57 protein-coding genes, 3 pseudogenes and 2 riboswitches (1 of these 62 only partly in view) are annotated in these 57671 nt (G+C 32.9%); of the genes and pseudogenes, 12 read left to right on the forward strand and 48 right to left on the reverse strand.

Features of this window, described 5'->3' with window-relative positions; all coding sequences use genetic code 11:
• The 10 genes and pseudogenes from C564_RS0115700 to C564_RS0115750 form a co-directional block, all read right to left on the reverse strand.
• On the reverse strand, nucleotides 1-134 hold the beginning of the coding sequence (locus tag C564_RS0115700) for an NUDIX hydrolase (protein ID WP_006094969.1). Its footprint begins 304 nt before the window's first position; 134 of the gene's 438 nt are visible here — the first part of the coding sequence; its start codon is at nucleotides 132-134; its stop codon lies beyond the left edge, outside the window.
• Nucleotides 135-781: 647 nt separating this feature from the next.
• Nucleotides 782-1990, reverse strand: a complete 1209-nt coding sequence (locus tag C564_RS0115710; RefSeq protein ID WP_018765955.1) for an L-lactate MFS transporter — start codon at nucleotides 1988-1990, stop codon at nucleotides 782-784.
• Nucleotides 1991-2294: 304 nt separating this feature from the next.
• Entirely contained in the window at nucleotides 2295-2438 is a 144-nt protein-coding gene (locus tag C564_RS36785) for a hypothetical protein (RefSeq protein ID WP_003197930.1), read from the reverse strand.
• A gap of 53 nt (nucleotides 2439-2491) precedes the next feature.
• Nucleotides 2492-3503 (reverse strand): annotated as a pseudogene (locus C564_RS33525) (serine hydrolase domain-containing protein).
• Between the two features lie 167 nt (nucleotides 3504-3670).
• Entirely contained in the window at nucleotides 3671-3934 is a 264-nt protein-coding gene (locus tag C564_RS0115725) for a heterocycloanthracin/sonorensin family bacteriocin (RefSeq protein ID WP_018765957.1), read from the reverse strand.
• Between the two features lie 464 nt (nucleotides 3935-4398).
• Nucleotides 4399-4845 carry an NUDIX domain-containing protein gene (locus C564_RS0115730; protein ID WP_018765958.1) on the reverse strand — a complete coding sequence of 149 codons (447 nt, stop codon included), beginning with the start codon at nucleotides 4843-4845 and terminating at the stop codon, nucleotides 4399-4401.
• Nucleotides 4846-5224: 379 nt separating this feature from the next.
• The gene (locus C564_RS0115735; RefSeq protein WP_081621479.1) at nucleotides 5225-5530 is read right to left on the reverse strand and encodes a heterocycloanthracin/sonorensin family bacteriocin; all 306 of its coding nucleotides are present in this window, start codon (nucleotides 5528-5530) and stop codon (nucleotides 5225-5227) included.
• Between the two features lie 408 nt (nucleotides 5531-5938).
• Nucleotides 5939-6385 carry an NUDIX domain-containing protein gene (locus C564_RS0115740; RefSeq protein ID WP_018765960.1) on the reverse strand — a complete coding sequence of 149 codons (447 nt, stop codon included), beginning with the start codon at nucleotides 6383-6385 and terminating at the stop codon, nucleotides 5939-5941.
• A gap of 178 nt (nucleotides 6386-6563) precedes the next feature.
• On the reverse strand, nucleotides 6564-6902 hold the full coding sequence (locus tag C564_RS0115745) for a cytochrome c biogenesis protein (protein WP_018765961.1): 339 nt from the start codon (nucleotides 6900-6902) through the stop codon (nucleotides 6564-6566).
• Between the two features lie 31 nt (nucleotides 6903-6933).
• A complete protein-coding gene (locus C564_RS0115750; protein WP_018765962.1) occupies nucleotides 6934-7392 on the reverse strand; it encodes a GNAT family N-acetyltransferase in 459 nt (152 codons plus the stop codon).
• A 139-nt stretch (nucleotides 7393-7531) separates the two neighbouring features.
• Here C564_RS0115750 and C564_RS0115755 point away from each other — a divergent pair.
• Nucleotides 7532-8836 (forward strand): annotated as a pseudogene (locus tag C564_RS0115755) (aminotransferase-like domain-containing protein); the annotation flags it as partial.
• A 249-nt stretch (nucleotides 8837-9085) separates the two neighbouring features.
• On the opposite strand, the gene C564_RS0115760 reads toward C564_RS0115755, so the two are convergent.
• Nucleotides 9086-9610 carry a GrpB family protein gene (locus tag C564_RS0115760; RefSeq protein ID WP_003197949.1) on the reverse strand — a complete coding sequence of 175 codons (525 nt, stop codon included), beginning with the start codon at nucleotides 9608-9610 and terminating at the stop codon, nucleotides 9086-9088.
• Nucleotides 9611-9933: 323 nt separating this feature from the next.
• Here C564_RS0115760 and C564_RS0115765 point away from each other — a divergent pair, with 323 nt between their 5' ends.
• Complete coding sequence (locus C564_RS0115765) at nucleotides 9934-10401, forward strand: DUF2306 domain-containing protein (RefSeq protein WP_018765964.1); 468 nt, start codon at nucleotides 9934-9936, stop codon at nucleotides 10399-10401.
• A gap of 242 nt (nucleotides 10402-10643) precedes the next feature.
• On the opposite strand, the gene C564_RS0115770 is transcribed toward C564_RS0115765, so the two are convergent.
• From C564_RS0115770 to C564_RS0115780, 3 genes are all read right to left on the reverse strand, one after another.
• Nucleotides 10644-11498, reverse strand: coding sequence for an alpha/beta fold hydrolase (locus C564_RS0115770; protein WP_018765965.1), 855 nt, complete (start codon nucleotides 11496-11498; stop codon nucleotides 10644-10646).
• Between the two features lie 211 nt (nucleotides 11499-11709).
• On the reverse strand, nucleotides 11710-12615 hold the full coding sequence (locus tag C564_RS0115775; RefSeq protein WP_018765966.1) for a glycerophosphodiester phosphodiesterase: 906 nt from the start codon (nucleotides 12613-12615) through the stop codon (nucleotides 11710-11712).
• Between the two features lie 203 nt (nucleotides 12616-12818).
• Nucleotides 12819-14024: an MFS transporter gene (locus C564_RS0115780; RefSeq protein WP_018765967.1), complete on the reverse strand. Its 1206-nt coding sequence runs from the start codon at nucleotides 14022-14024 to the stop codon at nucleotides 12819-12821.
• Nucleotides 14025-14587: 563 nt separating this feature from the next.
• Between C564_RS0115780 and C564_RS0115790 the strand changes: the two genes are divergently transcribed.
• Complete coding sequence (locus C564_RS0115790; protein ID WP_196811502.1) at nucleotides 14588-15298, forward strand: hypothetical protein; 711 nt, start codon at nucleotides 14588-14590, stop codon at nucleotides 15296-15298.
• Nucleotides 15299-15332: 34 nt separating this feature from the next.
• On the opposite strand, the gene C564_RS0115795 is transcribed toward C564_RS0115790, so the two are convergent.
• Nucleotides 15333-15839: a DUF3189 family protein gene (locus C564_RS0115795; RefSeq protein ID WP_018765970.1), complete on the reverse strand. Its 507-nt coding sequence runs from the start codon at nucleotides 15837-15839 to the stop codon at nucleotides 15333-15335.
• A gap of 80 nt (nucleotides 15840-15919) precedes the next feature.
• Nucleotides 15920-16036: pseudogene (locus C564_RS38430) on the reverse strand (DUF1453 domain-containing protein); the annotation flags it as partial.
• Between the two features lie 90 nt (nucleotides 16037-16126).
• Between C564_RS38430 and C564_RS0115800 the strand changes: the two are divergent.
• Nucleotides 16127-16651, forward strand: coding sequence for a GNAT family N-acetyltransferase (locus tag C564_RS0115800; RefSeq protein WP_018765971.1), 525 nt, complete (start codon nucleotides 16127-16129; stop codon nucleotides 16649-16651).
• A gap of 105 nt (nucleotides 16652-16756) precedes the next feature.
• On the opposite strand, the gene C564_RS0115805 is transcribed toward C564_RS0115800, so the two are convergent.
• Entirely contained in the window at nucleotides 16757-17494 is a 738-nt protein-coding gene (locus C564_RS0115805) for a YrrS family protein (RefSeq protein ID WP_018765972.1), read from the reverse strand.
• 514 nt (nucleotides 17495-18008) lie between these two features.
• On the opposite strand from C564_RS0115805, the gene C564_RS0115810 reads away from it, so the two are divergent.
• Nucleotides 18009-18959: a nucleoside hydrolase gene (locus C564_RS0115810; protein WP_018765973.1), complete on the forward strand. Its 951-nt coding sequence runs from the start codon at nucleotides 18009-18011 to the stop codon at nucleotides 18957-18959.
• A 659-nt stretch (nucleotides 18960-19618) separates the two neighbouring features.
• Here C564_RS0115810 and speD read toward each other — a convergent pair.
• Both speD and C564_RS38060 read right to left on the reverse strand, forming a co-directional pair.
• On the reverse strand, nucleotides 19619-20452 hold the full coding sequence (gene speD / locus C564_RS0115815) for an adenosylmethionine decarboxylase (RefSeq protein WP_018765974.1): 834 nt from the start codon (nucleotides 20450-20452) through the stop codon (nucleotides 19619-19621).
• A 386-nt stretch (nucleotides 20453-20838) separates the two neighbouring features.
• Nucleotides 20839-20964, reverse strand: a complete 126-nt coding sequence (locus tag C564_RS38060) for a hypothetical protein (protein ID WP_003207249.1) — start codon at nucleotides 20962-20964, stop codon at nucleotides 20839-20841.
• A 170-nt stretch (nucleotides 20965-21134) separates the two neighbouring features.
• On the opposite strand from C564_RS38060, the gene C564_RS0115825 reads away from it, so the two are divergent.
• Complete coding sequence (locus tag C564_RS0115825; RefSeq protein WP_018765975.1) at nucleotides 21135-21458, forward strand: hypothetical protein; 324 nt, start codon at nucleotides 21135-21137, stop codon at nucleotides 21456-21458.
• Between the two features lie 285 nt (nucleotides 21459-21743).
• Here the strand turns inward: C564_RS0115825 and C564_RS0115830 are convergent, their stop codons facing one another.
• From C564_RS0115830 to C564_RS0115850, 5 genes are all read right to left on the reverse strand, one after another.
• Complete coding sequence (locus tag C564_RS0115830) at nucleotides 21744-22343, reverse strand: undecaprenyl-diphosphatase (protein WP_018765976.1); 600 nt, start codon at nucleotides 22341-22343, stop codon at nucleotides 21744-21746.
• 108 nt (nucleotides 22344-22451) lie between these two features.
• Nucleotides 22452-23885, reverse strand: a complete 1434-nt coding sequence (locus tag C564_RS0115835) for a HAMP domain-containing sensor histidine kinase (protein WP_018765977.1) — start codon at nucleotides 23883-23885, stop codon at nucleotides 22452-22454.
• Entirely contained in the window at nucleotides 23882-24556 is a 675-nt protein-coding gene (locus C564_RS0115840) for a response regulator transcription factor (RefSeq protein ID WP_018765978.1), read from the reverse strand. Before C564_RS0115840 ends, C564_RS0115835 begins: the two co-directional genes overlap by 4 nt.
• 12 nt (nucleotides 24557-24568) lie before the next feature.
• Complete coding sequence (locus tag C564_RS0115845; RefSeq protein WP_018765979.1) at nucleotides 24569-25099, reverse strand: hypothetical protein; 531 nt, start codon at nucleotides 25097-25099, stop codon at nucleotides 24569-24571.
• 140 nt (nucleotides 25100-25239) lie between these two features.
• Complete coding sequence (locus tag C564_RS0115850) at nucleotides 25240-25758, reverse strand: GrpB family protein (protein WP_018765980.1); 519 nt, start codon at nucleotides 25756-25758, stop codon at nucleotides 25240-25242.
• 129 nt (nucleotides 25759-25887) lie between these two features.
• On the opposite strand from C564_RS0115850, the gene C564_RS0115855 reads away from it, so the two are divergent.
• Nucleotides 25888-26760 carry a serine/threonine protein kinase gene (locus tag C564_RS0115855; protein ID WP_018765981.1) on the forward strand — a complete coding sequence of 291 codons (873 nt, stop codon included), beginning with the start codon at nucleotides 25888-25890 and terminating at the stop codon, nucleotides 26758-26760.
• A 110-nt stretch (nucleotides 26761-26870) separates the two neighbouring features.
• Nucleotides 26871-28136, forward strand: a complete 1266-nt coding sequence (locus C564_RS0115860; protein WP_026008587.1) for a sensor histidine kinase — start codon at nucleotides 26871-26873, stop codon at nucleotides 28134-28136.
• A 545-nt stretch (nucleotides 28137-28681) separates the two neighbouring features.
• Here the strand turns inward: C564_RS0115860 and C564_RS0115870 are convergent.
• A complete protein-coding gene (locus C564_RS0115870; RefSeq protein ID WP_018765984.1) occupies nucleotides 28682-29476 on the reverse strand; it encodes an alpha/beta fold hydrolase in 795 nt (264 codons plus the stop codon).
• A 687-nt stretch (nucleotides 29477-30163) separates the two neighbouring features.
• Between C564_RS0115870 and C564_RS0115875 the strand changes: the two genes are divergently transcribed.
• Nucleotides 30164-30475 (forward strand): hypothetical protein, encoded by a 312-nt coding sequence (locus C564_RS0115875; protein ID WP_018765985.1) that lies wholly within the window; start codon nucleotides 30164-30166, stop codon nucleotides 30473-30475.
• 249 nt (nucleotides 30476-30724) lie between these two features.
• Here the strand turns inward: C564_RS0115875 and C564_RS34820 are convergent, their stop codons facing one another.
• The 4 genes from C564_RS34820 to C564_RS0115895 form a co-directional block, all read right to left on the reverse strand.
• Nucleotides 30725-30823: a YjcZ family sporulation protein gene (locus tag C564_RS34820; protein ID WP_018765986.1), complete on the reverse strand. Its 99-nt coding sequence runs from the start codon at nucleotides 30821-30823 to the stop codon at nucleotides 30725-30727.
• Nucleotides 30824-30991: 168 nt separating this feature from the next.
• On the reverse strand, nucleotides 30992-31819 hold the full coding sequence (locus C564_RS0115885; protein WP_018765987.1) for an energy-coupling factor transporter transmembrane component T family protein: 828 nt from the start codon (nucleotides 31817-31819) through the stop codon (nucleotides 30992-30994).
• Entirely contained in the window at nucleotides 31812-33512 is a 1701-nt protein-coding gene (locus tag C564_RS0115890) for an ABC transporter ATP-binding protein (RefSeq protein ID WP_018765988.1), read from the reverse strand. The genes C564_RS0115885 and C564_RS0115890 overlap by 8 nt, the downstream gene beginning before the upstream one ends.
• A gap of 10 nt (nucleotides 33513-33522) precedes the next feature.
• Entirely contained in the window at nucleotides 33523-34071 is a 549-nt protein-coding gene (locus tag C564_RS0115895; RefSeq protein WP_018765989.1) for an ECF-type riboflavin transporter substrate-binding protein, read from the reverse strand.
• A gap of 146 nt (nucleotides 34072-34217) precedes the next feature.
• A riboswitch (SAM riboswitch) is annotated at nucleotides 34218-34335 on the reverse strand.
• A 157-nt stretch (nucleotides 34336-34492) separates the two neighbouring features.
• Between C564_RS0115895 and C564_RS0115900 the strand changes: the two genes are divergently transcribed.
• A complete protein-coding gene (locus C564_RS0115900) occupies nucleotides 34493-35173 on the forward strand; it encodes an aspartate/glutamate racemase family protein (protein ID WP_018765990.1) in 681 nt (226 codons plus the stop codon).
• Between the two features lie 134 nt (nucleotides 35174-35307).
• Here C564_RS0115900 and C564_RS0115905 read toward each other — a convergent pair whose 3' ends face one another.
• The 3 genes from C564_RS0115905 to C564_RS0115920 all read right to left on the reverse strand — a co-directional run bounded on the left by C564_RS0115905 (nucleotide 35308) and on the right by C564_RS0115920 (nucleotide 39834).
• Nucleotides 35308-37089 (reverse strand): PAS domain-containing sensor histidine kinase, encoded by a 1782-nt coding sequence (locus C564_RS0115905; protein ID WP_018765991.1) that lies wholly within the window; start codon nucleotides 37087-37089, stop codon nucleotides 35308-35310.
• Between the two features lie 331 nt (nucleotides 37090-37420).
• Nucleotides 37421-38281 carry a Cof-type HAD-IIB family hydrolase gene (locus C564_RS0115915; RefSeq protein ID WP_018765993.1) on the reverse strand — a complete coding sequence of 287 codons (861 nt, stop codon included), beginning with the start codon at nucleotides 38279-38281 and terminating at the stop codon, nucleotides 37421-37423.
• 341 nt (nucleotides 38282-38622) lie between these two features.
• Nucleotides 38623-39834, reverse strand: a complete 1212-nt coding sequence (locus tag C564_RS0115920; RefSeq protein WP_018765994.1) for a cytochrome P450 — start codon at nucleotides 39832-39834, stop codon at nucleotides 38623-38625.
• A gap of 138 nt (nucleotides 39835-39972) precedes the next feature.
• Here C564_RS0115920 and C564_RS0115925 point away from each other — a divergent pair, with 138 nt between their 5' ends.
• Entirely contained in the window at nucleotides 39973-40470 is a 498-nt protein-coding gene (locus C564_RS0115925; protein WP_006094938.1) for a PadR family transcriptional regulator, read from the forward strand.
• Between the two features lie 96 nt (nucleotides 40471-40566).
• Here the strand turns inward: C564_RS0115925 and C564_RS34825 are convergent, their stop codons facing one another.
• On the reverse strand, nucleotides 40567-40722 hold the full coding sequence (locus C564_RS34825; RefSeq protein ID WP_003204488.1) for a DUF1540 domain-containing protein: 156 nt from the start codon (nucleotides 40720-40722) through the stop codon (nucleotides 40567-40569).
• A gap of 190 nt (nucleotides 40723-40912) precedes the next feature.
• Between C564_RS34825 and C564_RS0115935 the strand changes: the two genes are divergently transcribed.
• Nucleotides 40913-41260, forward strand: coding sequence for a hypothetical protein (locus C564_RS0115935; protein WP_003204490.1), 348 nt, complete (start codon nucleotides 40913-40915; stop codon nucleotides 41258-41260).
• Nucleotides 41261-41351: 91 nt separating this feature from the next.
• Here C564_RS0115935 and C564_RS0115940 read toward each other — a convergent pair whose 3' ends face one another.
• The 15 genes from C564_RS0115940 to C564_RS0116010 all read right to left on the reverse strand — a co-directional run bounded on the left by C564_RS0115940 (nucleotide 41352) and on the right by C564_RS0116010 (nucleotide 57658).
• Nucleotides 41352-41990: a Vat family streptogramin A O-acetyltransferase gene (locus tag C564_RS0115940; RefSeq protein WP_018765995.1), complete on the reverse strand. Its 639-nt coding sequence runs from the start codon at nucleotides 41988-41990 to the stop codon at nucleotides 41352-41354.
• Nucleotides 41980-43251 (reverse strand): MFS transporter, encoded by a 1272-nt coding sequence (locus tag C564_RS0115945; protein WP_003204494.1) that lies wholly within the window; start codon nucleotides 43249-43251, stop codon nucleotides 41980-41982. The genes C564_RS0115940 and C564_RS0115945 overlap by 11 nt, the downstream gene beginning before the upstream one ends.
• Before the next feature lie 276 nt (nucleotides 43252-43527).
• Nucleotides 43528-44763 (reverse strand): cytochrome P450 family protein, encoded by a 1236-nt coding sequence (locus C564_RS0115950; protein ID WP_018765996.1) that lies wholly within the window; start codon nucleotides 44761-44763, stop codon nucleotides 43528-43530.
• 200 nt (nucleotides 44764-44963) lie between these two features.
• A complete protein-coding gene (locus C564_RS0115955; protein WP_003204498.1) occupies nucleotides 44964-45380 on the reverse strand; it encodes a hypothetical protein in 417 nt (138 codons plus the stop codon).
• 231 nt (nucleotides 45381-45611) lie between these two features.
• Nucleotides 45612-46625 (reverse strand): DUF1835 domain-containing protein, encoded by a 1014-nt coding sequence (locus tag C564_RS0115960; protein WP_003207236.1) that lies wholly within the window; start codon nucleotides 46623-46625, stop codon nucleotides 45612-45614.
• 73 nt (nucleotides 46626-46698) lie between these two features.
• Nucleotides 46699-47115 carry a DUF3995 domain-containing protein gene (locus tag C564_RS0115965; RefSeq protein WP_018765997.1) on the reverse strand — a complete coding sequence of 139 codons (417 nt, stop codon included), beginning with the start codon at nucleotides 47113-47115 and terminating at the stop codon, nucleotides 46699-46701.
• Nucleotides 47116-47475: 360 nt separating this feature from the next.
• The gene (locus C564_RS0115970) at nucleotides 47476-48000 is read right to left on the reverse strand and encodes a DUF6933 domain-containing protein (RefSeq protein ID WP_003207234.1); all 525 of its coding nucleotides are present in this window, start codon (nucleotides 47998-48000) and stop codon (nucleotides 47476-47478) included.
• 265 nt (nucleotides 48001-48265) lie between these two features.
• Nucleotides 48266-49033 carry a DUF3959 family protein gene (locus tag C564_RS0115975; protein WP_018765998.1) on the reverse strand — a complete coding sequence of 256 codons (768 nt, stop codon included), beginning with the start codon at nucleotides 49031-49033 and terminating at the stop codon, nucleotides 48266-48268.
• 386 nt (nucleotides 49034-49419) lie between these two features.
• The gene (locus C564_RS0115980) at nucleotides 49420-50340 is read right to left on the reverse strand and encodes a macrolide 2'-phosphotransferase (RefSeq protein WP_003204503.1); all 921 of its coding nucleotides are present in this window, start codon (nucleotides 50338-50340) and stop codon (nucleotides 49420-49422) included.
• Nucleotides 50341-50446: 106 nt separating this feature from the next.
• Nucleotides 50447-51979: an alpha/beta hydrolase gene (locus tag C564_RS0115985; protein ID WP_003204504.1), complete on the reverse strand. Its 1533-nt coding sequence runs from the start codon at nucleotides 51977-51979 to the stop codon at nucleotides 50447-50449.
• Between the two features lie 328 nt (nucleotides 51980-52307).
• A complete protein-coding gene (gene tenA / locus C564_RS0115990; protein WP_018765999.1) occupies nucleotides 52308-52997 on the reverse strand; it encodes a thiaminase II in 690 nt (229 codons plus the stop codon).
• A gap of 178 nt (nucleotides 52998-53175) precedes the next feature.
• A riboswitch (TPP riboswitch) is annotated at nucleotides 53176-53282 on the reverse strand.
• A gap of 100 nt (nucleotides 53283-53382) precedes the next feature.
• Nucleotides 53383-54105: an MBL fold metallo-hydrolase gene (locus C564_RS0115995; protein WP_018766000.1), complete on the reverse strand. Its 723-nt coding sequence runs from the start codon at nucleotides 54103-54105 to the stop codon at nucleotides 53383-53385.
• Between the two features lie 169 nt (nucleotides 54106-54274).
• Nucleotides 54275-55300 carry a homoserine dehydrogenase gene (locus C564_RS0116000; RefSeq protein ID WP_018766001.1) on the reverse strand — a complete coding sequence of 342 codons (1026 nt, stop codon included), beginning with the start codon at nucleotides 55298-55300 and terminating at the stop codon, nucleotides 54275-54277.
• Nucleotides 55301-55485: 185 nt separating this feature from the next.
• Nucleotides 55486-56727 carry an esterase/lipase family protein gene (locus tag C564_RS0116005; RefSeq protein ID WP_018766002.1) on the reverse strand — a complete coding sequence of 414 codons (1242 nt, stop codon included), beginning with the start codon at nucleotides 56725-56727 and terminating at the stop codon, nucleotides 55486-55488.
• 250 nt (nucleotides 56728-56977) lie between these two features.
• On the reverse strand, nucleotides 56978-57658 hold the full coding sequence (locus tag C564_RS0116010; RefSeq protein WP_018766003.1) for a lipoprotein BA_5634 family protein: 681 nt from the start codon (nucleotides 57656-57658) through the stop codon (nucleotides 56978-56980).
• Nucleotides 57659-57671: the final 13 nt, after the last annotated feature.

A 57671-nucleotide genomic window follows, 5' to 3' on the forward strand; every position in this document is an offset into this window, starting at 1 on the left:
AACGTTTCATCAAACTCGACTGCACCACCCGGTAAAGTAAAATAAGAAGCATTTGAACCTGTATTTTTAACCATTAATACTTTTTCTTGAAACTCATCGTAAAGTAGTACGTACGTTACAGTTACTTTTTTCATAGGAACCTCCTTAGTAGATCTCTAGTATACAGTTCTCTATAAAGCGATGTATCTCCTTGCTAGTAAATTTTAAATATTATTATATGGAATATTAAGGATATCTTTTGTTTTTATTTAAAGATATAATAGTAAGAAAAAATAAAGATTGTGAATGGATGAAATGAAACCGCATAAAAAGAAAAGACTTAGAAAGAAAAAACGTAATCGAAAAACATTTAAGCAAATTGTATTTCAATGCTGGATCAATATTAAGAAGTTTTTTAAAGTATTGTTTGTTTTAGTGCTTTTTGGCGCGTTTTGGGGATCTTGTTATTACATATTTGATAAAGTATCGAATCGGGAATTTACAGTTCATCTTGTTTTCGCTTTTGTAATCTGTTTTGTGCTGTCCTATATTCTAGGGCATATTATCAGCAAAGTTAAGGACTGGAATTTTTCAAATGCAGATGTGAATTTTAATGGGGATATTGGAGGTTGTTTACTAGCTCTTATTTTATTTCCATTGTTTTTGTTATTATTTGGTATAACGTACTTTGGTGTGAACTACATTATTTATAAAATAACTGGAAATAAAAAATTTAATTCCTTCTCAAAAGAGCCCTAATGTTCATTTAGGGCTCTTTTCTATACAGAACACATGCAAAATGTTAAGCTATTTTTCGATATAACTTTTGTGTTTCTTTCTTTTTCTCCTTGCTTGGTGGTCGAATTAAAATGGAGATAATAAAGGATACAATACATAGTATACCGATTGTAATAAAAGTTGGTTGAAATCCGCCTAACAGCGCTCCGATAAATGAACCTGCGAGTGCACCAAAACCAAAACCTTGATATACAATTCCATAATTTGTACTATGATTTTTCAAACCGAAGAAATCACCCACAATTGCTGGAAATATGGTGATATTTCCTCCAAAACAAAATGCGACACTTGCAACACAAGTAAAATAAATAGCGTAGTTTAAATTCATAAAACTCAGTGTAAAAACAGATAAGCCGATTACAATAAAAGTTGCTGAAACAATTTTTAATCGACCTATTTTATCTGATAATGTCCCAAGAACAATTCGGCCAACAGTATTAAAAACCGCAATCATTGCAACGGCATTAGCTGCGGTTGCTACACTAAGTCCTACGAGTTGAACTCCGATATCTTTTACCATACCGATTAAATAGAGGCCACTCATACATGATGTAAATAACATAAAAAACAATAAATAAACTTGTTTTGTGCGTAACATTTCTTTCGTTGAATAATCATTACTTAAAGTTTCAGATACTTTTTCATTCGTAGCAGCTTCACGTAAGAAGAAAGATCCCGCAAGTATTACAATCAAAACGATTATGCCCCAATATAAAAAAGCTTCCGATACACCAACTGTATCAATTAACTTTCCATTTACATATTTAAAAATTAAGCTCCCCATTCCGTATGCTGAGACTGATATACCAGAAATGAGACCTTTACGATTTGGAAACCATTTAATTAAATTTGATAATGATGTGATATAGGCTGTACCATCTGCATAACCTACCACCACACCAGCTAGTAAATAAAGAAGTGGTAATGAGGAAACTTGTGAGCTAAGTATTAATCCAACTCCAAGAACAATTCCTGCGGTTGCGATAAGTTTACGAAGCCCCATCTTTCGTTGTAATTTACCTGCAAATAAAGTTGAAAATGATAAAGAAAAGCTGGTAATTGAGAAAGTTATCGCTACAGTATGAAGTTCCCAACCGAATTTACTTACTAAAGGTTGATTAAACAAACTCCATGTATAAATCGTTCCAAGACCAATTTGCACAATGATTGTGCCTAGGACAATCAGCCATGGATTTACAGATGCTTGTTTCATGCGAACTGTCCCTTTCTTATCATGACATGTTTTATCACAATTTAGTATATCCGTGATGAAATACAAGATACTAATTTAAAACTGGAAATTAAATTGGAGTCATTGTACAAAATAAACAAAAAGACACTTCGTTAAGAAGTGCCTTTTTGTCGATTAGATTATATACGGGTTTATTGTAAAAAGCTGTGTTAAGATAAGACATTTTCAAATGCTTATATACATTATAGTACCAAATGATGTCTTTATTTTTATGGGGCTTAAGATGTATTTTTCTTTCATAAAAAAGTCTTATAAAAAACAAAAATTAATATTCGATTTCCTCATAATCTTTTGGTTGTGGAACAGTTTGCATATTTGCAGCATCTTTTGGATCGCTATATATAGCGTTCTGCTCAACACTTGTGTCGTTGATGTTTTGTTTTTTACTTTTATTCGTTTGTTTTTTCATAAGGGTTCACTCCTTTTCTTTATAAAAGTAGTTATACCCCAATTCAAATATTTTTACAGGTATGTAAAAGATGATTTCGCGAATGTATCAGCGACTAAATTGCTAAATTCTCGTAAATAATACAGATAGTTGTCTCCTCCATAGTTATATCTTTTATTATACATTTTGGCAACGACAACATTATACTTGGGAATGACTAAAATGGTGGGTCCTGTAATGCCTAATATTTGATACGAGCCTTTAGGTACCCTTTCCCCAAGCTCGCTTTGTATAGCGGGTGTGTTTTGAACAAACCAGAAGCATCCGTTTTGTGGTAAGTCCGTGTTTTCGTATTCTGGGCTTTGAAGACTTGTTGCAATTTTAATAACCTCTTTCGGTACGATTTGTTTTCCATTTATGTATCCTTCATTTAAATGTAAATTTCCCCAATAGGCGAATTCTCTAGCAGAAACAAAAAGGTTTTTTTCCGTTCCATCATCTAATATTCCAGTACTGCATATTGCTTCTTCATGAGGATTTACTATTACCTTTACCAAATTCTCATGATACTTTTTTCTCCATCCTGTTTCTTTAAAACCTGCAGGTATAAAGATACGTTCTTTTAATAACGCAGGAAAACTTTTATTATATAGTTGATAAATAAGATGGGTCATCATACGTACGTTAATATCTCGATATGCCCACCCTTGTCCAGGTTCAAATTCTCGATAAATTGTTCCGTCTTCTTTTTCATTTAAACCATGTGAATGGGTTACTAAATGCCTTAATGTTGTTTTACCAAGTAAATTTGTATCATAGTCTTTAAAATAATCAGCTGCGTAATCGTCGAGATGCTTTATTTTCCCTTCATATAGTGCATAAGCAACCGCTAAACCTAAGTAACTCAGCAACATTAAATTGTGAAGACGCTGTTATAGTAGCACTGTTTTCAGTATTAGAATGATTTCCACTATAATGTTCAAGTACCACTTCATTATCTTTCATAATAAAAAGTGCTGCTGCAGAACTATGATTCCGTTCTTTTATATCTTCTACCCATGAAACTAATTTTTGGTATGTATGCAATGTCTCATTCACCTCTGTATGAAATTCTATATCAAATATTAATTTCGATGAAAATAGAAGATGTCCTTTTATTTGTTAAATTCACAAAATGAAAGAAAAGTGTCTCTACACTCTGAACATGTACATACACCTTTCTTTCATACCATAACTTCATTTATGTTACAAAGTTAAATGAACCACCAGCTCCAGCAGCTAAAGCATCCCCCGCCGCAGCCGCCGCAACCTGCACAGCCGAAACAGCCGAAACAACGTCCGCCGAAACCACCACAACGTCCGCCGCAACCGCCGCAACGTCCGCAGCCGCCGCAGCGACGAGCATCTTCTTGTGCATAATAATATGGATATTGATTTTGATTATCCCAGTACACAACATTTCCAGGGTGATAATCATTTAGATTCAATGATTGCAGTTCTTGTTGAAATTCATTCATTTTCATGACCTCCGTTTATAAATTAAAGCTTCTATCCAGCATAATTCATCGGTGCTTTTCTATAGGTATTACTTGTTTAATCGGCATAATAAACAGCAATACCTATAAGCTAGAAACCAATTTCGATACGTACAACAACAAAATATGAGGTTTTACTGGGTGATGTACCTTGTTCGATTGCCTATTTTTAGATAGCTTGTATGATGGATTCATTTTTATAAACGATATGAAATTGAACAATAGTATTTAAATTCATATGAATTTCTCATTTGTAAATATAGGAGGAAATCTTACATTCTTTGTAGGAACATGGGCTGAGGTTTATTTCTTTCATACAATCGAGGCGAATCAGTTATTTTACTTGATCGGGATTATAGCTTTCTTTAGTGGTTATTAAGAATAAGCTGGGTACCTATGCAGTACTTTTATTAACATTTAAGTACCCAATATCCATCCTTAATACTTTATAAATTACTAATCCAACAATTTGATAAATCTTCTTTTTGTACTTTTTCTATTAACCTTTGTACAGAGGGTTCTGGCATTATTTTATATGTAATTAGATTTTCATTGTTAGGGATGATCCAATGAAAATCTAAGTGAGACTCTTTCGAAATCGGTGTTATATCACTATGCAAGTCTTTACTATAGACTTCGAAAACATGATTTATTTCATAATGAAGAGTCTCACTATCTTGCCACTCGTTTTCAATCACTCCTAAAAAGCGCTTAACTTCACAATCTATACCTATTTCTTCTCTCAGTTCACGAATTAATGCGCATTCTGCAGGTTCTCCTAATTCCACATGACCACCTGGTAGAAAAGAATGATGCCCTTTATAATTTGCTATTAAAAGTTTGTTATTTTTTATAATGATTCCTCTTACAATATGATGAAATTTCGTTTTCAATTAGGTTTCTCCTCTTTATCCATTTTCTTAATTAAAGTTAAATAAGTAAACGGTATACTTCTTCTCTATCATAAACATGACCAAGATTTACAAAACGATAGCTTTCATATAACCTTTTTGCCCGAGTGTTCTTTTTGTGTACAATTAGACGAATCTCTTATTCCGTGCCTTTATTTCTTCTACCCATGAAACTATTTTTTGATATGTATCCAATGTACCATTCACCTCTATATGAAATGCTATATCAAATATTAATTTCGACGAAAATAGAAGATGCCCTTTTATTTGTTAAATTCACAAAATGAAAGAAAAGTGTCTCTACAGTTCATACTTGTATATACACTTTTCTTTCAAAAATATCTTTATTTATGTCACGAATTTAAATGACCCACCAGGTAGCACCATTAAAACCGTCAAAACAATTAGAGCAACCACCGCAACCACCGCAACCACCACAACCAAAACAACTAAAGCAACCGAAGCAACCAAAACAACGGAATCCACCACAACGAAATCCACCGCAACGAAATCCACCGCAACGGCCACAACCGCCACAGCGACGAGCATCATCTTCAATATAGTAATATGGATATTGGTTTTGCTGGTCCCAATACACAACATTTCCAGCCTGATAATCATTAAGGCTTAACGCTTGTAGTTCTTGTTGAAACTCATTCATTTTCATGACCTCCGTTTATAAATTAAAACCCCATCGATGCTTTCCTATATTTCTGTTCGTTAAATCTAAGTAGAAATAGCGCTATAAACTAAGTTCAATACGTACACCAACAAAATATGACCTATCACTAGATGATGCACCTTGTTCATATGCCTATTTTTAGGTTGTTTTTACTATGGGCTCATTTTTATAAATGGAAATTATAAAATATGAATTTAAACAATAACATTTAGCTTTATGTCATCATTTTCTAGTTCTATAGCTTAAGCGTGGTAGTTTTTTGCGTGATATCTTTTAGTCATAAAAAAACACAGATATTAAATTTTTAAAAAGATGAACTAAGAGTATATTAGTTTTTCGAGAAAGGGTACTTATATCATGTTTTTTTACAACGTAGTACTCTTGCATGTTATTTTATAAATTGCTAAGCCAACAACTTGATAATTCCTCTTTTTGCACCTTTTCTATTAATCCTCGGACTGAAGGTTCAGGCATTATTTTATATGCAATTAGATTTTCATTATTAGGAATAATCCAACTAAAATCTAGGTGAGACTCTTTAGAAATTGGTTCTATATCACTATGTAAGTCGTTACTATCAACTTCGAAAACATGATTAATTTCATAATGAAGTATTTCACTATTTTGCCACTGGTTTTCAATCACTCCTAAAAAGCGCTTAACTTCACAATTGATGTCCAGTTCTTCTCTAAGTTCGCGAATTAATGCGCATTCTGCAGATTCTCCTAACTCAACATGACCACCTGGTAGAAAAGAATGATGCCCTTTATAATTTGCTATTAAAAGCCTTTTATCATTCATAATTATCCCTCTTACAATATGATGAAATTTTGTTTTCAATTAAGATTTCCCTCCTTTTGTAGTAACATAGCATGTATTCTCATTAAGTCTTTATTATTATTTTTTGTTTTTCTAGAACTATCGTGAATAGATTTTGAATACACCTTTAAGTAATCTTTAACAAATGAAATTACAATACTAACTTCATGTTTTTTGAAAGTGATATCCTCCGAGAATATTAAACTTGTCCAAAATATTCATTTAGTAGTGGCATGATATAAATCATGGGTGTTTCGTAAGGGTCAATTCGATTAATTATGGTAAGTGTGTCTTTTACAATGTCTTGTTTACACCTTATTTCGACTTTACATTCTTGCCCTTCACATATTTGACCGATTTCTCCATCAAAAGGTGTTGCATTATCTAACGGTTTCCAGTACCCTTTAACTGTGCTGTAAGATAGACAGTTATCGTAATTTCCGACCTTACAAGCGTGAATGTTATTTAATTCATCTCGTAGAGTTTCAATATATTCCTCTGGGATAAATATTTCGATTTTTACTTCATTAAATTCCATGCGCTAGATCACAACCTTTTCTAAATAAAAGTTAGACATATAAACGATATACTTGCTCTTCGTCATAAACATAATCAAGTTTTTTAAATCCATAACCTTCGTATAACCTCTTTGCAATAATATTCTCTTTATGTACAGTTAATCGAATCTCCCTACATTCCGTAAATTCATTTGTAATCCATTTAATCATTTCAGCTAAAGCAGTTTTACCATATCCTTTTCCTTGATGATGCTCATCAATCATAAATCCGTTAATCCAATACATGTCCGATGTATTTGGTTCGAATGCATGCATAATGAATCCAATCATACTATCGTCATCATATATGGCTAATGGAATGTATTCGACATTTTCACCATCCGGCTTAATATATACTTTCGCAAGTGATACTGCTACTGGTGGTACAAATGTAGTTTGTTTCTTCGATACTTGTAATTTCAGTGCTTCTTCCCAGTTATCTCTTGTTATTATTTTTAATTGGATATTCATCGTATGGACTCCTTTTTGAATAACAAATTATCCTATTTAAAAAATATCTTTCTTTCATAATTGTTTCTTTATCGGATTTTAATAGTTCGAATACACTTCCTATATATTCAACGATTCGCTATCATTTCCTCTCTAAAAGAATCGAAGTACAGTAATTATGGCGTTAGAAGAACTAACAGCAGACGGTTTACTTAGAGGACAAATGGGTATGGGAACAATTGTAATGAATAATACATGGTCATTATTAGCAACGAATCCTCCACCTAATTGGAACGAGTATGTAAAAACAGGAGTACATAAACCAAGTAAATTAATTGTTCAAGAAATTAATGAAATCGAATCAAACAAAGACTTTATTCAACTTAGTAAAGGTGAACTTTCTTCTGATATTTTTCCGTTAGAAACAATGAAATTAGTTATACATAATGTGTCTAAGGAACTAGATACTTTCGGATATGAAGAACCAAAAGGACTTTTCCCTTTACGCCAGACAATAAGTGATTATGTGAAATCATTCGGTATTCATACATCTCCGTCTTCTATACTAATCGTTTCCGGAGCATTGCAAGCACTACAGTTAATATCAGTTGGTCTTTTGCATAGGGAATCCACAGTTCTACTTGAAAAACCTTCATATTTATATTCGCTTCATGTATTTCAATCAGCAGATATACATCTTTCTGGAATATCGATGGATGAGTGTGGTATCGTACCAAGCGATTTGTCTAGACGAAGTAAATATAATAAAACGAAAAACATTTTATATTCTATCCCTTGTTTTCACAATCCAACAGGTGTCTTAATGTTGGAAAGTCGACGGAAAGAACTTATGAATGTTTGTGAAAAAGAACAACTTCCTATTATTGAAGATGATATTTATCGTGAATTATGGATTGATGAACTACCTCCACTACCATTAAAGGCAATGGATCAAAATGGGCACGTATTGTATGTCGGTAGCTTATCGAAAACACTTAGTCCTGGATTAAGAATTGGATGGGTAATTGGTCCAGAACCTGTGATTGAAAGATTATCAGACATAAAAATGCAAACAGATTATGGATCTAGTTCATTATCACAAATAGTTGCTGCTGAATGGTTGTCTAGTGGTTTATATCAAAAACATGTAGCGTCCGTGAGATTGCAGCTGAAAGAACGAAGAAAAATCATGATACAAGCGCTGGACCTGTATTGTAAAGACATCGCAACATGGAATGCCCCTAGCGGAGGATTGTTTATATGGTTAAAGATACAACCTAAAATTTCAATGAAAAAACTATTTTCAAAAGCATTATCTAAAGGGATTCTTCTTAACCCAGGGCGTATTTATGAAGAGGAATCTGATCAACATATTCGTTTATCGTATGGCTATGTACCTGTCCAAGATCTTACGCAAGGAATCTATCAGATAAGTCAAATTGTTAGGGAATTAATAGAACCATAGAAAAGTCCTCTTCATGTAAGGAAGAGGACTTTCAAGCGGGTACTCATACATTCATATGTTAGGTGTTGACAACTTCCTGATACATTCTTCTCTACCTTTTCATAAACTGTCCAAATCAAATCTTTGAGTTAACTTATAATTGTTTAACCATATTGGTATATAAGAAAGATGAAAATATTTTTGGAATTTCCAATTTAATTAGATTCTATTTGTTCTTCTATTACAAGTAGTAATTCCCACTTTTTCTTTTTAGTTTATATAAAGCGTCTTATTCAAAATCCCTTTTACAAAATCAGTTTTAGCTTCACAATAACCATCAATATTATATCGATAGTTCTCAGCTAATCGATATTTCAGTTCTTCATATTCTTTCCGTGCACCCTCATTTGCTGATAAATAATCCCGTAAAGCGACATGTTCTAAATAGCCTTTCCCATCCTTCGGGCAGACATAGAGGTGGTATTTCATAAAATTATCTTCATTATTTCTTTGAAAAGCTTCACGTCCTTCAACACCTAGATCTCCTTGATGGTGATAACCTTCTTTTTCTAATCGTTCTATAATGTCAGGTAATAGATCGTAACTTTCTATAACTACATCAATATCAATAATTGGTTTTGCTGCTAACCCTTCAACAGAGGTACTACCTACATGCTCAATTCTTAAAATTAAATCGCCGATATAACTTTCAATCATTATTTTGATTTTCTTGAACTCCATTTTCCATTCAGGATTATAAGACATGATTTCTATTATTCTCGTTTTTTCAGCCATTATTATATACCTCCTTATCATAATTTAATTTTTTTCCAAATATAATAAATTGCTCATACGAATCCTCATCAAGCCCTAGAATTTCTGCAAAAGCAGTTTCTATTTTACACCTTTTTTAGAACTATAATATCTTTTCAAATATGAAGTAGTTTCTTAATTTACAATATACATTTTATATCAGCAAACAAAATATGATGAAAATTATTATTGCTAGAAGATGTTCTACAAACACCTTAATTTCAATATATTAAATTGAATCAAAGATGTATTTCATCTCTTCTTTAACAAACCAAAAATATTAAAATGGCAAAGGAGGAAGTATATTGGATATCTTTCCTATACTTTTAATAATTCATATTCTATTTGGGATCATATGTTTAATTTCAGGAGCTGTCGCAATGTCTGCAAAAAAGAGAAAAGGAACTCATACAGAATGGGGTGAAGTTTATCATGCATCTTACGTTGTAATATTCATCACTGCAATTATATTGTCTATTTTACATTGGAATGAGATTGCTTATTTGTTTTATGTCGCACTTTTTTCTTATTCATTTGCTATTTATGGCTATCTTGCAAGAAAAAGACGCTGGAAAAATTGGATTCATCATCATATTAGAGGTATGCTAGGTTCATATATAGGTGCTGTAACGGCTCTTCTAGTGAACATAGGGAATTCTATACCGATATTAAATTTACTTCCTACACTATCGTTTTGGTTTTTACCAACATTGATTGGTACCCCACTTACAATAATGGTTATAAAAAAATATAAAAAGCATACAAACAAGTAAAAAGCTCTATTCCTCTTTGAAAAAATAGAATCGCTATTAATCATGCAGTAAATATTCTGCTTCGATAACTGGATTCAGCGATTTTTTTATTACTACTCAATCATTTTAGTCCAAAGAAAAAAAGCCATTTAGATAAAATACAATTTATTATTCGTGAATAGTTGAAACGAAGTGTCAATAAAAAATAGACGATCTAAGGAGCAGAAAACTTCTTAAATCGTCTATTTTGACTGTGTAATTCCCTACACTCTTGAAGTATGTTTCGAAATAGCGTTAATTATATTATCCCAATCATCAAAATGAATTTCATGCCCCGTTCCCTCTAGTGGTAGTAACGACGCATTAGGAATTTCATTCGCTAGAGCTAAGCCATGCTCATACGGAAGTGCCGTATCTTCGGTGCCGTGAATAACTAAAGTAGATATATTTATTTTTTTTAATTTCCCCTCATAGTAATCATCACCTTTAAGCAGTGCATGATTAAACATGCTGAGTAGATTGTTTGCTCGTTTTATTTCTTTTGTTACCTGCTTCGTAACTCTTTGCTCATCAAATTTATGCTTTGGTCCACAGAGTAATGCTGATCCTCTAACCAAATAATTCACAACAGATTCGTTATCTGTCCAATCCAATTTACTTCCATTCGCATGATAAGCAAGAATTTTTTCATCCATTGGAGGTAAATTCCGATTGTTTTCATCAGACCCATAAATACTTGATGCAATCAATGTCATTGTTAGGACTCTTTGAGGATGCCTTACTGCGATAATTTGAGCAATCATACCTCCCAAAGACATTCCTACAATATGTGCATGATTAATATCGTATGCATCGAGTACTCCAACAGCATCATCCGCCATGTCTATCACAGTATAATGAGAACTTCCTGGCTTGTAGGTAACGGAACGTCCAACATCTCGATGATCATATCGAATAACGTATCGCCCTGTATCTGCTAATCGTTTACAGAACTCTTCATCCCAGTAAACCATCGAACACATTGCTCCCATAATCAGTAAAGTCGCTGGGTGATTAGGATTTCCAAAACTCTCTGTGCATATATCAATTCCATTAATTTTATTTATCTTTTCTTTCATAATTCATTCCTCATTTCATTCGAATTTGGTCATTTGAAAAAAGGTACATCAAGACAGCCCAAAATTCCCTTTAGAAAAATGAACGAATAGAAATGTACCTGAAATTAACGGAAACGAATGAACTTAATAATCATAATAAGCACTCTCCTTATAAGAAATGAATAAGAGGCTTAACCCCATTGCTAATTATATTATATTTTTGTAACTTAGGTTAATCTATTTCATTACTAATGGATAATGATAAAATTACATGCTGTAAACGATCCGGATAATTCGTAAACATCCCATTTACACCCCATTCAATCATTTTTTTCATATCTTTCTCTTTATCTACTGTAAATGGGTGAACTTCTAAGCCTTGTTTTTGTATTTTTGGAACATCGGTAGCATTCATATATGTATAGTTCATGCCCAAGCCTACACAATAAGTTTTATATGCCTTTAAGTCTTCATTGGTTAGTCTGACTGCTTTTTTGTGTGTTAATAATTGCACCAGCGGAATGCTAGAATTTAGACTATGAATCTTTTTTAAACTTTCTGTGCTAAATGATTGGATGATTATTTTCTCCTTTACAATAGCGGGATCACTTAGTTGGTATCGATTCAGTATTTCTAAAAGCTTTTCTTCCATTCCTAGATAGTCCCCTGGTGATTTTGTTTCAATATAATAACGAGCATCATGGCCAAACGTTTCAATAATCTCTTCAAGCGTTGGTACTTTTACGTCCTTAAATTCTTCTTTTGATAGCTTGGGATGTTTTTTATTAAAGAAGCTACCAGCATCAAGTCTTTTTATTTCTTCTAATGTATGATTTTTAACAAGTCCTGATCCGTTTGTTGTTCGATTTAATGTATTATCATGCATAGCAATTAAGTGTCCATCCTTTGTCATTTGAAGATCTATTTCTATATAATCACCTTTGAATTGTTGACCTAATTTATAGGCTGATATTGTATGTTCTGGAGCATATGCAGATGCCCCTCTATGGGCAATTGTTATGACATGATCTGATTGATTCTTAGCTTTTATATAATTTTTTTCTTTTGTTTGCTGTAGAATAGCAATGCTTATTCCTATCAAGATGCAAACAGTTGTAGTAATAAGTGCTTTTTTCATAGTGATATTTTAACTCCTAATCTTATACTCTATTTATATATGTTACACGATAAAATTTAAGCACGTATAAATATGTTATTAAAGCTTTGTAACAAAATCATTCAGTCTACAAAATAAACAACTGGATAGCTAATGTCTTGATAAAAAATAACCATCCTCTAAGGCTTGGATATACCTTAAAGAATGGTCGCCTTAAAACAGATTTACGATTCAATATTTTTAGGCACTTCTCTTATACCTTTAATCGGTAAGCAAGTACCTATCAGTGCAATTATTGTACAACCCATAAACATAACAGGTAACCCGTATACAGCAAGTATAGATAACGTACCAAAAATAATTAAATCCAGTACAGAATCTAGTACTGATAACAATGAAATTGTTGTTGCACGTACATGTGATGGAATTATATCATTACTCAGCTGTGAATAAATCGGATATCTTATTGCTCTTACAAATCGTAATATAATAAATGCTCCTAAAACGCTCCACAACGTATTTCCAAAGCACGCTACTAATAGTAATCCACAGACAGCTAATGCACCTGAAAGATTTAATAAAAATATACGAGAGAATTTTCGGGTTAACCACCCTATAGAAATGGATGCAAAATATCCGCCTATTGCAGCGACTGCATATAATATGCCAATTGCAAATACGGGCACGCCTGCATTTTTCAAAAGTAATTGATCATAGTTGTCAAAAACTGCACTCGCTGGAATAAATACAAGCGATATATTTAAGAACATAATAAGTAATTGAGGTGCTCTTCGGATAACTTGTATTCCTTCGATTACTTGTGAATAAGCTGACTCATTATATTCAAATTCCACCGCCGGATTTTTTATAAATAAAAGTAAAATTAATTCTACGAAATGAAAAAGAAGTCCGAGTGTAATTAAAATAAAGAATTGCTCTTCCTTCAAATCTTTCGCAAAATAAGATCCGAAAATAACAGCAATCAACATTGAAATAAAGCTAGCGGATTGAATTTTTCCCATCGCTTTATCCATAAGATGTTGTTCATTCGTTTCTTTTAAAGATTCGTATATTAAGGCTTCATCAGCACCCGAAAAAAATGTGACTGATAAACCATTCAATAAGCTATATAAACAAAATAGCCATATGTTATCAGCAAAGAACAAAATAGAGATACTTATAATTTTTATGCAAGCGCCTGTTATAAAAGAGAGTTTTAAACTGAAACGATCTGCAAAAATACCTGCTGGTACTTCTCCAATTAAAACCGCTCCACTCCAGCACATCAATACAATAAAAATATTTGAAGGAGTTAATCCTCTTTCCACATAAAACAACGTCATAACTGCTTGTAAAAAACTAATTGTTCCAAAAAAATGTACCCAAAATAAAATAGAAATATTATGATTTGCCAGCGTATACTTATCCAAACGTTCTCCTACTTTCCAATATTTATATTCTTCGCGGAAGCAGGAGTGTTAAGTTAGCTTAAATACTATGCACTCCTCTTCCTTTACTTGAGAATGTTTTTAAAGTTTTTAACATTTTAATTCCTCCTTACATTTAATTAAGTGTATCGTAACAAATATTCTTAATATTTACAAAATAAAATTATAAACTGGATAAGATTGTCGAAATGGAAAAAGTGGTATATAATAGGCAGTAACATTACTAGTAATTATTTTAGGTATTCCTAGAATAAAGGAGCGATACATATGAAAATTACTATTTATTTCGGAAGTCATGAAGATCAAGATGTACGTACAATGGATTGTCATTTAGATGTAGAAGATGCAGAAGAACTTGTCTCTGTTTCATAATATAAATCGTAAATAAAATGGGTTGAATCCTCTTCCCTATCGCATTCAGGGCACCTTTTAAAAGGTGTCTTTTCTATGTTTTTCTGGTAAAAATCCCTTTACTTTATAACGATTAAATAGTAAAATATAAATATACGAACAAACGTTCTTTTATTTCAATCGTACTTGAAGGGATGATTTTTACAATGGCTCAAAACAAACGCAGAGGAAGAAAAAAGCATACACCTACTATCTCAAATACAGGCTTTATCGGTTCTGTGTTTATTGATACATTGGAACTACAAAAAAAATCCTATTATTTTGCCCGTAAAAAGCTTCAAATTGTCCATCATGTATTAGATGGCCTTGCAGGCGCAACAAGTTCTTTATTTAAAGAGCATAATATTTCTGCACATATGTCTTGTGTGTATTTACATAAACAAAAGAAGATAGGTTTTGTTCTTTCAACAAAACCTTTTGAACAAGCTGATGGTGTTGCTTATTTTAAAAATTACTTAATTGAAAAGAATTTTTATGATAAGCAAGACGCTGAGTTTCAAGAAGTATTTAATACAGGCTTTATTGGGGTGGTATTTGCTGACATATCTAGTGTTGATCGATTTAACTTTGATTTTGAAATGAGCATGTTATCAAAGCTAATGAAGGATATGATAATTCCTGTTAAGGAGCTATTCTTACGTCATAATACCCCCGCTTATATCTCTACTTCTCATTTAGAGGAACAAAATAAATTAGGGTTTGTTTTATCTGTAAAACCTTATGATGAACGTGCAGAAGCAGATTTATATTTTGAAACATATTTAAAAGAACGTGGCTTATATATTGGGGATGAAGAAGACGAAATTGATAAGATTGTCATTCGAAAAAAAGTTGAATTGATATAGAAAAAATGCAGGATTCCAATAAATCCTGCATTTTTTATTTGAAAGTTTCATTCTCTAAAATAACAACATAATCATTAGTCATTCTACCCGCTTCTTTTGTATAATCAACAAGTCGTTGTATATTATCACAACACAGTTTTGCTCCCCATACGAGTAAGGGAACACCAATAAAATCAATATGTAATCTTCTTGAAAACAATCCTCCAAACGTCATAGGAAGTGGAACTGTTGGTGAAGTATTTGAAAAAATGATTTTTTCATTGTTTTGATACTGATGTTGAAGAATTTCCGCTAAATTTTTCATGGATGGAACAACTACTTTTGATGTCCCGTGTCCTACTGTATAAACCGGATTTCCTCCTTCGTCCCTTCCATGAAAAATTATTTTTCCCATATCAGACGTTTTAAGCTTATTAAAATAGTCCACATTTAAAATTTCTTCTTTTGTCAGTCTTCGATCAGTGGGGAGTTTGTTTAAATGATATGCTGCTGCAAGTGAAGTTGTATGTGTTCCGCCAAAATCTGTATAAATAAAAATCATAATACCATCCCTTATCATAAACGTTTCATAGTTATTAGTATCACCATTTCATCATTTACTAATCAAGAAAGGCTTTGATTTTATAACTTACTTGTTAATTCGTGATATTTTCTCCAAATATAATATCTTCTACTAATTATTGTACCAAGTGGCGTGCATAAAAAAGCGTTTGTTACAACGGTTAACATATAATGTGTACCTCACGAAAAAATACCCTTGAGTTTTAAGTTAATATACGATTATGATATCTAGATAGAATATAATCCTGAAAGGAAGGTGTATTTCTTTTGAATATTCTCGAAACAGAGCGTCTTACTCTTCGCCTACAAACAACCGACGATGCAGCGTTTATCCTCGAGCTTTTGAATGACCCCTCTTGGTTACAATTTATAGGAGATCGCGGTGTGAGAACGTTAGAAGATGCAAGGATCTATATTTTGAATGGACCGATTCGCATGTATGAGCAATTTGGTTTCTGTCTTTTTTTAGTAGAACGGAAGGAGGATCATGTTCCGATTGGAATTTGTGGTCTAGTAAAAAGAGATTCCTTGGAAGATGTAGATATTGGATTCGCCTTTCTCCCAAAGTATTGGGCTAAAGGATACGCCTATGAAGCAGCTTCTGCGGTGATGGCATATGGAAAAGATAAATTGGGGCTAAATCGTATTGTGGGGATTACTACTCCAGACAATCACGCTTCAGCTAAACTTCTTGAAAAAGTAGGGTTGCGGTTTGAAAGATCGATGCAGCTGGCCAATGATTCTGAAGAACTTAACCTGTTTGCAATTGATAAACGAAAAGAAACCACATAAATAAACAGCAAAGATATCAAAAATAATAACTCATATAAAAGACTCTCCGCTTGGGAGAGTCTTTACTTTATTTACTGAATTTTGGCGAAATATCTGTCGGTATAATTATTTCACAGCTTGAATAGATACTGGTTTCCAGCCTTTATTTTCAATCCAATCAATATACACTTTATATTTTTTATTGCTTTGCTTATCTCGCACATTACCATAGGCCTTATTCGTTCCGTTATTTCCAATAAAATCATAAATGAGTTGTGATTCAGGAACCTCAACAGCATAGGAAATTGCTTTTTTCATCTCATTCCAATCTGTCGTTCCCTCTTTAAATTGCATGGCAGGTTTTGCCCCTTGCTCTGTACCAACTGGATTCCATTGCTTATTTTGTTCTGTTTGATTTGCATCTCTATCTGATTGATTTTTATTTATTGTCTCTACATTAGCCTTCTGTTCTTCAATTTTATTATCCTTTTGTTCTTCTTGTTTTTTTACTAGATTTTCATTGTTCTGTTTTTCTTTTTCCTGTACTTTTGAGCTTTCTTTCTCTTGATTTTGCTGTTCTATTAATTTTTGTTTTTCACTTTCTTTGTTTGCTTGTTCCTTTGATGAGTCTGCTTCTGATTGTTTTGTTTTTCGTTCCTCTAATTTATTGTTTTTCGCCTCTTTAGATGCTAATTGGGCTACTTTCTTTTCTTCTGGATGTTCTTTTCCTTTTGTTTGATCAGTAAAAAATAACTGATAAGATACCATGCTGACTGCCAATAATACTAAACTTAATCCAATATTAACAACACTGCGTTGTCGACGGGCTTGTTGCTTTTCTTGAAATCTACCTTCATTTCCCATTTCTGAAACCTCCATGTAACTTTTACAGTGAAACTGTATGCTTTGTTCACTATTTTAGAATCCAGTAAGTTTATATGTTGATGAACTTTAAAATTCATCTGTATAGTTGTTAACCCCTTCCTCCTTATCACTTACATACACCTTTATTGTAAATACATTTTCTTACCTAAAATAAGTACATTGTTAAACACGCTTTTTTTATATTACATTTTAATATTCAGAATTTCAACAACAAAATTAATGTTAAGCTAGAATGTTTCTACTATTTTTAATAAAAGCGTCAACCACTCCAAGAATTCATCTACTTTTATAAAAATATTTTACAATTATTGGTGTATCTACAAAAGTTGGGCATAATACACTCACCTTAACACCGTAAGTTTCCTAATGATGTTCTATTTTAACTACATATGAATAGAATTCACTCTATAGGAATACATAAAATATATATGTACAAGCCTACTCACTACATCCTTAGTGAAAATAGAACTCTATAACTTTTGGAGGAATACACATGCCAAAAAAGGTTCTCCTGTTTACAGATTTGGGAATTGACGATGCATTTGCCATCCTGTACACCTTTTTTCGTAAAGATATTCAAATTTTAGGGATTGTAGCCGATTATGGAAATGTATCAAGAGAGAATGCCATAAGAAATATTAACTATTTGAAGTACATTGCGGGAAAAAAAGAGATACTTGTATTCCTTGGTGCTTCTGTACCGTTAACGGGTATATTGGTTCAGTATTTTCCTGAGGTACATGGAAAAGTCGGATTAGGACCTATCATTCCACCTGAAATTTCTTATCCAGTTTATCCCTTAAATGATATTTACCAAATTATAAATTCAAATTTAGATGATCTTACAATTATCAATTTGGGAAGACTTTCTTCGTTAGCTACGACCTTTGTTTTAAATTTAGAAACAATGCGGAATGTAAGAGAATACATTTGCATGGGCGGAGCTTTTTTTTATCCAGGAAACGTGACTGCGGTGGCTGAAGCTAACTTTTATGCGGATCCTTATGCAGCAAACTTAATTCTGCAGCATGCGAAGAACTTGACAATCATTCCGTTAAATGTAACTCAACATGCGGTTGTTACACCCAAAATGGTCCAACAAATCGATGCATTTCATCAGGATACACAGGATATTGCAGGACTCATCATCAAGCCTATGTTAGACTACTATTATAATTTCTACTCCAAGTCGAATCCCGGTATAGGAGGAAGCCCTATGCATGATTTTGTAACAGTGTGGTATTTGCTGAATCAAGAGGCTGTTGGTCTTTCAAGAGTACCCATCAAAGTAATTCCCGATCAAGGGGAAGGATTCGGTCAAAGCATTGCAGACTTTCGTTTTGTGACTAATCCAGGTTATAAAACGCATAATGTGGCTTTTCAGTTTGATTATGAAAAATTCAAGAATGATATTATGGAAACGTTCCTAAGGAGAAGGCTGTAGCATTCTTTCGTTGAGAGATAAAACTGTTTCAAGAAATATTTACAAAAAATTGTATAAGTAACCGGTATATCCCAGGGTTCTCTTTATCGAGTAATCAAAGGAAACTTCAAGAAACACAGGGATGACAAATCTTTGTGTTTCTACTTTGCGATCTATAACAGCAATCCTGTCTCTTTCCCATAAAGTGAAACTTTAATCAGTGGGGGTTTTCTTCATCCCCCACTGATTATTAGTTGAACGAATCGGGCTTTTACGGGCAGTTTATCTCCCACCTAACTTCTTTAGAAAAGCGTAAGCGGCTCGCTCAGAATCGCAGGACGTTGGAGCCCCCGACAGAGAGGCACTTTTTGCCTCGTCCGAGAGGGCGAAACGACCGGAGATTCTAGCCGCTAGAGCTGGACAATGTTTTCGCCGAATTTTGAGGTGGGAGTATTACTAGCCGTTAACGCGGGATAAACCAGTGGTATTCATACAAACTAGATGTTTATGCTAATTTGTTTATTTGATTTATTTATTATACAAATACAGTGCGTGAAATTGCTTGCTTGAGTATTTATCCCTCTAGAATTAGGGATACCAACAACAAAATACAAATTTCACACATTAAGCAAAATAAAAAGGTGACATAGGAGTTATTTGTATTTCCCTAAAAAGAGGTATCATTCAAAACTTTCTCCCATTGATCCATGACTCATGTTTTTTCCGTAAAATATTTCATCCATTTCCGTTTTTAATTTTTTTGTAATTTCATCTTGTTCTTTTACGGATAATTTTTCTTGTGTATATCCAAATAGATAGTTGTTTAAGTCAAATTCTTTTAGTTTACATTTTGTATGAAAGATATGCTCTTGATAAACATTGACATCAATCATATCATAGAGATTTTTCACATTATTTGGAATGTAATTTTGGATAGAACTTATTTCATGGTCAATAAATAACTTGTTACCTGTTATATCTCTTGTAAATCCCCGAACGCGGTAATCAATTATCATAATATCTGTATCAAATGAGTGGATAAGGTAATTTAAAGCCTTAAGAGGTGAGATTTCACCGCATGTAGCTACATCAATATCCGCTCTAAAAGTGCTAATACCTTCATCTGGATGATATTCAGGATACGTATGAACCGTTATATGACTTTTATCTAACTGCATAACAACTGAATCAGGAAGAGGTCCAGGTGATTCAGTGAATGATTCTGTCGGCACTTCTACCACGGGACCTTCTGATACTAATATAGTTACACTCGCCCCTTGTGGTACATAGTCTTGTTTAGCAATATTTAATACATGTGCACCTATAATGTCCGAGACATTTTTCAAAATCTTAGTTAATCTGTCTGCGTTATATTGTTCATCTATGTATTCTATATAAGCTTCTCGTTCTTCTTTTGTTCTTGTATAGCAAATATCATACATGTTAAAACTTAATGATTTTGTGAGGTTATTAAAACCATGTAATTGAATCCTTTGTTCTGGTGTTAGGTTCATGATAAAATTCCCCATTCTTTTTTCTGATCAATACTATTTTATAAATCCTTTATGAAATATAGTTCCATTCTACAATTTTTTCATGCATCCTCTTTTTGAATTAAGATTACTTGTAATATACAAGTTATTTCTAATTCGTTGGTGATGGCTATCATTATATTGTTATGGATTATTTTAATTTTATTGTAAAAATACGGTAATTGAAATTTAGAATAGCAGCTATGTAAAATTTGAATGAAGAAACCATTGTGAGTAAATGCATCAAAAAAGAAAAGATGTGTAAACTTAGATTAGCTTACACATCTTTTCTTTTTTCTATGTTTAAAACTAATTAAATACTGCGCCGATTTTTATAATTACTCTCAATTATATTCCAAATCAAAACACTACTTTTTTAAATCTTTTTTCGTTACTTCACTTCTAATATTTACATCTTTTGAGAATTCAGTATCATTTTTTAGGTTATTTGGATAGTTGCTTTTTTGTTTTCGATTATCATTCCGATTCGTCATGAATGATCCCTCCTCTTATAAACGTTCGTACCTATTTTGTACAAAAGGAACTATTTCATACTGATAATTTCATGAGTATAGTCCCGTTCAACTTACGCAATCCGATTTAACACAATGTTTTCAATATTTCTCCAAGCGATTTGGACATGCTAAAGAATGAGGTGACTGTTATGAAAAATGAAATATTAAAGTTAGTACCAGAAGCGGTAAAAAAGTTAATCCAGAAAGACGTTAAAGAAAGAAACAAACGCATCATTGATTTAATTATCGATGATGCAACTGCATATGAATTTGAACCAGACCAAGTAGTTCCTTGTATCATGGCTGCTTATTATGCTTACGAGTCCACCCCTTATCCTAGTGAAATGGAAGATGAATGGATGAAGATCTTAGTTTTTCACACAGCTACTCGTTCAGCGATGAAACTTTTATCTTACGGTAAATTTAAAGCAAAGCGATCAGAGAGTGGATGGATGAAGTATACAGGTCATTGAATGATCCCATTTTGAAGTGAGAGGTTCCTATTAACTAACATATTCGCTGGAATCTCTTATTTCGCAATGGAGTTTTCACAGAACATATGACTGTTTCATGCTCAATAGGCATCGTATATTTCGTTCGAAAAAATTTTCACGAAAAGTTACACATGCTATATATCTTCTAACGAGCCCTAATATTTTTTATTTTCCAATTAAATACAGTGCGTGAAATTAATGTTTGTATGCATGAAAAAGAACCCATCATTTACGAATAGGTTCTTTTTCTAGTAACTTGTATGATTAATGTGTATGGTTATATTTCGATAACAATGGAATTCGTTTTGCAATGGATGCATAAATTACAAATACCATTTGTGTTAATGGTTCTAATTTTCGCGTACTTTGCATTACTATGCCGCAAGTTATAAATGACAGGAATGCTCCACCAATTATATCTGCTGGATAATGGACACCAACGTAAATACGTGAAACTCCAACTAGTACGGCCCAAATTAATGCAATATATTTTAATCTTTCCCCTCTCAATAGCATGGTAAATGCTATTGAAAATACAAGTACAGAATGATCACTTACAAATGATGAATCTACTGCATGTGGCACTAATTGATGAACATGATAAGTTACAAAAGGTCGCGCATGATAATATACTGCATGAATGAAAACATTTAACAGCAATGAAACTCCGACTGTAAGAACAGTATATACAACAGTATATTGTTTTTGAATCGCCATTTCTTTTTTAGTATTACTAAACCATAAAATAAGCATAAAAAGAATCGCCATGTAAGGCGCGCTATTCGTAATCATAATCATGATCTTATCTGAAATGATTGAGGTTCCCGCTAAATTATTAATCCATTGAAATACTGTGTAGTTCATATCTACCCTCTCCTTATTTTCATTACATTCGTACTTTAAGAAAGTACAAGTTCTATTGGTTACACAGTATACAACAGTAATATGAAAATACTTTGAAACTTTTCTCATCTATTTCTCATTTTCATGTAAAACATAAGGAAACGAAATTGTAACTGATGTACCTTCTTTCTCCCTACTTTCTAATATAATGTTTCCATTATATTTTTCTACAAGCCGTCTTGCGATGGAAAGCCCCAGGCCATTTCCACCCTGTTTACGACTCCTTGCTTTATCCACCCTATAAAAACGATTAAGTACATATGGTAAATCCGATTCGGGTATTCCGTCGCCATGATCTACAATACGTATAGTAATATTTTCTTTTTGCATGTTTGTTTGAATACAAATGTATTTATCATTTGCTTTGGTATATTTAATCGCGTTATCTAGTATGATAATCATTATTTGCTCTAAATAAGGTGTTGGTATAGCCACGTAAGCCTCTTCGGCATATAATTGTATATCGAATTCGAATTCGAATTCAGTTTGAAGAACTTCAAAGTTTTGGATTACTTGTTTTAATACAGTATTTACATGTACAGGCTCGACTGCTAATGAGGGCATTTGCTCTGATTCTGCTCTGGATAACTCTAATAATTCTGAGACTAATTTATTCAATCTATCCACTTCTTTTAAACTAGATTGAAGTGACTTTTGTAGAATAACAGGATTATCCTTTCCCCAACGGTTTAACATGGATAAATGGCCTTGAATAATTGTAAGGGGTGTTCGAAGTTCATGTGATGCATCTTCAACAAATTGTTTTTGTTGTAAAAAAGACTTTTCTACATCATCCATTAATTCATTAAATAGAATGCCTAACTTTGCAAGTTCATCATTATTTTCCCGTACAGGAACTCTTTCTTTTAACCCGTTTGTTTTAATTCGATTCATCGTATCAGTTATATTCTGAACACTTAATAAAAGTTGTTTAGCAATAATTGTTCCACCTAAAAAACTAAGTATAAGTCCACCGATACCAGCTGCAACCATTACAACGAAAATGATTTTCAACAAATGATCGAAAGTTTCTAAATTTTTTCCAACCTCAATTGTTCCCATAAATGTTGCTGTTTGAATCGGCATACGTTCAATTAATATTCTATCTTCTAAATGCCTCTTTATATAAGCTTCAGGTTGGGTAACCGATTTAGGAGGCGCCCACCTCGGATTAAAATCACGAGAAATCGAGACAATTGGTTGTCCATCTTTATCTAAAATTCGAATAATCTGATGTTTATCATTCATATTATTAAGAAAGTCTTTACTGTTTTCAATCGTTTGGTTAGAAAGTGTTTCTTTTTTATCAGTAAAATATGCTGCTATTTCTTTCACTTGCCTGTTCATTTGTTTCTTTTCATAGTCTACTGTCCATTGATTAATCACAATAAACTGTAAAACATTATATAAAGCGAACAAGATAAATAATAACGTAGTTGACCAAAGAGTTAGTTTCCATTTTATCGGAAGGTTTCGAATGCGCTGTGCAAAATTTTTGATCATCTCATCACATATCCAGCCCCTCTAACAGTCTGGATATACTCCTCCTTATCTACACCATGTAATTTGTTTCGTAAATAGCGAACATATACATCAACAATATTTGTTTCTACAATCGCATCGTAACCCCACACTTGCTCTAAAAGTATATCTCGTGTAAGTACGCGGTTAATATTCTTCATAAACATGAGTAATAACTCAAATTCTTTGTTCGTTAATTCAATGATTTCATCATTTTTTCTTAGCGTTCTTGATTCTACATGTAACTGTAAATCTTTAAAAGCAAGCAAAAGTGTTGGCTTACTTTCTTCTTTTTGTTCGCGTCTAAATATAACACGTATTCGTGCAAGGAGTTCTTCAATTGCAAATGGCTTCGGTAAGTAATCATCAGCGCCGCTATCTAATCCTGTAACACGATCCATAATACTATCACGCGCTGTTAACATAATGATGGGAGTATTCTTCGTCGCACGCAGTCTACGACATACTTCAATCCCATTGAGTCCTGGTAACATCAAATCAAGAAGTATAATATCATAGTTCTTCTCTAGGGCTGCTTCCAATCCTTTTCGCCCATCGTATTGTACCTCTACTGCATATCCTTCATATTTTAATTCTAACTCTAAAAATTCAGCTAAACTTTCTTCATCTTCAATTATTAATATATGATGCAACCCTAATTCCTCCTATATTATTAAATGAATGATCAATCCTAATCCAAATAGAATCGCAATCATTTGATGTATGCTTCGATATAATACCGATTTTTTTCTGTCTTTAACCTTATTCAAAAGAATTCCAACAACTCCTAGCAATACTAAGCTACCAAAAGCAAATATGCCGCTGTAAATCTGTATCATATGGTGACTTCCCCTTATAAAAAAATAAACTCCATGTGTTGTTGCAACAGCTAATACAGCATAACCGATAAACATATGATATTTCTTTGCTAACATATATAATTCTTTCATATACTTGAATCCGGGTATTTTATTTTTGTGTAAAAACAGCCAAATATGACGTAAAAACCAAAGTGATGCAGCTGCAATCGCACCATATTCACCAAGAGAACCAAGATTTTCATTTACGCTTTTTAATCCTATTTGATCTCCTAGCATAAAGTTTACGATGAACATTGTAACACTAAATGCAATCACACAAGCTCCTGCGATCTTTATAAACAAATTAAAAATTTGACTTCCGAACGTTTTCTTCATTTTGCATCCCTCTTTCAATTTCAAAACATCACTACATTCCAAATTGTAGCAATCAAAAAAGAAAAAAGAATGAAAGAAAGATTAGAATAAGATGAGAAATACTTTATGTGAACTAAAAAACAAATTTCCCACCGTAATTTTTATATGTATAGATTTTCTTTCGCCAGTGTAATGATCTTTTGAATAAAAGGTTCTTTTGCATTAGTATACGCCACTCGATCAAATGGATACTTCATAGCAAGCTCGTATTTTAATTGTTTGTATTCCAAACGTGCCCATTCATGATTTCTCATAAAATCACGAAATAATAAATTGTTTTTCCAATCTTGACCACCGTGCGTATAGACGTGTAAATGATGTGTACCTGCTCTCCATTTCCCTTTTCTAAAAAAACGCCTCTGCGGAAAAGGTTTATGAAATATATATTCATATCCTATTGTTTGTAATGGTTCTATCCAATGATCAACTAATTTTAAATCTTTAACACCTATCATCATATCAATAAGAGGTTTAGCATCTAACCCTTCTACTGACGTACTTCCGATATGTTCAATCGCTAAGATGTCCTTTTTTAGCAATGTGATAAATTTCTCTTTCTCCTTCACAAATTCCGTATGCCAATTTAAATTATACGGTTCAATGATTATTTCTTTATCCATCTTTTACTCCTTTCATAATAATTACATAGCTTTAAAAGTAATTCTTTTTAACTAATCAAAACAGGATTTTTATTACTCTCCTCGAATTTATTAATATTTAATCTCATTATATAAAATAAGAGGTGTAAAATGAACGAAATTCCAGTCACACTTAGCTTTGATGATGTAACTTTTAAATTAAAAGAATATCAAGATTTTGAATGGCTTGTGAAGCTTGGTAGAGTGTTTACTGTATTTGATCAACAAGATTCTGGCAATATATGCTTTGGTATTGAAATAGATGGTCAGAAAAGATTTGTTAAATATGCTGGTGCAAAAACAATGGAGTATTCGGGAAATCCAGATGCCGCTGTTACTAGATTAAAAGAAGCTATTTTTCTTTATGAAGAATTAAAACACGATCATCTAATCGAATTAATTGATCATTATGAAGTAGAAAACGGTTATGTGGCAATCTTTAATTGGTTTACCGGAGAATGCCTTCATTCCCATTGGTCATTTCCACCACTAGCGAAATATAGTAATCCTAGTTCTCCGTTCTATCGCTATAAACAATTATCAATTGAAGAACGTCTTATTTCACTAGATCATATTTTTTCTTTCCATGTTCATGTTGAAAGAAAAAATTATGTAGCAATAGATTTTTATGATGGAAGCATTTTGTATGACTTTGAAACAAAGACAACAAAGGTTTGTGATATCGATTTATATCAGAAGAAACCTTATATCAATACAATGGGGAGACTTTGGGGATCATCACGATTTATGTCACCTGAGGAATTCGAACTTGATGCAGTGATTGATGAGAAAACAAATGTATTTAATATGGGAGCAATCGCTTTTGCGTTCTTAGGAGGGGAACTCGATCGTTCTTTCACTAAATGGGAAGCAGGGAAAGAATTGTATGACGTAGCAGCTCGTACGATAGAAAAAAATAGAAATCAACGTTATGCATCAGTTGAAGAATTTCACTTAGCATGGGAATTTGCTCGAAACAAATAACAATTCAAAAGTAATCACAGTCCTTATTCCAATAATTAAAACATGAAGAAGTTGTATTTTTCCGGTATAATACTTATAGTACTGAAAACTACAATAATGAGGCATGCTAGATGAATTTTGTATACATTAACCAAAACGTATTAAATAATCTGCTTTACATTTTAAGCAGCATCTTTGTTTTTTATTTTATATATAATAATGAAATATTTTTTAAAAACTATAAAAAGATTCTTATCATTATATGCACTAGTATACCATTGATTTTATGTATGAAATTCCCTATATACATAGACGAAAACTGCGTTCACGACTTAAGACAGATCCCTTTTTTAATAGGTACACTTTATGGTGGTTTACCAGTTGGGATCGCTTTATTATCTATCATGTTATTGATTCGGTTTGTTTTTTATGGTGTTAACTTTTTAACAGTTATTGTTTATATTACCATGCTTATTTTCACTGCCTATTCTTCTTCTAAATTTAATCAATTAAACAGAAGAAAGAAGCTTATCATGTCAATGACTTTACCTTTTTTCCTTGCTTTACTTACAACCTTTATCGCTGTTGTTCTGTCAGATTTCCCAATTACAAATTCATATATCACTTATTTTATTCTACTCCCTCCAATTGTCATGTTATTTGTTGTATATATAAATGAGGTTTTAAGAGATGCCGTTATTATGAGGTCTAAATTAGTAAAGATGGAGAAGATGGAGATTGTGAGTCAACTTGCTGCGAGTATTTCACATGAAGTAAGAAATCCTCTTACCGTAGTAAAAGGTTTTACTCAACTCCTTAAAACTCCAGATTTACCACAAGAATCGCGAGAACAATATATTGAACATATTCTTGGAGAGCTAAACCGCGCTCAGGTTATCATTGATGACTACTTAACATTTGCTAAGCCAGCATCACAAAAAGTTGATAACATTGTAATAGATCAAGAATTAAAAAGAATAATAAGTATGATGATGCCATTATGTAATATGAATTCTATAAATGTTTCTGAGAATTTAGTAACAGGTTCCATCACTGGGAATACACAACATTTTCAGCAATGCTTTTTAAACTTAATAAAGAACAGTATTGAAGCGATGCCAAATGGCGGAAAACTAAGTATCAAATCATCTGCTTGTGAAAACAAAATTACTATTGTCATTAAAGATAGTGGAATTGGGATGACACAAGAGCAAATCAATCGATTTGGTGAACCTTATTTTAGTACAAAAACAAGAGGAACAGGTTTAGGTACGATGGTTGCAGTAAAAATCATTGAAACGATGAATGGTACTTTAGATATAAATAGTATTGTTAATAAAGGAACCACTTTAACGATCACATTTCCACAAAATAATGAGATTGCTAAAAAACACTAACATTTTGATTTAAAAGGAGCTTCCTATGCTCCTTTTTGTTTTTCACTACATAAATTGAAATTTTAATCAATGTTTTTTCTCCATTCCCCACTGATTATTAGCCTTCACTAATCAGGTATTTACTAACATTTCATCTCCCGCCTAACTTCATTGTTTTCGATGATTTTTAAAGCGGGAATATTACTACTAGTTAATACAAAATAAGATATGCTTTTCATAAACCTTGGCTTAAATTATTTATATATGAACCCTCCTATAAAAGGTCCTGGCTATAGCTAACTTGAAGGTATTCCTTCTTTACTCCATTTTTTATTACTTAACATAGTTGTACCACTTCTCGTATATTTACTCATTAGGTTTTACATTCGCAAGACTCCATCCGCATCAATCACCGGTACGCAAAAATAATTCGAAATATTTAGGAGGGATAACTTGAGCGCTCACTACTCTTTCACATATCAATTATCAAACGGAGCATGATAGCTCCTTTCCCATTAAATATTTAGCACAATAAACGCATATAACTTCGAAATAAATATACTTTTTTATGGGTAAAGAAAAAGTCTCATCTCAGTATGAATAAAAGCAAACTGCTGAATCATTTCATTTAGGCATCTCGCTGCTTTTGTAGGAATTTGATGCTTTACGTTATCAATGAATTTTAATTCATTACATGGCAATTTTTCATGTAGTAATTTGGCATGACTATAAAATACTTTATCTTTCTTACCATACACCAACAAAACCGGAAGCTGAATATTTCTAAGCTGATTAGTACAATCATAATGCAAACTATAACAATAATACTGCCAGATATTTTTGGCATTCCCTTTTCGTGCCTCTTTAAACATCTTTCTGAACAATTTATGTGTATTTGAGTTGCTCCATGAAATAGACCATGCTAAAAATGAAACTGCCCCCGCTTTCGCAAGTTTCACGCCAAGTGAAATCTTATTCTTTAGATATCCATCCCTCACTTCTGACATTCCCCCGATTAGAATACCTCCTAACGATCTTTCAGCAAAGGCCAATAAAAATTCTAATGCGACAGAGCTTCCAGTCGAATATCCACATACAAATGCTTTCTTAATCTCTAAATGATCCAACAAACATCTAATGTCTTCAGCAATCAGTGGATAGGTTATCGGTTGTTTTGAATACTGACTCCTTCCGTGTCCTCTAATATCAAAAGCAATCACCTTAAAATTTTGGGATAATCCCTCTATTTGATACTCAAAATTTACACATGTAAGTACAGGAGGATGAATAAAAACAATAGGAACCCCTTTTCCCTTAACGATATAGTACAGACTACTACCATCTACATCCAACATTGGCATGTATGTAATCACCTCAACAATCTAAAATTATTCCCCACTCTTTTTCAAAAAAACAGTAGCTCTAAAAAATGATGCATACTAAAAATTGATTTTAGTACATGAGTATTTTCCTTTTGTCATTAATTTCTTTATAATTTGTTAGCTATAAGCTGTCGATATTATTCTGTTATACGTTCCTGATAACGTTGAAGCTGATTTTCGTTTAAAAAAAATGAATTTAGTCGCTCCTCAAGTTTTTCTTTTAATCTTTTCATTTATTTAGACAGAAAAACAGATGGTCTTTTTTTTGAATGTTATGCTATAAAATAACCTCTTACAGTACACTTGACGATGTGTCTTTTCACTCATTTCTGTTATTATGTGGCACTTCTTTTTTTCTATTCTGGCAACTATTTAGAATAAATTACGATGGATTTTCCTTATGAATCACACATAAAATTACAATAATTCTTTTTAATCCCATTTTTCAATATACTGCATCTCATTGATTAAATAAACATTATGTAAATGAATTTTAAATCCTTATTTATCTGTACATGTTTCCCTTTGTAATGAGTAAACTTAGGGTTTTTAGGAAAAAAGAATCAAGAAATGTTAGCATAAATTCCGATAAAATATTGCAACATAAATCATGTGAAATTGAACTTAGTGTTTCTTTTTCCTAATTATCTTTACAGGGGGTAAAAAATGAATACTCTTAACTTCTTGATGTCACTATTCAATTCTGGAAGAAGAACTCAGCAAATGTTTAGATTATTTAGAAATAGACGGAATAACAATAGAAGCTGGATTTGGTTTTCTTTACTAGGATTAGGAACAATTTTTAGTGTAGTAGCAACACGTAATTCAAATATGATGAAACCTATTCAACGTTTGTTCCAAGGTGTTCAAAATACAACAAAAACATTTATTCCATCCAAAGTAAATTTGGCAAATATAGAATTTGCCGATGAAATTACGCCTAACAGTCAAAAGAGACTAGGTAATCAAAACCAATAACTATCGTGAATAATAAAAACTCGTCTTTTAGTCACAAGTATTTACAATATTAAAAAATCATGTGAATTAAACGAATTTTCCGGAAATCAACCTTATTATTTCGGTGAAATTTCAACATAAAAAAAGGAGCATAGCAGCTCCTTTTTTTATGTTGAATCTCGTATTGATACTAAAAAAGTATCTTTAATGGTTTTTCTGATTACATGATTCTGTGACGAATGATTAAAAAGTTATATGTTTTTAATACCCTCAGCCCCAGCAGCTGCATCCAACAATAATTAATAAAATAAATAACACAACTAATAAAGCAAAACTTCCACCAAAACCACAAGAACCACCGAAACTCATATTCTCTCCTCCTTTTAGTATAAAACTAATGGATAATGAAATTGATCGTTTATTAACAGGTTCGTATTATACAGTATGTTTCTATGTCATTTTTGAGCATGTCTTGGATAAATTTAAAAAGACATTCCTCTGAGTGCCTAAATTTTATCCCAATAACATCCAGAAAACTTACAATGGATACCAAAACCCTTTGAAAATATTGAACTTTAGGTAAATGGCCAGTACTAAAATTATAATGCCGATAACGAGCCCTAGATAATCCTCTTGTTTTGCTTTTGTTGTAAAATACCATGTTCGCTTCTCTTTTTTTCCGAATCCTCGTAAGTCCATTGCATTTGAAACCGTATCAATTCGCTCTAAAGAATGAATAACAAGTGGCCAAAAGATGAGTACCCGATTTTTAATACGTTCCCAAAAATTCGTCTCTCCTCTTTCAAATGGTACACCTCTTGCTTCTTGAGCGTGCTTAATCAATTTGTATTCCGCTTGTATATTCGGTATGTAACGAAGCGCAATGTTTATTGCATAGGCAATCTTATATGGTAAGCCAATTTTATGCAGGCTGCTAGCGAACTCACTTGGATGTGTCGTGTATATGAAAATAAGTGTAAATGGTAATAACGTAAAATACTTTAATGAGAGCGTAAGAGCATAAAATAGTGTTTCAAATGTAATCGTAGCATATCCAATATGCAAGAATGCTGTACTTGTACCAGTTAACTCAGATCCATGAGTTGGTGTAATCAATAAAATCATCATTGAATTTAGCATACTAAATGTGAAAATAACACTAAATATAATTACAATTTTTTTTATAGGGATTTTAGCGATCACTATTCCTAAACAACCAATGAAAAACAAGCATAATAAAATACGAAAATCAAAAAATATAAACGTAAGAGTCATCCAAATTATAAATAACAACAATTTAATTGCGCCGTCCATACGATGAAAATATGTATGATTATCTATATAAAATAAATCTGATTTATTCATAATCCCCTCTCCTTTTTGCCTCCATATACATTTGTACAAAAACGTCTGGAAAAGGGACTTTACTCAAATTCGCTAAAGTTGTTAGCGAACTCTCCTGTAAATTAGCTTGTTGTAATACTTCGCTATTTGCTAATACGCTTGGAACAGTATCATTAGCAAGTATTTTCCCTTTATGAAGGACAACTGCACGGTCTGCATATTCTAAAGCTAGATTCATATCATGTGTAATAAAGATGAATGATATTCCTTGTGCCGCTAGTAGGCTTATACAAGACATAAATTGTTTATAATGAAAATAATCTTGTCCTGCTGTTGGCTCGTCTAATATGATAAGCTTCGGATTCCTTGTTAAAACCGATGCAATGGTAAGCCTCTTTTTTTGTCCGTAACTTAACGCTTGAATAGGCCAATTTCGGAATGGATATAATCCACAAATTCGCAATGCATCTTCTACGCGTTTATTTATTTCTGCGCTAGAAGTCTTCTTTAATTTTAATGAAAAAGCAACTTCATCCCAAACAGTAGATTGTGTAATCATGTGATTAGGATTTTGCATGACATAGGAGATCACTTCTCCACGCTTTCGAATAGACCATGAACTTATATTTTCATTATCAAGTACAATTCCCCCTTCCTTCGCTTTGTTCATTCCCGTTAATGTATGTGCAAATGTAGACTTACCTGCACCATTATGGCCTAATAATGCTACAATTTCTCCCTTTTGTAGAGAGAGTGTTATATCCCTTAATGTAAAATCTTTTTGCGAATATGAAAATGATATATTTTCTATTTCACATAAGATTTCTTTTTTTTGTTGTTCTTTAAACATAGTAGAATTTAACATCCATTGCATAATCGCTTTATTCACATTTTTATGATCTAAAGTTTCAATTGGATATAATTCTTCATCTAAAATATTCATTCTTATATTTTTTAATGCTTCAATATATACAGGTTCTCTTAACCCTATTTTTTGTAGCATGTTTGTTTGTAAAATTCTTTTTGGTGAATCAACCGCTACAATTTTTCCTTCTTCTATTAATATGATTTTATCAAGGTCTAATTTTAATATTTCTTCTATTCTATGCTCAATAATAACAACTGTTTTATTAAATTGTTGATGCACCTTTCGTATAAGTTCTACTGTTTTCAAACTACTCATGGGGTCTAAGTTTGCTAATGGCTCATCAAATAGTAATATGTCAGCTTCTGTTGTTAACAGTCCAGCAAGAGAAACAGTTTGTTTTTGACCACCAGATAATTCATGCGGGCTTCGTAGATGAAACGTATGCATCTGTACTTTCTGTAGTGAGTCCATAACAACAGCCTTCATTTTCTCCTGTTCTACACAATCGTTTTCTAAGGAGAATGCAACATCTTCTCCTACGGTTAGACCAATAAACTGAGAATCTTGATCTTGTAAAATAGTTCCTACATGCTTGCTTTGCTCAAAAATACTACCTTTTCGCGGATCCTTACCACATATTGAAATGTTCCCAGTACTTGATCCCTCATATGAAAAAGGGATAAGCCCATTTATACAATGGGCCAATGTTGATTTTCCTGATCCACTTCGACCGGCAATCAATACTTTTTCACCTGGATAAATACGGAATGTAACATCCTTTAAAGTAGGTTCTGTCACTTGTTTATATTGAAATGTAAATTGTTCAAAGGAAATAATCGGCTTCATTGTAATCTCCCTACTTTTCAATCTTCAAATGTGTATGTTTTTTATTTGCTTTCGCTAATCCCAGTGTGATTGGTAAACCAAGAATTAAGAATACAAGGATATCTGCAATCGTTGCACCGAATACTTGAATAACAATTTTATCCAAAGGTTCACCCATAACGATAATATCAAAAGCACCGGCAAATATGATTGCAATGACAATCCCGATTAAACCTGTTATAGCAAAATATGAAATATCTCGATTACGAAATGTTCCATTTTTCACACTGAAACTTGCTCGTTTTTGTACAAGTCCCATCGTAAATCCAATAATACCTGAGCTAAGTACCCATCCCCACCATATTCCCCATCCAGCGATGGTATCTGTCACTATATGACCGATAAGACCAATCAAAAGTCCTGCAATCGGCCCGAAAATCGCACCAAAAATTGTTAATATAGCCAAAGCAGGCTTTATAAATGTGTTTGGCGCAATTGAAAATCCCCATAGACCTAATACACCATATATTGCAGAACCGATTCCAATTGCTACGACTAATTTTGTAGATAATTTGTTCATATGAATTCCCCTTTCATTCTAGTTAGTTTATATTAGTCCTATATGTATAAGAAAATTAAATTATGCGTCCTCACTTCCTTTCTTCTCAATATCTCAATAAAAAATGACCCCTTTTATAAGAGGTCATTTTTTATTGAGATATGATCCTCTTATCTTTCAAAAGACAATATGTCTTTTGCGGAATTAGCACCTTCCTATTTGTATGAATAAATAGGGGTTGCTGAGGTTTCATAGGGCCGTTCCCTCCACCTCTCTGGATAAGTATTCGTTTGTAATTTGTATTATTGCATTAACGCAAGTTAATTTCAATATTTTTCTAACTATTTTTATTTTTCTTAAAACAATCAAATTAATCATTGTATTCTTATCGGAATTATGGAATAATTGACATAACAAAACATGTTAACGGGAGGAATTTGACATGAAAGTAATCGGATTAATTGGTGGATTAAGTTGGGAATCAACGTCTCTTTATTATAAACATATTAATACACTAACTCTATCTCAGTATAATCATAATGCAAAGCTTGTTCTATATAGCATGGATTTTGGCGAAGTGACAAATTTATTACAAAATCAACAATATGAGGAAGTGCAAAATCAACTCGTTCAAGTAGCAAAAAAAATAGAGTGTTCCGGTGCAGATTGTATACTTATGTGCTCAAATACAGTACATCAATTTGCGGAAGAAGTAGAACAAGCAATCTCTATCCCCCTTCTTCATATTGGTGATGTCAGTGCTGAAGAAATTGTTGAACATGATGTGAAACGGATTGGTTTACTTGGAACAAAACAAACAATGGAACAGGACTTTTATAAAACAAGACTAGCTAATTATGGTGTTGAAACAATTATTCCGAAAAAAGATGAACGAAATTTCATTCATCATGTCATTCTTCAAGAATTGAGTAAAGGGATTATTTCACAGCAATCTAAAGTACGTTTCTTACAAATCATTCAAAAACTTATTGAAAATGGTGCAGAAGGAATTTTATTAGGTTGTACAGAAATACCGTTACTTATTTCACAGAAAGACCTTTCTATTCCTGTATTTGATACTGCTTTTTTACATGCAAAAACTGCTGTACAATTCGCTGGATAATAGATAAACAACTGTATAATTTATAAGAACTCTTTAACTCTCAAAATAAATTAATATATAACAAAAGCTATCTTACAAATCATAAGATAGCTTTTTAACTCTATTATTATATGAACCGGAAAGTAATAATATTCTCATAAAGCCCCTGTTATAGGTAACATTGCTGCACAAGAAGTAACTTGCTCACTTTGAAACATTGGTAAATAGATTGTAACTGATGTTCCTATTCCTACCTTACTCATAATACTAATTCTTCCTTGATGACTTTCAATAATTTTATAACTGAGCATTAGTCCAATCCCAGTTCCTTTCTCTTTCGTACTATAAAAAGGTTCACCAAGTCTTTTAATTCTTTCTTCAGGAATTCCTACGCCCTTATCAACCATATTAATCATAACTTCTTCACGCTCTGATTTTTTTACATAAATAGAGATTTCCCCTCCATTTGGCATTGCTTCAATTGAGTTTTGTAAAATATTAATAAAAACTTGTTTTAATTGATTTTCACAACAATCTATCATTAGTTCTTTTGATTCTATATGGAGATTAATTTGAATATTTGTCATGATTGCCTTCGTGTTGATTAATGAAACGACATTTTTTAATATCGAGCAGAGGTTTTTCTTTTCAGTTGAAATGACATCAGTTTTTGCAATCGATAAAAACTCATGAAGTATAGCTTCAATTCTTTCGATTTCTGATAGCATAAGATCAAAATATTTATCTTGATCTTCTTGGTTAATTTGAAATAATTGAATAAACCCTTTAATCACTGTCAATGGATTTCGGACTTCATGGGCTACCCCTGCAGCTAACTGCCCAATTGCTGCAAGTGTATCTGATTTATTCAATAACTCCTCAGTCTTTTTCCGCTCGGTAATATCTCGAACGATTATCATAATCTTATCTTGTAAGAGTGGTAAACATCTAGCTTCAAAGAAACTAACACTTCCTTTAAGTGTTAACGGATACTCAACAATAACTGTCGATTCCTTTTGTTGTACTTGATGAATTGCTTCTTGAAATTGTTGTGCTACAGGTGATGGCAAGACTTCATAAAATTTCTTCCCCATAAAGGATTCTGCAGGTACGTAAAACTTAGCTGGTGAACCTGCTTTATAGTCTATAATTGTTCCATCAGCCTCAGTTAAGAAACACAAATCAGGTAATGCTTTAAAAATAAGCTCTAACTCAGAAGTTTGCTGTTTTAATTGCTCTTCAATTCCTTTTCGATGAGTAATATCAACTCCAACTGCCCAATAACTATAACCAGGTACTGGGAACTGCTCCGAAATATTTGACCACATGATTGTTTTTATTTCCCCATTTTTGCATGTTAAATTCATTTCCCAATCTCGAAAACTTTTTCCGCGAATCGAAAATTTCTTTTGAAGTTGTCTGCGATAACTTTCATCAGGATATAACAGTTCAAGTGCTTTGGGATTTCCAACGATTTCTTCTGCAGCATAGCCTGTTACGAGCTCGCATTCACGATTCCATAATATAAAATTCCCATTTTTATCAAGAGCATCGACCATAATGGGCATATTTTGTAAGATTGTATGTAGCTGTTCTTCTTTTTGAGAAAGTAAATGTATATTTTTTGTTTGGTTTTGAAGTTTATTCATTGCACCATCTACAATGAGATTTGAAAGCATTTCGAAGTATTTATAACAAGTACGGATATCATTTTTAATTGCACAAACAATAAATGATCCAAGGTGTTGCTCATGTAAAAAGATAGGGATTTCAATTTTTGTAAGTTGTATATTTTCTTCTTGATTCATACCAAATGAAAAAATACATTCCATATTTTGATCAAGAAGTTGATGTGAAATGGTTGTTAATTTATAAAATTGTTCTGCCATGGTTTCTATTGTGTTCACATCAATGAGTTCCAATAGCCGCGCATTCATTCTCTTTCCACCTCTATATGTAAATTTAATACCAATTTTTACTCACGCCTCTCCATTATACGAATAATGTTCTTATAGGTATATAGCAAGAGCATAATTATTCAAATAAATTTTATTTTTCAATTAAAAATTATTTGAAATGATATATAATCTTATTAATATAAATATGTAACGATCTAAATATTCACAAAATATTCACAAATCATTTGAAAATCATATACAATTCTTCCAATATATTCTATATAATAAAATGCAATAAGGTATTCTATGAATCTCATAGAATACCTTACCCCTAATAAAAAATAAAAAAGAATCCTTGATGGATTCTTTTTTATTTTTTTACCATGACATATTGATAAAGAGCATGTGCAACTCCATGTTCTTCATTCGATAATGTTTCATAGTGACAAATTCGTTTAATTTCGTCCACTGCATTTCCCATTGCGATAGATATATGTGCCTTTTCCATCATAGAAATGTCATTTAGCCCATCACCTATTGCAACAGTATTTTCCACCGGAATATTAAGATGTTCTGCTAAAGTATATAAACCATTCCCCTTTTGAGCGTCACAATGATTAATCTCTAAATTATGCCAATACGAAGCAGTAATTGCTAGCTCTGTATTATGTTGAAAATGCATTTTTAATTTTTGTAATTTCTCTTCATTATAGGAGAATGGTAAAAGCTTATGCACATAAATCTCTTCTTCTAATATCGATTTACAACTTTCTGTGATATGAAATGCTGTATGTTCAAGATACAATGCTGCGATGACTTCAAGCTCTTGCTGATCAATATCTTTATTTGACCTTTTTATCCATTCTATTTCATGATTCACACTTTCTTCACCATATGCCGGAACGTATACACCTCGATCTGTATACAGTTGATAATACATCCGATTTTGTTCAAGATATTCAACAATTTCAAAGGCATGTGTATTTTGAATAGGGTATCTTTTCATCATTTTTTGATCCACATAAATAAGAGCACCGTTTTCTGCAATAATAGGACATTGTAAATCAGCTTCCAGTAGTAAACGTTCAATATCTACGAGAGAACGTCCTGTACAAATCGCTACTACATGCCCCTGCTCCTGGCATTTTTGAATAGCTTCTGCATTTTCTTTACTAATCATTTTATTTCTTGAAAGAAGAGTTCCATCTAAATCGATTGTAATTAGTTTCATTGTTCCGTCACCACTTTCTATAAATAAACATGCTTGTATAAAGTGAAACTTAAATCAGTGGAGCCCACTAATTATTCGTCTTCACTAATCGAGATTTTACAGGCAGTTGATTTCTCCATTTCCTTCCACTGAGATTAAAGGTGGATGGCTTCCTATTCACAAATAGCGGGATAAATACACAAATTAGGTATCGTTTCCATATTCACTTTGTCAAACACAACTTAGTTATAATTTATGAAAAGCGTTTCAGGTCAAGAAATATTTTTTAGTTTGTTAAAAAAACATATTAAAAAAATGAAAACCCCTACTTAGAATAGGGGTTTTCATTTTTTTAATATGCTTCATTTCTTTAAAAGGATAGGAAACCGCTTTAACGTTTGTTCATTCTCTAATATACAGTTCTCTAAATGAAAGGATGGTGAAAGTTCTAGCTTTTTAAAATTCCTAATAAACGTAGTTAATGCAACTTCAGCTTCTAAACGAGCAAGTGGTGCGCCTAAACAAAAGTGAGGCCCTTTGCCAAATGTTAAATGTTTTTCATTTCCAGGTCGATGTAAATCAAAGCAATCTGCTTGTGAAAATTTATTTTCATCTAAATTGGCAGCGCTTATCCACGTAACAATCATTTGTCCTTTTTTCATTTTCGGTCCAAATATTGTTGTATCTTCCGTTATAGTACGGGCTAATGTAACAGGGAAACGATAACGTAGTACCTCTTCTATCGCTTTAGGAATCAGCTCTGGACTTTCGCTTAATTCTTTGTATACCTTAGGTGCATCTACTAAAAAGCAATAAAAGCTATTAATAATAAGGTTTGTAGTGGTTTCATTCCCTGCGGCTAAAAGTCCTAATGAAAATGTCACAATTTCCTCATCAGTCAATCTTTCTCCCTCATACTCCGCTCTGATCAGGTCTGAAATAATATCTTCTTTCAAATGGTATCGTTTCTCTTGAACAATCGGGAGAAGATAAGATTTAAATTCATGTAAAGCAACTTCTTTCTGCTTATCTAAATCGCTAAACTTCTCTTTACTATATGGCATAAACAAAATATCTGACCACATCTTAATTTTTTTCCTATCTGTTGTTGGAACACCTAATAAATCAGAAATAACGGTTACAGGTAGAATTGCAGCAAACTGCTCTACAATATCAATTTCATCATAATTATTCATATCTTTCACAAGTTCATTTGCAATTGCTTGTATCTGTGGCTTCCACTGCTGAAGACTTCTTGGGGTAAATGCCTTTGAAACAATTGAGCGAACATTTCGATGCTCTGGAGGATCAGAAGAGTTTAAATTTACTCTTGTGTCTAAAGGCGGAACGGAAAATTGACGACGATCTCTTCTGCTTGAAAATAGGCGATAATCAGATAAAACACGGTTCACATCATTATATAAAAAAACATTCCATACATCCTGCTCCGCATCATAATAGACCGGATGATTTTCCCTCATATGCTTATACCACTCATAAGGGTTCCACAGCTCTTCTTTTGTTTTGAGCTTTGAAATTTCATGAACCAAAATTACATTTTCAGGCGAATTCATAGTTCTTTCCTCCCTTTTCTTTTAAAATAAAGTAATAGGTAGGCAGTTCAAAGATGTATAGACTAACATATGTTATTTTAACATATATACAGGGGATATTTACGGATATAAACTTGAGAAAAAATTAGGAGGATACATATGTATGTTGATATTTTACTACTCGCAGAATTAACTTCTGGACCAAAGTATGGTTATGAAATAAAGAAAAACATTCAAAATCGTCTTGGAGAAAATTTTGAATTGAATCATAACATGCTCTATCCTGCCCTTCGGCGTTTTGAAGATATGGGAGCAATTACAAAAAAGATTCATCAACAAATAGGTAAACCAAACCGTAACATTTACGCATTAACTCCTACAGGTGAAGAAATCTTTTATGAAATGATGCGAGAGTTTCCAGAGAAACTAGCTGCTAATGATACTGAATTTCTTGTGCGTGTTGCACTGTTTGAGAAACTGGATTACGAAGCTCGAAAAGAAGTTTTAACGACTCGTCAAAATGTGCTATACAAACAATTAGCCTCCATTCGATCTTTAGCTGAGACATCACTTTTTATTTCTGAGGTCATACAGTATGGTAAATCACGTATTGAACATGAGCTAGCTTGGATTACTTCTCTTATGAAAAAAATATAAAAATGACAAAAAAGCAAATATAGTGAATGAAAATGAAATTTATTATCAATAATATAATTAATAAAAGGGCAACCCGGTGCGGTTACCCTTTATCGTTTAAGCTTCAGGAATAAATGTTTTGCAATCCGTTTCTTCTGTTGTAGATGCTTGGTTACCTTTATGACTTACTACATAAATTGCATCTGCATTACATTTGTTTCCGTTACCCCAATATTTGCAGTTGTTTACTTCGCATAAAACATCTTGTGCCATAAGTATCACACCTCCTTATTCTTTTATCATTAACAAATTTGAGAGGTATGATACTTCTATTTTTTTCTTTGTATTGATACTACGCTTGCTAATTATCATGAAAAATTGGACAAGAAAAACATTTCCCTCAAATTTTTTCTCTATTATATAATTAACTTATTATTTAAGAAATGATAAAGGAGATTGTATAATGAAAGATCCGTGGAACCCTACAACACAAGAAATTATTGAATGGGCTTATACAGAACATGCTGTTTTCCCTGAGCAAGACTGGGACTTATCGATATGCGATAATACAGCAGAAATTATACTGAGTATTGCAAGTGATACAAATTGTCCCAATCAAACTTTTTTTCTTCACTGTTTATATCTATTAGTTGGAGATGCTATTCGAACTCGCGGAAATACATATAATATAGAATCTCTTCAAAACATCTTACAAAGTGCAACAAATTCAACGAATTCAGATATTTTTAAATGGGTTGAACGCTCCCGAACTCTTCTAGCTAAGCCAGAAACATTTTGTTACGACTTATGATGTGACGGTGGTTTTGTTTATAAAATTGATAAAGCGAATGAAAAAAAGAGGACTCATCTTTCGTAATGGAGCCCTCCTTTTTTCATATTTTTCACACTGAAGCGTCTGCTAATTTTTTCAACGCTTCCATATTCCCACTTACAATTACATCAATATTTTTAGAAATAATCTTAATGTCCAAGTCCCACCACTTTATTTCTAACAATTCATTTATTACATCATTTGAAAATCTCTTTTTTATCTCAGTAGCAGGATTACCACCAACAATTGTATATGGTGGGACGTCTTTTGTTATAACCGCTTTAGCAGCAATAATTGCTCCGTCCCCTATCTTCACTCCGGGCATAATCGTCGCATCCATACCAATCCATACATCATTTCCGATAACCGTATCTCCTTTAAACGGTAAATCAGAAAGTGTAGGTGTGAATTTCTCCCAGCCATGACCGAAAATATTAAATGGATACGCTGAAAATCCATCCATTTTATGGTTTGCGCCATTCATAATACATGTAACTCCAGGTGCTACGCAGCAGAATTTTCCCATAACCAATCGGTCTCCAAAAAATTCATAATGGTATAGCACTTGATCTTCGAATGTTTCTTCATTTTTTGAATCATAATAAGAATAATCTCCAACAATAATATTTGGTTTTGTTATTGTATTTTTAATGAAATGAACACTCTTATTTCCTTCAATCGGATATTGCACATTTGGATTAGGATTCATGCTGGACAGCACCACCTTCATTTGAAGTTCCTACTACTGGTTTCAAATTATATATTGGCAAAATAAATAATGAACCAATAATAAATAGTAATGCTGTTCCTTCATACATTGTGCTAAGTGAAAATACTTCTTTTAATGAACCGGCAATACTCATCGTTAATACCATCGAACCCGTAAATAAAGGACTTAAAATCCCATTTACTCGTCCGATAAAGTCTGTATCCGAGTTTTGAATAATAAGCGTATTTATTCCAATTTGGATACAAGGAAGTGCTAGACCGCTGAAAAACTGAGCAATGAGTGTAATCCATAAATTTGTAGAAAATCCGATGATACCAATGCCAACGGCCTGTGCAAACATGCCTAAAATTAACATCTTTTGCGGAGCAACATTTTTGGCAAATACCATCGCTAAAGCTCCTCCAATAATCATTCCAGCTCCATTTACAGTGAGTAGCCATTGTAAACTTTCTTTTGATAAATCTAATTGTTCAGTTACGATAAAAATACCTAGTGGCTGAATCAGACCAATCCCTAATCCTGCTGCCATAAAACAAATTCCGAGTAATGTTAGTGTCTTCTTTGCCTTTACATATTTAATTCCATCCACCATCTCTTGCAATAAGCTAACTTTTTTCTTTTCTTCTTGTTCTTCAATATCTCTTGGAAGAAATAGCAAGACTAAAGCCGCAAATAAAAAAGCAATACCTGTCACAATAATAGAAGTGTAAATTCCGAAGGCTTGAAATATAAACGTGCCAAGTATAGGACCTAATACCATGAAAATCGCAAAAATGGTTTGATATAATGACATAGCCAACTGTACTTCTTCTGTAGATAGATGTTGTTTAAATAATTTCATACCTGAAGGCTGTGAAAATTGCGAAAGAATTGCAGAGATAAGTGTAACAAAAAATACAACTTTCCACGTACCAAACATAAGTGTAAACAATACTGCAAATACTGATAACGAACTTAAGGCTTCACACCAAATCATCGTCCTTTTTGGCTTCCACCTATCTGCAAACGTTCCTCCTATAAATGAAAAGATAAAAATCGGCGCAAATTCAGCAACTGAAATCATTGAAATGGCAAACGCATCACCATTGGTCATTTCCATTACATACAGCAGTACCGCAAAGTTTCGGATCCAAATTCCTATCTGGAGAAATAATGCTGAAGCAATAATTGCTTGCACAAATCGATTTTTTAGTACTACAGATATATTACTTTTTTGTTTAGCTTCTATATTCATAGACATAATAAAGCCCCCTATTCTACATTCTGAATAGGAGGCAGCACCATCATCATATTATAAAAGTCAGTTTATTCGCAGTGCGAAAATACATCCCTTTTACATATAAAAATGTACATACTAATCCTATTCAGAAGAATATTTCGTTTTATAACGAAGATTTCTTAAAAAATAGAATTAGTTGATCATTGGGATGTCTTCACCCTTCCGTTTCGATTTTAAATGACACATACATACTCTATGTGAACGAAATACAATGTATGCACGTCTCAAATACCTATTCTAGAAAGTTAACGGCAATTCCTCTAAAGAACGCATTAAATAATTGCCTTGCCATTTAATTTTTTCGCGTTCCCCTTTTATTTGGATTATAGGTATACGTTTTAACAATGTGGCAATTGCAATTTTTGCTTCTAAACGAGCAAGCGGTGCTCCTAAACAAAAATGACTTCCATGTCCAAATGCAATGTGGCGGTTATTTTCCCTCGTAATATCAAAAACGTCCGGATTCACAAAGACATTCTCATCACGATTTGCCGACGCTAGGGAAATGATTACCATATCCCCTTTTTGAATCTCTTGATCATGAATCACAAAAGGTTCAGTTGCCCAACGTGCCGTCGTAATTTCAACGGGAGAATAATAACGTAATCCTTCTTCAATCGCTGAATCAATAAGTTGGGGCTTTTCTTTTAATAACTGCAGTTGATCTGGATTTTCTAACAATGCTAATACCGTATTGGTTATAAGATTCACAGTCGTTTCATGTCCTGCGACAATAAGCAACATAATCATTGAATAAAGTTCTGGTGCACTTAATTTACTTCCTTCGCTTTCCACCTGAATTAACCCACTAACTAAGTCTTCTTTCGGCTCTTTCCTTTTTACATCCACTAAATATTGAAGATATGTAATAAACTCGGATAGTTTTTCTTCATTTCCCTTTATTTCCTCTGGTGTTTCAGGGGAAGCAATTACCGCATGAGACCATATTCTAAATCTTTCTTGATCATCTTTTGGAACGCCAAGCATTTCACTAATTACATTGATTGGTAATGGAAAGGCGTAGTCATTAACAAGATTTAGGGAATGCTTATATTCTACACGGTCTAATAAAGTATCCGCGATATTCTGAATACGTTCATCTAATTGTGAAATCATTTTAGGAGTAAAAGCCTTTTGAACTAGTGCTCGTAAACGACTATGATCAGGTGGATCTGAATTTAACATATGTTTCGTTAAGTGGTCACTATTTTCAAGAGAAAGAAATGGTTTTAATCTTTCTTGAGAAAATACATTTTCTGGATTTTTCTTCAAGCGAGAATCTTTTAAAAGTGGTAATGCATCTTCATATCTTGTAATAAGCCATTCTGTCCACAGTTCACTCTTATATACGAACAAAATTGGTTGTGATGCGCGTGATTCTTTATAAATTTCATAAGCATCTTCTTTAAAACCTGTAGAGGCTAACTGAACACCATCTTCTATTTTGAGGCCAACTTTGTTTTTAAAAAACATTGCATTCCCTCACTCTCATCTATTTGTAAAAAGCACTTCAACATATGAATTATAACTCATGAATAGTGGGAAAATTGTAAATTTTTCGTTGCGATCTTACTTTATATATTGAAAAATAATTAATTTCAAAAAACAAACGATAAGAAGATATTTTCTTCTTATCGCCTATTAGTGTTTCTTTCCTACATTTTGTTTTATCACTAAGCAAAGCACATGAAATTACTAATTTGCTGGTATCGGTAACTTACTTTCCGGCGACGTCCGGCTTGCCAAGTATATCCTGATACTCCATTTCTTCTCACTTCAGTTGGGAAAAACCATAAATCTCTTCCGAATGGTCCTGGTCGATGCAATCGTAAATATCCCCATCTGCCTAAACAATTACACATCCATGATTTCATATTACTACTTTGTGCAGGAGTGGCGAATGTTGATGGTAAAGATGGTACTTGTGATGGCGGTGGTGACGTCGGAGCATCTTCCGCATCATCAGGTCTATATTCTTCAAGCTCCACATCTCTTAGTTCATCAGATGTTTCATAACCAGAAGTTTGTGGGTTATAATATGCTGTTTGATTATAATCTACATATGGAAAATACGTTGGTTGATTATACATTAAAAAACTCACCTCTTATGATTAATTACTTTATCCAATCATATGTTGTATTGCTCCTATGGGAAGCTTATTTATATAGCCCAAAATAGAAGTTGAGAGATTCTATATTGAAATAACTGTAAAACAATAGAGGTGTTCTCATTTCCTTTTCCGAACAAAAAAGCCCAATTTCTCAACTTTAATGCTGAGAAATTGGGCTTTTTAAAATGGACACTGTAAAACCGTACTTTCCTAACGGTTCCTCTTCTTCAACTTAACGCTATAATAGCGCATCGCTTTTAATGTACCTTCCATTTCAAATACACCTTGTTGGATTAATGTACGCAAGCGATATTCAAGAAAAACATCTCCAATTACTTGCTCAATATGCCCAAGAACTTCTCCTACTAACCTTGGTGCCTTACAGAAAGATCTTGTTGTTTCTAATCTTTCTGCACATTCAATAATGAAAGAATCGAAATAATCTTCTTGTACGGATTGAACTTGGTTTTCATTCCAAATTCGTAATAAATCCGTAGTTTCAGAGAGTAATTCCCATTCTTGTTCAAAAGTTTTTCGTGCTTCATTAGCCAGTGATGAAGCTTTTCCGTACTTTTCATAAATAACTGCTAGTTTCTCTGAAGATAACTCCCCTGTCCCGCGTATATCATATCCTTCTGGGAACCGTTCTCTATATGCTTTTGATGTGTTAATTACACGAATATTATCTCGATCTTGTAAATGTGCAAGGACAAAACAAAGGCCCACATGTTCATGCGCATTATCAGCTTTCCAAATTGTAATTGGTATATCTTGAGGAATAGACTGTAATTCTTTCATTGATTGTCTGAATGTTGATAAATATTCTTCTTCAAAATAAAGATCATAAGAGTTTAAACTTCTAGATAGCCATTGCTGACGACCTATTTGTCCAGTTTCTAACTCCAATTGATGAATGGGGCCAATAGAGAATGCATCTGAGAAAAGAATGACGTAGTCTTCCGTTAAATCAGATTGTTTCAGCATGTACTTAATACACCCAGCTGGCGAGTCGCCAAATGCAATATGTACATGTTTACTCTCTTTAATATGTAGCTTAGGTTTTTGTGATTCAATGAGTTGTTTTGGGATTTCTGTTAAAATGTCCATTCTATCTTCGCTTGGCTCTGTTTCCATTAAATCAAGTTGAATTAAGATGAAGCGGAGTAATGATTTTGCTTCATCTTCTGGCATATTATCGATTACTTTACTTAAATTATCTATCATGTATTTCCCTCTATTCGTTTCTAAAATAATGTAATTTATAGTGTAACATATAATGGGACGCATGCTATTCTTTTCATCTAATAATTGCTAGGAGAAATGAAAAAGATAAAAAAGCACATAGTGGAATAAACACCATGCTATCCATTTTAGCAAAATACGTATCTTTTTTTCTTTTAAAAATACCAAAGTAGTTGAACTCACCAATTACTCTTATCGCAAACACAAACATACAAATCCATGAACCGATTTCAACAATAATTCGAGGAATAAATAAAGGAATTATATTTGTCTCCCATAACAAAAGTAAGGCCGCCACGCTTAATAAGACTCCAATTAGTAATGTCATCCCAATACCAGGCGTAAACACCTTATCTCCAGACTCAGTTGGAATCGCTGCCTTTATTCCCCATCTTCCTCCGAATGCCCAGTAAACGTGTAATAGGCTAATACAAATTAAGAAACATGCTGATACTATGATGATAATAAGCAATGTTATAAACACCTCCGTCAATGTATCTCTTTTTAAATTAAGAATATTCAATAAGATTATACTTAGCAATCTATTTCTAAATTGTTCAGAATATCGTCATTAAGTTGATCCTTTTCATTTTCAATGTTCTAATACCGTACAATAAATATAGCTATGCTAAATTCACGTGAAAGAAACAAAGTGAAAAAAACATAGAGAAAAGCGATTTTCCGCTCAAAGCTGAACGAAAAATCACTTTTTTAATTCTTCGACATACGTTTTATGAATGTAAAAACGTAAAAGAAGGTTTATCGTAATACATTATTAATACTTCTGTAAATTTATATAGCACCTTTGAATATGCTACGGATTATTTAAATATTAATCCGTTGGAAATTGTTGCATAAGTACATCTCTCATCATTTCAACTGGGTATTTTGGTAGTTTCAGCATAATCGTACGATTTAAACAATGATTTAATTCCGCCATATTGATGAAATCACTCTTTTTCACTACCAATTCATTATAGAAATAATCATTTATCATAAAAACAGATTCATTCATTTGTGAAATAATACTACGATTATTTGTTGCTGCATATTGAATAGTCGGATCTTGATTTAAGTATTGCTCAATCACTTCTGGTTCTATTCCATCTAATAACAGATTTGTTACTAAATCTTTTTTGAATAACATTTCTAAATTACGTAAATCCTTTTTCGTTACTCCATAGATCATGAAATGATATCTTGTAATGTTATTCATAACGATTACACATTTCTTACGATTAATTGTAAATAAATTCGCATGCCAACAATTTAAAGTGTTGCTATCACTTAGATCTATTTTCTCTGTTTTTATTTCCATCGCATCTGCTAGTTTTTTTGTACATTGGATAAGTTGCATATTTATTTAATTCCTTTCACTGGGTTGAATTTCCTAAATGAAGATGCTATATTTGATTTTTTCATTAGAGAGAGCTTAAAACACAAATACTGAATGATAAGAGAGAAAGCATTTATATCACAAATCTTAACTTCTTTGTGGTAATTATAACACGGCATTAAATTTAAGAAATCTAGTAATGTAACCAAAAAGTAAAAACCCGCAATACCCCATCGAATTGTATACAGGGGCATTGCGGGTTCAAATATTTGTATAAAAACATCCTCTATGCATTATAACGATTTCTTCTTCGTTCCATTCTTGTTTGACCTTGCGTTGTTTCTATTTCATGATGTTGCTGCTCTGTTTGCGTTGTATGGTACATTGGTACTCTTTCTTCACGATTTGGTTCATACGTACGTGTTTCTTTTGGATTAGAAGATTTTCTACTGAACTTTGGCATCTTCACCTTCAATCTTGGTAAACTCGGAATGCGAATTTTAAAATTCGGTTTAATTCGTTTCTTTTTTTGTTTGAATAGATTTGTTTTTTCTTGTTTTTCATTGATACTACCACGCTTTAGCATGTTGGCAAGCAACCCACCAAATATAAATCCGACTACTAGTAAGAGTAGATACAGTCGTTCTGAAGTCAATAAGTTTATAATACGTCCAAGAACAGCTAATGATTGAGATTGTTTCATATCCCATAATAAACCACCCCATAATGCCAATAGTCCTAAAGTAATTGCATAGGTACGAAATCGGAGTATAAGTGGAATCACGGCAACACATGCAGCGATTTTTGCGTTTGCTAGTAAAGAACCAGTTGTTACGTATTGATTCCAAATCGCCAGCAAGAAAGTGATAAATATAGTGTAAGCGAGCCAACTACATATTCGTGAATACATTCGTTTTGCATAATAGCTTCCAAAACTCGTGAAAAACAATAGTCCTCCTAAATAAAATGACAATTCAAGAGGAATTTTTTTCATAATACCTGCAATGGGGAACAGGAAGCTGAGTACCATTAAAAGCACATCAAGTTTCTTCAAAACTCTCATCCCTTTCAGTTTTCTATCTTTCTTCTATATAACAAAGCAAATTTTTTGTTTTTTAGCGTATTCCTCACTTCCACCAAATTATAGTGTATATGCATGCAAATAATAACATTCCTAAAAAACATCTTAATCCTACTTGTACCAAAAAGTAAACAAAAAAACAAAACTATAATTGACAATAGAGATCTAGATTTGTATAAAGAAATGACAAATCCCGCTATTTGTAAATTAGCGGGATTATCAAATTATCCTATTGTATATTTAACGGACTTTCGCATCTTCAAACGTGTGATGGACAAGAGCTCAACAACTTGGATATACCTTTTTATATGATTATATCCCCCCCCTCACAACGCAGCCGCTTTACACAATAGAATTTATTATTTCTCATTCACTCCCAAAGCCCCACGCGCCATCTCCATATGTGCCTCTTCCTTTGTCTGTAGTGCAAACAATCCAATCATGACCGGATAAGCAGCGCCAAGTTCGATAATATGTTCAAGCATTCTCGGCCAAACTTTTCCTCCTGCTTTTTCATATTCGTTTAATAATACTTTCAAATTGTCCTCTCCAAAGATTGTGAGATACAGAGTAAAGTCAGTAGCGGGATCTGTCACTTTCGCTTCTGTCCAATCTAGCAGGCCTGTTACTTTGGTATTTTCATCAACTAAAATATGCGGTGGATGTAGATCACCATGAACAAATGCAGAGTACTTTGGCCAATACGATTCATCCGCAAGCCATTTTTGCCAACGCTCCCATAGTTCGGCTGAAACACCAAGTTGTGATTTTATTTGATGCATTCTATCTACTAACAATCGCTTTGCTTCAGCAGGTTGAAGAACTTCAAGTCCATGTTTAGTAGCCTCAACATGATTAATTGAATGCAACGCAACAAGTGATTCGGCTAACGATCGAATAAACGTCATAGAAGGGGGATTATTTTGAATGTGCCACACATAATTTTGTATTTCTAAATCAATAACAGCAGCAGGATTTCCCTTTACTAATGGATAAGCAATTAATTCTGATGTGTTGATTTTCCAATTTGGTACTGCAACAGGTACATATTTTTGAACAAGCTCAAGTATTTTCCCTTCTAATGCCCCTCTTTCAATGACATCAGGTCTTCTCGGTTTCCGAAGAACCCATGAAGCGCCCTTCTCATCAGTAGCAAATACAACTTGAAAGTCCATTCCTGATTCATTTAATTCAGCGCTTTCTTTATTCAATGGTAAACCATTTTTTTCAGCGATTTTTAAAATTTCTTCTATACTGTTCTGTTCATTTGCATTTGTCATCTTTAAACACCCCTTTAAAATTCTTCATATAAGCACAAAAAACACAGGCTAATTCCCCATGTTTTTTGTAAACGGAATGCGCTCTCACAAATATACTGTACTATTTTCATTTGGCTCTTCCTTGCACCCAAGTAGCAATGTCATTTATAACATACTCAGGGATATTGGCAGGACTATTATATTCATCCGGTTTACTTAATTCCCCATCACCTTCTGTAAAGAAGTGATTTAACTTTGGATATAGTCGATAATCTACGTTATCTCGCTCTTTTAATTGTTCTTTCCAAAGAGGAATTTCGATTTTTGATTGAACTTGATAGTCTCTTTCTCCCTGAATAATAAGAAGAGGTGTCTTTTGTTCTTTGGACATTTCCGCTGCCTTAATTTTACGAATAGAATCCCAAAATACAGGTGATCCTAAATAAAAATCTTTTGGAGGATTCTGACTAGAGAAGTTAGGATCATTTAATAATTTAAATTGCTCTTTGTAAAATTTATATTCTTCAGGTTTCATTCTTCCAATAGAAAAAAGATAATCAAATTGATCTAAAACAACATCTTGGATTGTACGAGCTGGTCCTCCCATTACAATCGCCCCAGCAATATTTTGATTTTGGTCTTTTTCGATCATTTGCGGAACCATCATTCCACCTTGACTATGACCAAGAATATAAATTTGATTCTTGTCTATCATAGGTTCATTTTGAAGAAAACGAGTGGCAAGAAGTGCATCGTCCGTTGTCTCTTTATCAACTGTATAAAAAGGACTAAATTGCGTCTTCAATCCATGTTCATAGGTTCGTTTGTTATAGCGAAGGACAGCAATTCCTTTTGAAGCAAGACCTTCAGCTAAATCGCGAAATGGTTTTAAAGCAAATGCAGTTTCATCTTGATCGCTTGCTCCAGATCCTTGAACAAGGATAACCACTGGGAAAGGACCATTTCCCTTTGGAACAGACAATGTTCCTGGTAATGGAAACGCGCCACTTCCGACTACTACTTCTTTTTCAACAAATGATTCAGGCTTACTATATGATGGACGTTCTGCGACAGGACTAAACGACATGCTAAATTGAAAATCATCTATTTTTCCAGATGGATCTAATTTAATTAGTAAAGGCACAGTAAATTGTTCAAAAACTAATCCAATCTCTACATTTGTATGAACGGAATTTGTCTCTTTTTGTTTTACCTCTCCAATTCCAATAAAAGAACCTGCTTGTAATTGTACTGGGAGTCCCTTCCAATAACTCTCCAGCCATTTTTCAGATATTATCTTCTGTAAAGATCGAGAAGTTAAATCAAATGCAGATTTATAATTTTCAGCATGCATATCACGAATAAATGTAAGAGTAGTAGATATAACAGGATTTTCATCATCAACATTGTCTATTTCTTTTATATTTGTGTTTGTTTCCTTTAATGTCGAAATAAATTGGTGGTTGAACGGATTATTATATGTATTGGCATAAAAACTTGTTTTCAATACATCCATATTCCTCCCCTCATACAAACTTGAAGGACTCGCGAAATTTTTAGGTGAAATTACTTCCTCCGCATATGAAACAGAAGGAATACTTATCACACAAATTGCACTAACGAGTAAAAACTTATTTCCTATTCGTTTTCTTGTTTTCATATTTATTGATCCCTTTCCAAAATTAAATTTTTTTAATAGAACACCCCAATTATTGTAAGTGGAATAAAAAGTGTCAAAAAGATTAATAATCTTCTTTGCGATTACCCTCTAACAAGTTAAAAAGGAATTATAAACAAAATTCAATAAAAACCATCTTCTCCCTCTTTTTTATTGTGTAATTTTTTTATAATATGTAATCAATTAATCACTAAAATTAATTTTCCTAAAACATAGAATATAGATATTATTATTTTGTAAAAAAAAATGACTAAACTAAGTTAGTCATTTTTTATACTCTCGCATGCTTGATGAGAGACATATCTTTTCATTATAAACTTACATCTTCTACTTGTTCTTCCACTGGCCACTTTTCTAATGTGTAAGCCATCTCCCAAAATGAATACTCATATTGACTGCTAATTACAAAATGCTGTTTCATTCGCTTACGATCAGCTTCTGTTACTGTTTCAGCAATGGCATCTAATCTAGCGATTTGCTCTTCTACTAAAGTACGGAACCAATCAGAGCCATATGCGGAAATCCATTCTTGGTAAATTGGTTCTTCAGGTTGACATTTCTTGAGTCGCTCACCAATTTCATAATAAAGCCAATAGCAAGGCAAAATTACTGCGATAACATCCCCAATATGCCCATCATATGCAGCGCGATACATATGTGATGTATACGCATAAGCCGTCGGTGCAGGAATGAACGATTCTTTTTCTTCTTTCGTAATTCCTAGTTTTTTAGCGAAATTCTCATGCAGTGATAATTCCGCTTGATATGTATTTTGTACATGGTGCGCCATACGGGCTGTCGTTTCTAATTCAATAGCTTTTGCTGCTCCTAACGATTGGATTCTTGCAAAATGACTTAAATAATATGAATCTTGCAAAACGTAATAGCGGAAACTAGCTAAATCTAATGTGCCGTCTCCTAGTTTTGTTACAAATGGATGATTAAAACTTGCTTCCCAAATTGGATTAACTTCTTTACGTACTAACTGTGAAAATGACATGAAAGACCCTCCAATAAACATTTTAATAATAAAAATGAAACAGATTTCTTAACGAATCGCTCGTTAACGACTAGACTACAGAGATTTACTTCAAATAGGTGCACAAAAATAAAAAAGCTTTCTTTACACACACGTAAAGAAAGCGGACTGGACATCATCAATATTTTAAAAATATCATCTTCTGTCACTTCCACTTCCCTACGCTGGTATTACCCAGATCAGGTCCTAAGAGTTTCAAAAATATTCTTTGATCTCAGCCTATAAAAGGCCCCCCTAGTGGATAGATATTAACTATTTAGTTTGATATTTATCATAACATAATTCATATAGCTGTCAAATATTATTTGATAGTTCAAACTTCATAAAATATAATTTTTACAAAATACTATTTATCCATTCCTACTAACTGTTCAATTTGCTCTTTAACATTTGAATCACAAACACCACCGTGATAACAAATTATCCTCTCAATATCAAACTCTAAAAATCTTCTAAGTGATTCTGTAGCTGTTTCCATATCTGGTGTCGTATGTGGAACTGGCCCTTTTAGTTTTCCTTCAACACATACCATCGCGTCACCTGCAATTAATGTCTTATACTTTTCACTATATAAACTAATATGCCCCGGAGTATGTCCTGGTGTATGAATCACTTCAATGCCTCCGAGAAATGGAAGTCTTTGTCCATCTTCTAAGGTTTGATTTACTTTTGCTGTTGGAGGGTTTTTATATAAATCTTGCACAACATCTGGAAGTTCCGCCCATTTTTCTTCACTCATTTTATTTGGATCTCCTTTAATAAGCGGTAACTGTCCTTCAATATAAGGTTTGTCTAATCCATGGGCGTACACTTCAATAGAATAATCTGCCTTCTGCTGTATTTCAGGAAGACTTCCAATATGGTCTATATCTTGATGAGTTAAAATAACTGCTTGTAATTGTTCAAAAGGCACACCAATACCAATCATTGCATCGCAAATCCCTTCTAATTGACCTGGCATACCAGTATCGACTAATAGAGCTTCTTTTTCATCCCAAAGTAATGTTGGATTTAATTCAAATCCTTGAATTTTCAATTTCAAAACCGCTAGACCGTTTTCTATTTTCATACTACACGTCCCCCTCGATACATAAATTAGTGAAGTTATTTCTCTTACTAAAATGTATCACCCTAAGGGTTTACTGTCAAATGTTAAAATTTTAATTATAACATAAAGATATTTATTTGTCAAGTTAATTATTATCTTTTTCATTTTAATTGAAGACTATATTTTTTCATCATACATCTTTTCGATACAAATTAATTAAATCTTTCAAAGCCGCTGCCGCTGCTCCTCTTGGGCTTGAAGCCCCTCCGGTTGAAGTAACTTTCCCCATCGTATCAGTATGAAAAATGATTCCTTTTTCTGTTCCATTGACATGAGCCAATGGATGCCCTTTCTCTATTTCACGTGGGCATACTTCAAGTTTAAGATTTCCTGAATGATCTTTATATGCTGTTGCAATTAGTTTTAGAGATTTACCTTGTTCTTTTGCTTTCTCTATATCTTGTTTTGTAACATCCTCTATACCTTTTATAGATATACAATTCAATGAACATTCTGCTTGCAGCAAACTATTTGCCAATAATAAAAGTTTACATGCACTATCCATTCCACTTACATCTAATGAGGGGTTTGTTTCAGCTATCCCTTTGTGCTGCGCTTGATGCAATGCTTCCTGGAATGTAACATCTTCTTCATACATTTTTGTAAGAATATAATTTGTTGTTCCATTTAAAATACCTTCTATATTTTCAATTTGACATCCTGCTAAACTGAATTGTCCAATATCTAATGTAGGGAGTGCAGCAGCAGTTGCGCCGCTATAACAGATACGTACGTTTGCGAGTTTTGCTTTTTCTTTTATTTCTTTCCATGCGTTAACAAGTGCTCCTTTCGAAATAGCTACTACATCCATATGGTTTTCAATCGCTGTTTCAATGTATGTTCTTCCTGGTTCACCAGTTTGAAGATTAGTTGGTGTCGATTCAATTAATACAGTACCAAAAGGAAACTTTTCACTTTTATCAAGTGGATAGTGTTTGGTATACTTCTCTAATACATGAGAACCAGTACCATAAGTTAATAATTCTTTAATATGTAAACCTTTGTCATTATAAAGATTGACTGTACTCCCAATAATTCCAGTAAAAACAAGTTCGATGCCGTACATCTCTTTTATATATGAAGCTTTCTCAAATACCAATCTTACAAACTCTTTTCCAACAGTTCCATATCCAGATATCACCACGTTAACTCTCATATCATCACCTCGGACTATCATGCTATTTTAATGTTAACTCCATTATACTTCGAAAGTACAATACAATTCACGAAGTAAAAACTCCCTCAGAATAATCTGAGAGAGTTTTTATATTTCGATATAAATAGGAATTCAGTCCCCCGCTATTCGTGGACAGTAAGACCCCCAATGATTACAGTTTTACTTTATTTTGGTAAATTGGATAACTTTTCAGCGATTGTTCGGTAAAAAGCATTAATATCAGAAAACCCTAATGAGTCCGAAACACTTAGTCCAACCATATCAAGGTGATCCCAGTTTTGTTTTGTCTCAATATGGTTCCATTTTCCAAGCTCTGGTGTGTCATTATTATTTATAATCGTATCAGTTGATGGTCCCACCATTGAACTTGTATTCACTACACCATCATTTTGCCACCAAGATGAATCGATGAATGGACGATTCTGTTCGTATCTTGCATATGCCCCTAAGAAAATTGCATTTCCCATTAGTGTCTTATTCATTGTAATGTGCGGAAAATGGATTCCCGTTATAGGTGCGGCTTGTGTTGCATGTCCGCTGTAAGAGAAATAATATACATCTGGTTGCGCTTTTACCCAGTCATTTAATTCCTTCGCTCCATCTGTACTTAAATCCCATTGACTTATATCTTTCGTATCCTTCAAAATGGAACTATTTAAGACACGGTTTGAATATTGATAAAATGACTCCCCAGCTTTCTTTTTAATTCCCCATTGATCCAATTTAAAGTCGTATAGTGATAGATTGTTATTTTCTCCGATTCCAACAGTTGCGACGAGTAATTGCTTTACAGCTGGTAGAAGTAAACTTCCATCTGCAAGGGTTGTCCCGTTGTGAGGTGTTGCCAATGTCGTTACACTATGAACATATGATTTTCCGCCCTGGAACAACGGAGACACCTTCACATCTACATGCTGTTTTGCATAATCCCTCTCTTCTTGATTTCCTTCTTTTAATATTTGAACAAGTGTACGTATCGTTTGACCACCCATACTATGTCCTACTAAATGAACCTTATTTGTCTCACTCCAATTTCGGACAAACCCTGTATATGTTCTCCCATATCGATCATGTCCATGCTTCTCAGCATGAGCCGCTCCATAATCTACTGTTCCCCCATTAATTTCAGCATATAACTCACAAGCACGATCCCAGTTGCTTGATAACGGTCCAACAGCAGCGGTATGTACACTGTATCCATCTCTCTTTAAATTCTCTTGAATATCATGTACACCCCCCCAATACTTTACGCCCAATAATTCATCTCTTCCCCACCCTGTAAAGCCATGTACCAAAATAATAGGATTGTTATTTTTCTTTCCTTCTTCCGCATGTGTTGGTACTGGAATAATTACACTCGAAGCGATAAAACATAAAATTAAAAATCCCAAAAGTAATCTTTTCATTTTACATCCCCTTTTCTTATTCTATACCTCCCTAATAAAGCGTTTTCATTTCGCTCCTTTCTCTATGTAATAGAAAAAAAGATCCACAAAGATATACCAACGCAATTAGCAATGGCTATATAGTGTGGATCTCCAATTCTCTATCACAATTATTAACTTAAAGATACTGTAAACTATCTTATCTGAATTGTCTATTAATTACGAAATATTACATAGTTGATAAAGTTTTGTTGACAATTTCCTTTTCTTTTTAACCCTCATCCTCAAAAGTAACAAATTTGACCGATATTAATTTATGAAAATCTTTGACTTGTCTTTTCATCTTTAAATATTTATTCACTAATGTATTGTCTGTTGACATTTTAGGCTTTTCGTAACCTAATGATTTTTTTAAGTGAATAAGTTGTAATTTTGTTTTATTCGCTTGTATTTCTTTATATACGTCATTTCTTGCAACGATAAGATACCATTGAGATTTGTAGTCACGAGAGTTTCCAATCCAAGCATTACTTTCATATTGAACTGGTATTGTTTTGTCATTTAAGTCTATACTTTCTATATGTTCTTGATCTTCATGTGTAAATACTAACGAACGGCCTTTGGGAATGGTTGGTAATTTTTTTATTGAAATATAATCTAAGCTGTTATTTACATCATTAGTCCGAAAAATTTTATCTTTAATCATAGCTTGAGCTGTAGATTCATCTATAATCAGTACTTTATTTTCACCCATGCTGCCTGTTTTTACTTCAAATACCTCTTTTTCTTTTATATTTTCTTTGTAACGTGTAAAAATTGGTAATGTATATTGTTCGTCTCCAATCATTATTATTCCGTTTGCAGGTTGTGTATTCTCCTTAGATTTAGAACAAGCACTTAGGCTTATTATGGCTAGGACAATTAACATAAAAATCGATACCGTTTTTTTCATTACGACTCCTTTC

Origin of the sequence: Bacillus sp. 105MF, from assembly GCF_000374885.1 — a bacterium.
In the GTDB taxonomy this organism is placed as follows: Bacteria; Bacillota; Bacilli; order Bacillales; family Bacillaceae_G; genus Bacillus_A; species Bacillus_A pseudomycoides.

Coding starts and splice junctions, on each gene's coding strand:
- C564_RS0115710 (WP_018765955.1), bottom strand. CDS start 1,990: ATGAAACAAGCATCTGTAAATCCATGGCTGATTGTCCTAGGCACAATC.
- C564_RS36785 (WP_003197930.1), bottom strand. CDS start 2,438: ATGAAAAAACAAACGAATAAAAGTAAAAAACAAAACATCAACGACACA.
- C564_RS0115725 (WP_018765957.1), bottom strand. CDS start 3,934: ATGAATGAATTTCAACAAGAACTGCAATCATTGAATCTAAATGATTAT.
- C564_RS0115735 (WP_081621479.1), bottom strand. CDS start 5,530: ATGAAAATGAATGAGTTTCAACAAGAACTACAAGCGTTAAGCCTTAAT.
- C564_RS0115745 (WP_018765961.1), bottom strand. CDS start 6,902: ATGGAATTTAATGAAGTAAAAATCGAAATATTTATCCCAGAGGAATAT.
- C564_RS0115750 (WP_018765962.1), bottom strand. CDS start 7,392: ATGAATATCCAATTAAAAATAATAACAAGAGATAACTGGGAAGAAGCA.
- C564_RS0115760 (WP_003197949.1), bottom strand. CDS start 9,610: ATGGCTGAAAAAACGAGAATAATAGAAATCATGTCTTATAATCCTGAA.
- C564_RS0115770 (WP_018765965.1), bottom strand. CDS start 11,498: ATGAAAGAAAAGATAAATAAAATTAATGGAATTGATATATGCACAGAG.
- C564_RS0115775 (WP_018765966.1), bottom strand. CDS start 12,615: ATGAAAAAAGCACTTATTACTACAACTGTTTGCATCTTGATAGGAATA.
- C564_RS0115790 (WP_196811502.1), top strand. CDS start 14,588: ATGATTTTTACAATGGCTCAAAACAAACGCAGAGGAAGAAAAAAGCAT.
- C564_RS0115795 (WP_018765970.1), bottom strand. CDS start 15,839: ATGATTTTTATTTATACAGATTTTGGCGGAACACATACAACTTCACTT.
- C564_RS0115805 (WP_018765972.1), bottom strand. CDS start 17,494: ATGGGAAATGAAGGTAGATTTCAAGAAAAGCAACAAGCCCGTCGACAA.
- C564_RS0115810 (WP_018765973.1), top strand. CDS start 18,009: ATGCCAAAAAAGGTTCTCCTGTTTACAGATTTGGGAATTGACGATGCA.
- speD (WP_018765974.1), bottom strand. CDS start 20,452: ATGAACCTAACACCAGAACAAAGGATTCAATTACATGGTTTTAATAAC.
- C564_RS38060 (WP_003207249.1), bottom strand. CDS start 20,964: ATGACGAATCGGAATGATAATCGAAAACAAAAAAGCAACTATCCAAAT.
- C564_RS0115825 (WP_018765975.1), top strand. CDS start 21,135: ATGAAAAATGAAATATTAAAGTTAGTACCAGAAGCGGTAAAAAAGTTA.
- C564_RS0115830 (WP_018765976.1), bottom strand. CDS start 22,343: ATGAACTACACAGTATTTCAATGGATTAATAATTTAGCGGGAACCTCA.
- C564_RS0115835 (WP_018765977.1), bottom strand. CDS start 23,885: ATGATCAAAAATTTTGCACAGCGCATTCGAAACCTTCCGATAAAATGG.
- C564_RS0115845 (WP_018765979.1), bottom strand. CDS start 25,099: ATGAAGAAAACGTTCGGAAGTCAAATTTTTAATTTGTTTATAAAGATC.
- C564_RS0115850 (WP_018765980.1), bottom strand. CDS start 25,758: ATGGATAAAGAAATAATCATTGAACCGTATAATTTAAATTGGCATACG.
- C564_RS0115855 (WP_018765981.1), top strand. CDS start 25,888: ATGAACGAAATTCCAGTCACACTTAGCTTTGATGATGTAACTTTTAAA.
- C564_RS0115860 (WP_026008587.1), top strand. CDS start 26,871: ATGAATTTTGTATACATTAACCAAAACGTATTAAATAATCTGCTTTAC.
- C564_RS0115870 (WP_018765984.1), bottom strand. CDS start 29,476: ATGCCAATGTTGGATGTAGATGGTAGTAGTCTGTACTATATCGTTAAG.
- C564_RS0115875 (WP_018765985.1), top strand. CDS start 30,164: ATGAATACTCTTAACTTCTTGATGTCACTATTCAATTCTGGAAGAAGA.
- C564_RS34820 (WP_018765986.1), bottom strand. CDS start 30,823: ATGAGTTTCGGTGGTTCTTGTGGTTTTGGTGGAAGTTTTGCTTTATTA.
- C564_RS0115885 (WP_018765987.1), bottom strand. CDS start 31,819: ATGAATAAATCAGATTTATTTTATATAGATAATCATACATATTTTCAT.
- C564_RS0115890 (WP_018765988.1), bottom strand. CDS start 33,512: ATGAAGCCGATTATTTCCTTTGAACAATTTACATTTCAATATAAACAA.
- C564_RS0115895 (WP_018765989.1), bottom strand. CDS start 34,071: ATGAACAAATTATCTACAAAATTAGTCGTAGCAATTGGAATCGGTTCT.
- C564_RS0115900 (WP_018765990.1), top strand. CDS start 34,493: ATGAAAGTAATCGGATTAATTGGTGGATTAAGTTGGGAATCAACGTCT.
- C564_RS0115905 (WP_018765991.1), bottom strand. CDS start 37,089: ATGAATGCGCGGCTATTGGAACTCATTGATGTGAACACAATAGAAACC.
- C564_RS0115915 (WP_018765993.1), bottom strand. CDS start 38,281: ATGAAACTAATTACAATCGATTTAGATGGAACTCTTCTTTCAAGAAAT.
- C564_RS0115920 (WP_018765994.1), bottom strand. CDS start 39,834: ATGAATTCGCCTGAAAATGTAATTTTGGTTCATGAAATTTCAAAGCTC.
- C564_RS0115925 (WP_006094938.1), top strand. CDS start 39,973: ATGTATGTTGATATTTTACTACTCGCAGAATTAACTTCTGGACCAAAG.
- C564_RS34825 (WP_003204488.1), bottom strand. CDS start 40,722: ATGGCACAAGATGTTTTATGCGAAGTAAACAACTGCAAATATTGGGGT.
- C564_RS0115935 (WP_003204490.1), top strand. CDS start 40,913: ATGAAAGATCCGTGGAACCCTACAACACAAGAAATTATTGAATGGGCT.
- C564_RS0115940 (WP_018765995.1), bottom strand. CDS start 41,990: ATGAATCCTAATCCAAATGTGCAATATCCGATTGAAGGAAATAAGAGT.
- C564_RS0115945 (WP_003204494.1), bottom strand. CDS start 43,251: ATGTCTATGAATATAGAAGCTAAACAAAAAAGTAATATATCTGTAGTA.
- C564_RS0115950 (WP_018765996.1), bottom strand. CDS start 44,763: ATGTTTTTTAAAAACAAAGTTGGCCTCAAAATAGAAGATGGTGTTCAG.
- C564_RS0115955 (WP_003204498.1), bottom strand. CDS start 45,380: ATGTATAATCAACCAACGTATTTTCCATATGTAGATTATAATCAAACA.
- C564_RS0115960 (WP_003207236.1), bottom strand. CDS start 46,625: ATGATAGATAATTTAAGTAAAGTAATCGATAATATGCCAGAAGATGAA.
- C564_RS0115970 (WP_003207234.1), bottom strand. CDS start 48,000: ATGCAACTTATCCAATGTACAAAAAAACTAGCAGATGCGATGGAAATA.
- C564_RS0115980 (WP_003204503.1), bottom strand. CDS start 50,340: ATGACAAATGCAAATGAACAGAACAGTATAGAAGAAATTTTAAAAATC.
- C564_RS0115985 (WP_003204504.1), bottom strand. CDS start 51,979: ATGAAAACAAGAAAACGAATAGGAAATAAGTTTTTACTCGTTAGTGCA.
- tenA (WP_018765999.1), bottom strand. CDS start 52,997: ATGTCATTTTCACAGTTAGTACGTAAAGAAGTTAATCCAATTTGGGAA.
- C564_RS0115995 (WP_018766000.1), bottom strand. CDS start 54,105: ATGAAAATAGAAAACGGTCTAGCGGTTTTGAAATTGAAAATTCAAGGA.
- C564_RS0116000 (WP_018766001.1), bottom strand. CDS start 55,300: ATGAGAGTTAACGTGGTGATATCTGGATATGGAACTGTTGGAAAAGAG.
- C564_RS0116005 (WP_018766002.1), bottom strand. CDS start 56,727: ATGAAAAGATTACTTTTGGGATTTTTAATTTTATGTTTTATCGCTTCG.
- C564_RS0116010 (WP_018766003.1), bottom strand. CDS start 57,658: ATGAAAAAAACGGTATCGATTTTTATGTTAATTGTCCTAGCCATAATA.